The 57,671-nt window shown below is 56.4% G+C and carries 51 protein-coding genes and 1 CRISPR repeat array (1 of these 52 running past the window's edge); of the genes, 14 read left to right on the top strand and 37 right to left on the bottom strand.

The window, feature by feature from the left end:
• The 3 genes in view from nikC to L2W58_RS10840 are tightly spaced (each overlapping or abutting the next) and all read left to right on the top strand, a layout consistent with a single transcriptional unit that may run on beyond the window.
• Positions 1-659, top strand: partial view of a nickel ABC transporter permease subunit NikC gene (gene nikC, locus L2W58_RS10850; protein ID WP_236103359.1) — the 3' portion only. 163 nt of this gene lie to the left of the window's left edge; 659 of the gene's 822 nt are visible here — the last part of the coding sequence; its start codon lies beyond the left edge, outside the window; it ends in the stop codon at positions 657-659.
• The gene (locus L2W58_RS10845; protein ID WP_236103358.1) at positions 656-1,429 is read left to right on the top strand and encodes an ABC transporter ATP-binding protein; all 774 of its coding nucleotides are present in this window, start codon (positions 656-658) and stop codon (positions 1,427-1,429) included. Before nikC ends, L2W58_RS10845 begins: the two co-directional genes overlap by 4 nt.
• On the top strand, positions 1,426-2,226 hold the full coding sequence (locus L2W58_RS10840) for an ABC transporter ATP-binding protein (protein ID WP_236103357.1): 801 nt from the start codon (positions 1,426-1,428) through the stop codon (positions 2,224-2,226). The genes L2W58_RS10845 and L2W58_RS10840 overlap by 4 nt, the downstream gene beginning before the upstream one ends.
• Before the next feature lie 57 nt (positions 2,227-2,283).
• Here L2W58_RS10840 and L2W58_RS10835 read toward each other — a convergent pair whose 3' ends face one another.
• From L2W58_RS10835 to L2W58_RS10810, 6 genes are all read right to left on the bottom strand, one after another.
• A complete protein-coding gene (locus tag L2W58_RS10835; RefSeq protein WP_236103356.1) occupies positions 2,284-3,285 on the bottom strand; it encodes a BMP family lipoprotein in 1,002 nt (333 codons plus the stop codon).
• A 27-nt stretch (positions 3,286-3,312) separates the two neighbouring features.
• Positions 3,313-4,176 (bottom strand): ABC transporter permease, encoded by an 864-nt coding sequence (locus tag L2W58_RS10830; RefSeq protein ID WP_236103355.1) that lies wholly within the window; start codon positions 4,174-4,176, stop codon positions 3,313-3,315.
• 3 nt (positions 4,177-4,179) lie between these two features.
• On the bottom strand, positions 4,180-5,226 hold the full coding sequence (locus tag L2W58_RS10825) for an ABC transporter permease (protein ID WP_236103366.1): 1,047 nt from the start codon (positions 5,224-5,226) through the stop codon (positions 4,180-4,182).
• 1 nt (position 5,227) lies between these two features.
• Positions 5,228-6,745 (bottom strand): ABC transporter ATP-binding protein, encoded by a 1,518-nt coding sequence (locus tag L2W58_RS10820; protein ID WP_236103354.1) that lies wholly within the window; start codon positions 6,743-6,745, stop codon positions 5,228-5,230.
• Complete coding sequence (locus L2W58_RS10815) at positions 6,738-7,415, bottom strand: metal-dependent transcriptional regulator (protein ID WP_236103353.1); 678 nt, start codon at positions 7,413-7,415, stop codon at positions 6,738-6,740. The genes L2W58_RS10820 and L2W58_RS10815 overlap by 8 nt, the downstream gene beginning before the upstream one ends.
• A gap of 128 nt (positions 7,416-7,543) precedes the next feature.
• Positions 7,544-7,828: a hypothetical protein gene (locus L2W58_RS10810; RefSeq protein ID WP_236103352.1), complete on the bottom strand. Its 285-nt coding sequence runs from the start codon at positions 7,826-7,828 to the stop codon at positions 7,544-7,546.
• 117 nt (positions 7,829-7,945) lie between these two features.
• Here L2W58_RS10810 and L2W58_RS13175 point away from each other — a divergent pair, with 117 nt between their 5' ends.
• A complete protein-coding gene (locus L2W58_RS13175; protein WP_236103351.1) occupies positions 7,946-8,839 on the top strand; it encodes a peptidylprolyl isomerase in 894 nt (297 codons plus the stop codon).
• Between the two features lie 78 nt (positions 8,840-8,917).
• Here the strand turns inward: L2W58_RS13175 and L2W58_RS10800 are convergent, their stop codons facing one another.
• Both L2W58_RS10800 and L2W58_RS10795 read right to left on the bottom strand, forming a co-directional pair.
• On the bottom strand, positions 8,918-12,487 hold the full coding sequence (locus tag L2W58_RS10800) for a translocation/assembly module TamB domain-containing protein (protein ID WP_236103350.1): 3,570 nt from the start codon (positions 12,485-12,487) through the stop codon (positions 8,918-8,920).
• Positions 12,488-12,580: 93 nt separating this feature from the next.
• Complete coding sequence (locus L2W58_RS10795) at positions 12,581-13,357, bottom strand: thermonuclease family protein (protein WP_236103349.1); 777 nt, start codon at positions 13,355-13,357, stop codon at positions 12,581-12,583.
• A 172-nt stretch (positions 13,358-13,529) separates the two neighbouring features.
• Between L2W58_RS10795 and L2W58_RS10790 the strand changes: the two genes are divergently transcribed.
• The 4 genes from L2W58_RS10790 to L2W58_RS10775 all read left to right on the top strand — a co-directional run bounded on the left by L2W58_RS10790 (position 13,530) and on the right by L2W58_RS10775 (position 19,883).
• Positions 13,530-14,639 carry a M20/M25/M40 family metallo-hydrolase gene (locus L2W58_RS10790; protein WP_236103348.1) on the top strand — a complete coding sequence of 370 codons (1,110 nt, stop codon included), beginning with the start codon at positions 13,530-13,532 and terminating at the stop codon, positions 14,637-14,639.
• Between the two features lie 295 nt (positions 14,640-14,934).
• Positions 14,935-15,423, top strand: a complete 489-nt coding sequence (locus L2W58_RS10785) for an AbrB family transcriptional regulator (RefSeq protein ID WP_236103347.1) — start codon at positions 14,935-14,937, stop codon at positions 15,421-15,423.
• A gap of 222 nt (positions 15,424-15,645) precedes the next feature.
• Positions 15,646-17,739 (top strand): methyl-accepting chemotaxis protein, encoded by a 2,094-nt coding sequence (locus tag L2W58_RS10780; protein WP_236103346.1) that lies wholly within the window; start codon positions 15,646-15,648, stop codon positions 17,737-17,739.
• A 131-nt stretch (positions 17,740-17,870) separates the two neighbouring features.
• A complete protein-coding gene (locus L2W58_RS10775; protein ID WP_236103345.1) occupies positions 17,871-19,883 on the top strand; it encodes a methyl-accepting chemotaxis protein in 2,013 nt (670 codons plus the stop codon).
• A gap of 73 nt (positions 19,884-19,956) precedes the next feature.
• Here L2W58_RS10775 and L2W58_RS10770 read toward each other — a convergent pair whose 3' ends face one another.
• From L2W58_RS10770 to L2W58_RS10705, 14 genes are all read right to left on the bottom strand, one after another.
• Positions 19,957-20,382 (bottom strand): DUF2000 domain-containing protein, encoded by a 426-nt coding sequence (locus L2W58_RS10770; protein WP_236103344.1) that lies wholly within the window; start codon positions 20,380-20,382, stop codon positions 19,957-19,959.
• Positions 20,383-20,462: 80 nt separating this feature from the next.
• The gene (locus L2W58_RS10765) at positions 20,463-21,494 is read right to left on the bottom strand and encodes an AIR synthase-related protein (protein ID WP_236103343.1); all 1,032 of its coding nucleotides are present in this window, start codon (positions 21,492-21,494) and stop codon (positions 20,463-20,465) included.
• On the bottom strand, positions 21,494-22,453 hold the full coding sequence (locus tag L2W58_RS10760) for a radical SAM protein (protein WP_236103342.1): 960 nt from the start codon (positions 22,451-22,453) through the stop codon (positions 21,494-21,496). Before L2W58_RS10760 ends, L2W58_RS10765 begins: the two co-directional genes overlap by 1 nt.
• 462 nt (positions 22,454-22,915) lie before the next feature.
• Positions 22,916-23,310: direct repeats of the CRISPR family, unit length 29 nt; unit sequence CGGTTCATCCCCACGTGTGTGGGGAACCC.
• 117 nt (positions 23,311-23,427) lie between these two features.
• Entirely contained in the window at positions 23,428-23,640 is a 213-nt protein-coding gene (gene cas2e, locus L2W58_RS10755) for a type I-E CRISPR-associated endoribonuclease Cas2e (protein ID WP_236103341.1), read from the bottom strand.
• Positions 23,615-24,541: a type I-E CRISPR-associated endonuclease Cas1e gene (gene cas1e / locus L2W58_RS10750; protein ID WP_255700514.1), complete on the bottom strand. Its 927-nt coding sequence runs from the start codon at positions 24,539-24,541 to the stop codon at positions 23,615-23,617. The genes cas2e and cas1e overlap by 26 nt, the downstream gene beginning before the upstream one ends.
• Positions 24,538-25,095 carry a type I-E CRISPR-associated protein Cas6/Cse3/CasE gene (gene cas6e / locus L2W58_RS10745; RefSeq protein ID WP_236103340.1) on the bottom strand — a complete coding sequence of 186 codons (558 nt, stop codon included), beginning with the start codon at positions 25,093-25,095 and terminating at the stop codon, positions 24,538-24,540. The genes cas1e and cas6e overlap by 4 nt, the downstream gene beginning before the upstream one ends.
• Complete coding sequence (cas5e, locus tag L2W58_RS10740; RefSeq protein WP_236103339.1) at positions 25,082-25,801, bottom strand: type I-E CRISPR-associated protein Cas5/CasD; 720 nt, start codon at positions 25,799-25,801, stop codon at positions 25,082-25,084. The genes cas6e and cas5e overlap by 14 nt, the downstream gene beginning before the upstream one ends.
• Positions 25,802-25,810: 9 nt before the next feature.
• Positions 25,811-26,920 carry a type I-E CRISPR-associated protein Cas7/Cse4/CasC gene (cas7e, locus tag L2W58_RS10735; protein WP_236103338.1) on the bottom strand — a complete coding sequence of 370 codons (1,110 nt, stop codon included), beginning with the start codon at positions 26,918-26,920 and terminating at the stop codon, positions 25,811-25,813.
• Positions 26,921-26,923: 3 nt separating this feature from the next.
• Positions 26,924-27,379 carry a type I-E CRISPR-associated protein Cse2/CasB gene (casB, locus tag L2W58_RS10730; RefSeq protein ID WP_236103337.1) on the bottom strand — a complete coding sequence of 152 codons (456 nt, stop codon included), beginning with the start codon at positions 27,377-27,379 and terminating at the stop codon, positions 26,924-26,926.
• A gap of 19 nt (positions 27,380-27,398) precedes the next feature.
• The gene (gene casA, locus L2W58_RS10725; RefSeq protein WP_236103336.1) at positions 27,399-28,883 is read right to left on the bottom strand and encodes a type I-E CRISPR-associated protein Cse1/CasA; all 1,485 of its coding nucleotides are present in this window, start codon (positions 28,881-28,883) and stop codon (positions 27,399-27,401) included.
• Entirely contained in the window at positions 28,880-31,405 is a 2,526-nt protein-coding gene (gene cas3, locus L2W58_RS10720) for a CRISPR-associated helicase/endonuclease Cas3 (protein WP_236103364.1), read from the bottom strand. Before cas3 ends, casA begins: the two co-directional genes overlap by 4 nt.
• A 288-nt stretch (positions 31,406-31,693) precedes the next feature.
• Positions 31,694-32,404, bottom strand: a complete 711-nt coding sequence (locus L2W58_RS10715) for a B3/B4 domain-containing protein (RefSeq protein ID WP_236103335.1) — start codon at positions 32,402-32,404, stop codon at positions 31,694-31,696.
• Between the two features lie 19 nt (positions 32,405-32,423).
• Complete coding sequence (locus L2W58_RS10710; protein WP_236103334.1) at positions 32,424-32,807, bottom strand: arginase family protein; 384 nt, start codon at positions 32,805-32,807, stop codon at positions 32,424-32,426.
• A 27-nt stretch (positions 32,808-32,834) separates the two neighbouring features.
• Complete coding sequence (locus L2W58_RS10705) at positions 32,835-34,559, bottom strand: dipeptidase (protein ID WP_236103333.1); 1,725 nt, start codon at positions 34,557-34,559, stop codon at positions 32,835-32,837.
• Positions 34,560-34,778: 219 nt separating this feature from the next.
• On the opposite strand from L2W58_RS10705, the gene L2W58_RS10700 reads away from it, so the two are divergent.
• Together L2W58_RS10700 and L2W58_RS10695 are read left to right on the top strand one after the other, a co-directional pair.
• On the top strand, positions 34,779-36,746 hold the full coding sequence (locus L2W58_RS10700; RefSeq protein ID WP_236103332.1) for an OPT family oligopeptide transporter: 1,968 nt from the start codon (positions 34,779-34,781) through the stop codon (positions 36,744-36,746).
• A gap of 119 nt (positions 36,747-36,865) precedes the next feature.
• The gene (locus tag L2W58_RS10695; RefSeq protein ID WP_236103331.1) at positions 36,866-37,864 is read left to right on the top strand and encodes a hypothetical protein; all 999 of its coding nucleotides are present in this window, start codon (positions 36,866-36,868) and stop codon (positions 37,862-37,864) included.
• On the opposite strand, the gene L2W58_RS10690 is transcribed toward L2W58_RS10695, so the two are convergent.
• Complete coding sequence (locus L2W58_RS10690) at positions 37,843-38,442, bottom strand: LysE family translocator (protein WP_236103330.1); 600 nt, start codon at positions 38,440-38,442, stop codon at positions 37,843-37,845. The two genes, L2W58_RS10695 and L2W58_RS10690, sit on opposite strands and share 22 nt — an antisense overlap.
• On the bottom strand, positions 38,439-39,341 hold the full coding sequence (locus tag L2W58_RS10685; RefSeq protein ID WP_236103329.1) for a DMT family transporter: 903 nt from the start codon (positions 39,339-39,341) through the stop codon (positions 38,439-38,441). The genes L2W58_RS10690 and L2W58_RS10685 overlap by 4 nt, the downstream gene beginning before the upstream one ends.
• Positions 39,342-39,530: 189 nt before the next feature.
• Between L2W58_RS10685 and L2W58_RS10680 the strand changes: the two genes are divergently transcribed.
• Positions 39,531-40,133 carry a pentapeptide repeat-containing protein gene (locus L2W58_RS10680; protein WP_236103328.1) on the top strand — a complete coding sequence of 201 codons (603 nt, stop codon included), beginning with the start codon at positions 39,531-39,533 and terminating at the stop codon, positions 40,131-40,133.
• Here L2W58_RS10680 and panD read toward each other — a convergent pair.
• The 12 genes from panD to L2W58_RS10620 all read right to left on the bottom strand — a co-directional run bounded on the left by panD (position 40,130) and on the right by L2W58_RS10620 (position 52,249).
• Entirely contained in the window at positions 40,130-40,522 is a 393-nt protein-coding gene (panD, locus tag L2W58_RS10675) for an aspartate 1-decarboxylase (RefSeq protein ID WP_236103363.1), read from the bottom strand. The two genes, L2W58_RS10680 and panD, sit on opposite strands and share 4 nt — an antisense overlap.
• Positions 40,522-41,370: a pantoate--beta-alanine ligase gene (gene panC, locus L2W58_RS10670; protein ID WP_255700513.1), complete on the bottom strand. Its 849-nt coding sequence runs from the start codon at positions 41,368-41,370 to the stop codon at positions 40,522-40,524. Before panC ends, panD begins: the two co-directional genes overlap by 1 nt.
• A gap of 100 nt (positions 41,371-41,470) precedes the next feature.
• Complete coding sequence (locus L2W58_RS10665; RefSeq protein WP_236103327.1) at positions 41,471-42,205, bottom strand: NADH-quinone oxidoreductase subunit B family protein; 735 nt, start codon at positions 42,203-42,205, stop codon at positions 41,471-41,473.
• Positions 42,206-42,222: 17 nt separating this feature from the next.
• Positions 42,223-43,698 (bottom strand): hydrogenase large subunit, encoded by a 1,476-nt coding sequence (locus L2W58_RS10660; protein WP_236103326.1) that lies wholly within the window; start codon positions 43,696-43,698, stop codon positions 42,223-42,225.
• Positions 43,699-45,147, bottom strand: a complete 1,449-nt coding sequence (locus tag L2W58_RS10655) for a proton-conducting transporter transmembrane domain-containing protein (protein ID WP_236103325.1) — start codon at positions 45,145-45,147, stop codon at positions 43,699-43,701. It abuts the gene before it with no gap.
• A gap of 6 nt (positions 45,148-45,153) precedes the next feature.
• Positions 45,154-45,789: a hypothetical protein gene (locus L2W58_RS10650; protein WP_236103324.1), complete on the bottom strand. Its 636-nt coding sequence runs from the start codon at positions 45,787-45,789 to the stop codon at positions 45,154-45,156.
• 7 nt (positions 45,790-45,796) lie between these two features.
• A complete protein-coding gene (locus L2W58_RS10645) occupies positions 45,797-46,714 on the bottom strand; it encodes a respiratory chain complex I subunit 1 family protein (RefSeq protein ID WP_236103323.1) in 918 nt (305 codons plus the stop codon).
• Positions 46,714-48,696, bottom strand: coding sequence for a proton-conducting transporter transmembrane domain-containing protein (locus tag L2W58_RS10640; protein ID WP_236103322.1), 1,983 nt, complete (start codon positions 48,694-48,696; stop codon positions 46,714-46,716). The genes L2W58_RS10645 and L2W58_RS10640 overlap by 1 nt, the downstream gene beginning before the upstream one ends.
• A 223-nt stretch (positions 48,697-48,919) precedes the next feature.
• Complete coding sequence (locus tag L2W58_RS10635; protein WP_236103321.1) at positions 48,920-49,456, bottom strand: GNAT family N-acetyltransferase; 537 nt, start codon at positions 49,454-49,456, stop codon at positions 48,920-48,922.
• A gap of 138 nt (positions 49,457-49,594) precedes the next feature.
• Entirely contained in the window at positions 49,595-50,347 is a 753-nt protein-coding gene (locus L2W58_RS10630) for a substrate-binding periplasmic protein (protein ID WP_236103320.1), read from the bottom strand.
• Positions 50,348-50,496: 149 nt separating this feature from the next.
• Positions 50,497-51,255: a substrate-binding periplasmic protein gene (locus tag L2W58_RS10625; protein ID WP_236103319.1), complete on the bottom strand. Its 759-nt coding sequence runs from the start codon at positions 51,253-51,255 to the stop codon at positions 50,497-50,499.
• Positions 51,256-51,394: 139 nt separating this feature from the next.
• A complete protein-coding gene (locus tag L2W58_RS10620) occupies positions 51,395-52,249 on the bottom strand; it encodes a GNAT family N-acetyltransferase (RefSeq protein WP_236103318.1) in 855 nt (284 codons plus the stop codon).
• A 128-nt stretch (positions 52,250-52,377) separates the two neighbouring features.
• Between L2W58_RS10620 and L2W58_RS10615 the strand changes: the two genes are divergently transcribed.
• Both L2W58_RS10615 and L2W58_RS10610 read left to right on the top strand, forming a co-directional pair.
• Entirely contained in the window at positions 52,378-53,496 is a 1,119-nt protein-coding gene (locus L2W58_RS10615) for an aminotransferase class I/II-fold pyridoxal phosphate-dependent enzyme (protein WP_236103317.1), read from the top strand.
• Between the two features lie 334 nt (positions 53,497-53,830).
• Positions 53,831-55,177 carry a sodium-dependent transporter gene (locus tag L2W58_RS10610; RefSeq protein ID WP_236103316.1) on the top strand — a complete coding sequence of 449 codons (1,347 nt, stop codon included), beginning with the start codon at positions 53,831-53,833 and terminating at the stop codon, positions 55,175-55,177.
• Between the two features lie 41 nt (positions 55,178-55,218).
• On the opposite strand, the gene L2W58_RS10605 is transcribed toward L2W58_RS10610, so the two are convergent.
• Entirely contained in the window at positions 55,219-56,256 is a 1,038-nt protein-coding gene (locus tag L2W58_RS10605; RefSeq protein ID WP_236103315.1) for a methyltransferase, read from the bottom strand.
• Between the two features lie 271 nt (positions 56,257-56,527).
• Here L2W58_RS10605 and L2W58_RS10600 point away from each other — a divergent pair, with 271 nt between their 5' ends.
• A complete protein-coding gene (locus L2W58_RS10600; RefSeq protein WP_236103314.1) occupies positions 56,528-57,637 on the top strand; it encodes a linear amide C-N hydrolase in 1,110 nt (369 codons plus the stop codon).
• The last annotated feature ends 34 nt before the right edge of the window (positions 57,638-57,671 follow it).

Here is a 57,671-nt window from a genome sequence, read left to right as displayed (position 1 = left end):
TGGGACGAGACGTCCTGTCCAGACTTCTCTACGGAACCAGAGTCTCCATGGGATCGGTGGCCCTGATCCTGGGACTCGTGATGGGGACGGGGTTCGTCGTCGGGGCCGCCGCAGGATATTTCGGAGGCAAGGTCGATACCCTTCTGATGAGACTCTGCGACGTGTTCCTTACCTTCCCCACGTTCATCCTCGCCATGTTTCTCATAGGCATCCTGGGAACCGGAATGACCAACGTCATACTGGCGGTAGCCATGACCCATTGGGCCTGGTACGCCCGTATAGTCCGAAGCATGGTCCTATCCATACGAAACAGGGATTATATAATGGCCGCCAGGGTATCTGGAACCGGGCACTGGGGGATACTGTTCCGCCACATGATGCCTTCGATCTTCTCCCAACTGGCGATACTGGCGACGATGGATATAGGCCATATGATGCTTCACGTCTCGGGTCTCTCCTTCCTCGGCCTGGGCGTAACCCCTCCGACTCCCGAATGGGGGGTCATGATAGCCGACGCCAGGGGCTACATCTGGACTCACCCGGAACTTATGGTCTACCCAGGAGCGATGATATTTCTCACCGTGATGGCCTGCAATCTTCTGGGAGACTCGCTTCGAGACTCTCTGGACCCGGCTCTGGTCACGGAGGCTGCGGCATGAACTCGCCCTATCTAACCGTCAGGAACCTCAAGGTACGCTACGGTTCCAGAGAATTGGTGAAGGGGATTTCTCTCGATGCCTACAGGGGACGGGTTCTGGGAATCCTGGGAGAGAGCGGATGCGGCAAATCATTGACCTGTCTGGGCATATTGGGACTTCTTCCGCCGGGATTATCCTCCTCCGGAAAGATAGCTATAGAGGGGAAATCGACGGCGGAATCGAGAGAATATCTGGGCTCGTCGATCACCTCGATAATGCAGAGCCCAGTAAGCTGTTTCGACCCTGTCTACACCGTGGGGAACCATTTCACGGAGACCTTGAAAGCCCACGACATATCCGACCACTCCACCGTAGTCGAAGCCCTCGAAGAGGTGGGCCTGTCGAGGGAACCCAGGTTACTGGATCTATACCCTTTCCAGATGAGCGGCGGAATGCTCCAGAGGGTTATGATAGCCCTGGCCCTGGTTACGGAGGCTCCTTTCATAGTGGCCGACGAGCCTACCACGGACCTGGACGCCATAAACCAGACCAGAATATTGACCCTTCTGGGAAACCTCGTAAGTCGCAAAAATCTGGGGATGATAATGGTAACCCATGATCTCGGAGTGCTGGCGAAGATGGCCGACGACGTCGTAGTGATGAAGGACGGCGTAATGGTGGATTCCGGAACAGTCGAGGACCTGTTCGACCACCCCGGATCGGACTACACTGCCGAGCTGATAGAAGCCCACATGAAACTCTCGGGAGAGACGGAGGGGATCCTATCGTGAATATTACCCCTGTGATCGAGCTGTCGAGAGTCTCAAAAAGCTACAGAAGAGGCGGTTTCTTTCGAAAAGGAGAGAGAGTGGAGGTACTGAAGGAGATAGACCTGTCGGTCCGACCGGGCGAATGCGTGGGATTGATAGGGCCCAGCGGTTCCGGCAAAAGCACCATGGGACGGATCCTGCTGGGACTGGAGTCTCCCGACGACGGGGAGGTTCGTATGATGGGAGAATCGATCTCCGCCGAAACCCATCTCTCGAAAAACCGACGCAGGGCCGTTCAGGTGGTTTTCCAAAACGCCCTGGATTCGTGCAATCCCAGGATGACGGCCAGAGAGATACTGTCCGAACCGCTGAGAAACTTCGAAAAGCTCAAGGGTAGACGTCTAGAAGAGAGGATAGACTCTCTTCTGGAACAGGTCGGCCTGCTCTCTTCCGATAAGGGGAAACGCCCCGACCGCTTCAGCGGTGGGCAGCTTCAGCGTGTATGCATAGCCCGAGCTCTGGCCCCCGGCCCCGATCTGATCCTACTGGACGAGGCGGTCAGTGCCCTGGACATGGTAGTCCAATCACAGATACTGGATCTATTGGACGAACTGAGATCCGACCTGGGAACGGCCTATCTGTTCGTGACCCACGACCTTCGGCTGGTAAGACGATTCTGCGACAGAGCCTTTCTGCTGGAGGACGGTCGTCTGGAACCCTTCGACCCCGCTACTTTCGCGGCGAATAAGCATCTCCCTCTGCTGGACGAGCTGGTAAAGGCGATGCCTCCGTCGAGACCGAATAGAAATAGAGGATGACACGAAAAGGGCCCTGCGTAAACGCAGGGCCCTTTTAATGGAAAAATCCGACGACGGCTACTTCGTGGTCTCGGCGACCTCTATCTTTCCCGAAGCGACCTCCTCGGTCAGCTCGTCCAGACGGGCCTTCACGTCGGCCGGAACGAGCTTAAGGGCGCTGTCGGACCAGGAAAGGCCCACTCCGCCCTCTTTCAGTCCGTAGCGGAGGACGGTTCCTCTCCGGTAGGTCCCCTCCTGCTTGTCCTTGATGAGGTCGTAGACCACCACGTCCAGCCTCTTGAGCATGGAGGTCAGCACCGCCTCGGGAGCCAGATGTTCCTGAGGGGAGTCGACACCGATGGCGTAGAACCCGCCCTCCTTGGCGGCGGCTATGATTCCCTCTCCCGTCCCTCCGGCGACCTGATAGACGACGTCGGCGCCGTTTTTATGCTGGTTCAGGGTCATCTCCTTGCCACCGGCGGGGTCGTCCCAGCGACCGACGAAACCCCTGAGGATCTTAACGTCCGGGTTTACCGCCCTGGCGCCCTGCTCGTATCCGGCGATGAAGCTGTACATGACCGGTATATCCTCGCCGCAGACGACTCCTATGGTGGCCTCGGGGTTAACCCTGGGGTCGCCCTCTCTGGTGGTCATCATTGCGGCCAGAGCCCCGGCCAGGAAGCTGCCCTCGCTCTGTTTGAAGTCGATGAAGGTTACGTGGGCTATGTCGCCGGTGGTGTCGAACTGGGCGAAGTCGGTCTCGGGGAACTTGGGGGCCACCTCGGCGATGGCGTCCATCATCCCGAATCCGACGGACAGGACCAGGTCGAACTTCTTGGCGGCGGTCGCCATATAGGGCACGTAGTTGGCCGGGTCGTAGTTGCACTCTATGACCTTGCCCACTATGCCCAGCTCCGCCTTGGCCTTGTCGAAACCGCGGTTGGCGCTGTCGTAGAAGGAGGCGTCTCCCAGCTGACCCTCTATTATGAGGGCAACGGAGAGTTTGTCCGCCGCCAGGGAAGCCCCGGCGAGACCGAGCAACATGGAGAGGCAGAGCAGTAGTACCGTCACTTTACGCATTATCCTATTCCTCCTATATGTTATTGATCAGGAAGATCGGCCTTTTCCGATCCCCCGGGTCACCAGAGCGACTATGACCAGAACGTAGGGCAGCATGAGGGCCAGATGGCTCGGCACTCCCATGGCCTGGAGCTGGAATCCCCCGGCCTGTGCCACCCCGAAGATTATAACGGCAAAGAACGTCCATCCCAGATGGCCGTCTCCGAAGATCACCGCAGCCACGGCCATCCAGCCCCTGTCGGCGCTCATTCCCCGAACGAAGGAGAGCAGATAGGACGTGGACAGGAAGGCACCGGCCAATCCCACCATTAACGAGTTCACCACCAATACTCCGTAGCGGAGACGCCATACCGGGACCCCGGCAGCATCGAGGGCTTCCTCGTTCTCTCCGGCTGCCTTGAGCCTCATTCCCAGGACGGTCCTGGAGTCCATGTAGGCGACTACCGCCAGTACGGCAACCGCCACCCAGACGATCAGTGAAAACCCGTCCAGCCAGCTGGGCAGGAATGAGAGCTCCACGTCCGGTATTCTAACCATGTTCGGACTTCTGAAGCTTCCCTTAACGCCGAAGAAGCTTTTCAGAAAGAGGATCGACAGGGCCGATCCCATTATGTTGAGAGCCATTCCTATGACCCATATGTTGGAGCGCAAGGTCACGGAGAAGAAGGCGAAGATCATGTTGTAGACGAGTGCCACCGCTACGGCGAAAACTATCCCAATGACCCAGCTTCCGAAAAGATGGTTTCCCAGCACCGCGAAGAAGGACGCCAGTATGAGGCCTCCCTCCTGGCCTATGTTGAGTATGCCGGTCTGGAGGGTCCAGGTTCCGCCTAGGGCCATAAGGAGAAGGGGGGTTCCCATGCGGACCGCCGCCTGAAAGAATTCCGTCATGGATCAGTCCTCCCTGAGTCTGCTGGCCATTCGGTTGGCCACGGCGAATCCGGCTGTGACGAACAGCACTCCCAGACACATGACTATCTGGACGACCTCCACCGGAACGTCGGTCATGAGCTCCATCTGGAGGGCTCCGGACTCCATCACAGCGTAGACTGCCGAGGCCAGTATCCCCCCTACCGGGTGATAGGCCACCATCATGGCGAGTATCATTCCCGTCCAGGTGTAGCCCGGCGATATGGCGGTCCGAAAACGGTACTGCTCGCCCATCACCAGCAGGGTTCCGGCAAGTCCCGCCAGGGCTCCGGAGAGGAGCATGGCGGACATCTTGACCTTTCTGACGTCGATCCCTCCGTATCTAGCGAAACGACCGTTCAGGCGGCACATTTTCCAGTCATAGCCCCTGACGGTGAACAGCATGGCGATAGTCACCAATATCACGGCCACGAGTGCTATGAATATTCCGGTGTTGAGGTTGCTGAAGTCGGTCAGTTTGGCGAAACGCATGGCCTCGGGGATCTTGTCCGTGGCTCCCGCCGCCACCTGATTACCGGCGTAGGGACCGACCGTGAGGGCCTGGGTCGCAAGGGTGCCCAGGGAGTTTAGCATTATGGTCAGGACCACTATGTTGAGCCCGTGGTCCAGGTTGAGCTTGGCCGGGATCCAGGCCCAGAAGGCGGCTCCTCCTAGTCCGGCCAGAAGGGCCAACGGCATCAGCACCGCACCGGGCAGGGCGGGAAAGGTCAGGCCGATCCATGTGGCGGAGAAGGCACCCACGTACAGCTGTCCTTCCGCTCCGATGTTCCACATTCCGCCGTTGAAGGCCGCGGATATGGCGAAGGTGGCCAGCAGAAGGGGCACCCATTTGGCCAGAGTGCCCAGCATGGCGTCCGAGTCGCCCAGAGCGCCGTTTATCATCTCTCCGTAGGCCTCCATGGGGTTAGCCCCGTAGAGGGCTATTATCACCCCTCCGAACAACACGCTGGCGACGAAGGAGCCCAGGACGATCAGGCTATCCCTGTGCTCCTGAATCCATCTGTTTTTCACGTCAGACAAGGTCGCCGTCCTCCCTTCCCTCCAGCATGATCCTTCCCACTCTGTCCCTGGTGGCCTCCGTGGAGGACAGGACCGAGACGACCCTGCCTCTGAACATGACCGCCACCCTGTCGCTCAGGGAGAGGACCTCGTCCAGGTCGGAGGAGATGAGCAGCACAGCGCTGCCCTTGGAGCGAAGGTCCAGTATGTGACGGTGGATCTCCTCGGCTCCGCCGATATCTACGCCTCTCGTCGGCTGAGATACCAGGAGGACCTTGGGATCGTGCTCCAGCTCTCTGCCCATGACGAGGCGTTGCATGTTGCCTCCCGACAGGGTTCCCGCCTGGACCCCTCTATGGGCGGCCGCGACGCCGTAGCGTTCCATCACCGAGTCGGCGTGGACAACGGAGGCACCGTAGTTCCTGAATATCCTCTTTCCGAACCGGGGATCGTACTGATAGCCCATGAGTGTGTTGTCGACCAGGTCCGCCAGGGAGGCCAGGCCGGTCCGTATCCGATCCTCCGGTATATAGGCCAGCCCGAGGTTTCGTCTGCCCAGAGAGTCCAGCTTTGAGACGTCCAGGCCGTCTATTACGACCGTGCCTTCACAGCCTCTGAGCCCGGACAAGACCTCCTCCAGCTCGCTCTGGCCGTTTCCGGTGATACCGGCGATCCCCAGTATCTCGCCTCCGAAGACCTCGAGGGAGACGTCTTCCAGGAGGGGCCTGGGGGTGCCGGAGACGGAGACGGACTTGAGTTCCAGAAGCGGCTCGGGCGAGAGCCTGGGAGCTTCCGATACCGACGGCATGTCTATGGAGCGCCCCACCATGAGCTCGGCCAGGGATGCCCTGTCCAGCTCTGATGCGGGTTTGGTGTCTATCAGCCGTCCCTTTCTCATCACGGAGACGGTGTCGGAGATCTCAAGGACCTCGCCCAGGTTGTGGGCTATGAAGATGACGGTCCGTCCCTCCTGGCGAAAGCCTCGGATCGTCTCGAAGAGTCCGTCTACCTCCTTGGGGGATAAAACCGCCGTCGGCTCGTCGAACACGAGTATCTCCGCACGGCGGTAGAGGAGCTTCAGAATCTCCACCTGCTGCTGTCGGCCCACGGGGAGATCTCCTACCGGCACGTCCGAAGATATGTTCAGTTCGTAGCGGTCGATCAGCTCTCCCACCCTGACCCGGGCTCCGTCCAGGTCGAAGGCGACTCCTCTTTTGGGCTCGTCGCCCAAAACCACGTTACGGCAGACGGACATGGACGGCACCAGCATGAAGTGCTGATGTACCATGCCTATGCCGTATCCCATGGCGTCTCTGGGGGATCCTATGGACAGAGGTTTGCCGTCCATTCGGAAACTTCCTCCGTCCGGGTGGTAGATGCCGTAGAGACACTTCATCAAGGTGGATTTACCTGCGCCGTTCTCTCCGACGACCGCGTGGATCGTTCCGCCCTTGACCGTAAGGGACAGATCGTCCACGGCTGTGAAGGGACCGAAGGTCTTGGTGACGTTTAAAGCGGATAGCTCATTCATCGCCGTCCTCCGACGGAATCACCCATATGGCCAGGGCGTCCAGACTTCCGAGGACCTCGGTTCGATCTCCCAGACGGACATCGACGTCCTTCCCCCTGCCGTCGTCCATCCTCTTAATCTCCTCTCCGGGCAAAAACCCCCTCTCTCTGAGGACGGTCCTCTTGGCACCCGAGGCGGTTATACGAAGAACCCTGCCCCTCTGTCTAGGCAGAAGCATCGTAAGGGGTATGGAGAGATGTTCCGGCGATGCGACGAAGTTGTCCATAGCCGCTATCCAACCACGCCCCTCGGCCTTGGAACGACAGCAGAAATCGACGAAGGCGGCAAGACGCCGTTCGGTGGCGGGATCCAGCGCGTGCTCCGCCGCACAGGCCATCTCCTCGGCGATCGAGTCCTCCACACCGAGGATCTCGGAGAAGAGAAAGGTCATGTGCTGATGTCTTCTGTAGGTCTCGAGAGCCTTCTCCCTGCCCTCCCTGGTGAGCTCGATCTTTCCGTATCTCTGGTGGTCCAGAAGCCCTATGTCGACCATCTTACGGACGGCCACTACCACCGTGGCCTTTCGAACTCCCAGACGGGAGGCAAGCTCGGTCACGGAGGGAACCGAGCCCTCCAGCTCTATCTCAAGAACGGTCTCCAGATAATCCTCTATACGCTCAGTTATGGCCATGCCGTCACCGCTTTCTGAAATGTTCTATCCTGAGAATACCCAAGTGGAGTTACGGTGTCAAACCTCTACGGGAATCGGACAAGAAGGAAGCTCCCGAGGGCGTTCCCGGGAGCTTAGGATCGTTCGGTCTACAGATAAGGACATCCCTCTATCCTGAACAGATGAGGGCCCTTGGGCCTAGCCAGGTTCTCCGGAGGCTTTCTTCCCATGTAGTCGAAGATTATCCAGCCTCGATCGTGGTCTATCCTTAGACACCACTCGGGGCATCTGGCGGAAATGGTGTACTCGGTAAGCCCCTTCAGAAAACGGTCAACCTCCCTGAAGACGTGAGCGAAAGCTTTCTTGAATTCCTCCCAAGAGAGAGAAACGACCTGAATCAATAGGACCACCTCCCATAGCAGAATAACAGCCATAGGAAAGGACAGTCAAGCTTAAGAGCCCCTTTCGGTAGATGTGCCTATGGATCAAGGGGCTCTTTTCTGGTATAAACGTCTACTGGACGCAAATATTTTCTCTTGGAGGTAACGAATGTGAAGAAAAAGAACATCATACTGGCTTTGACACTGACGGTCGCCCTCAGCGGTGCGGCTTTCGCGGCGGACGAGAAGAAAGACGAAATCCTCGCCAAGGTAGGCTCAGAGACGGTCACCCAGGCGGACTTCGATCAGGTGACGTCGGGAGCCCAGCCCAGCCAGGCGGCCTACTTCAGCACCCCCGAAGGCAAGAGGGCCCTTGTGGAGGACATGGCGAACTCGGTGTTGTTCTACCTCTGGGGCAAGGACAACAAGCTGGCCGAGACGGATAAATACAAAGAGACCATCGCCGAGCTGGAAAAGAGGGTTTTGGCCGGAATGGCCATGGAGAAGATCCTCTCCGGAGCGAAGGTCTCCGACGAGGAGGTCAGAAAGTTCTACGACGACCACAAGGCGGCCTTCAAGGTTCCCGAATCGGTAAAGGCCAGCCACATCCTTATACAGGTTTCCAAAGACGCCGGAAACGACCTCTGGAAGAAAGCCCAAAAAGAAGTGGCCAAGATCCGTAAGGATATCCTGGCCGGTAAGGTCAGCTTCGAGGACGCCGCCAAGAGGGATTCGGACTGTCCCTCCAAGTCCAGAGGCGGAGATCTGGGCTTCTTCACCGAGGGACAGATGGTCCCCGAGTTCGAGAAGGCCGCCTTCGCCACCAAGATCGGAGACATCAGCGATCCGGTCAAGACCCAGTTCGGCTACCACATAATAAAGGTGACCGACCATAAGGACGCCTCCGAACAGCCTTTCGACGAGGTGAAAGACGGAATCCGCCAGCAGCTTCTCCAGCAGAAGCAGAGGGACACCCTGTCGGAGTACGTGGATAAGCTGAAGAAGACCTATAAGGTCGAGATCCTTCTCCCCGAGCCCAAGGAGGCGTCGGCGGACAAGAAATAAAGAGACACAACACAACAAATATAAAAAAGTCGGAGGGACCCCGAGTTCGGGGCCCCTCCGACTTTTTATTTAAATCTATTACTCCGTGGTATCCTGGTCGCCTATGACCTGTTTGAGGAGGTTCTCCAGGATCTGCTGCTTCACCTGATCTCCGGCGTCGTCCTCCTCTCCTCCTCCCTCTCCGGTGGGTATGTCGATCTGTATCCTTATCTTGGTCTCTCCGCCCTTTCCGTTGGTCGGGAGGCCGGTTCCGAGTCCTCCGAGGCCGCCTTTCTCACCGATTTTGAGGTTCGATATGACCGGAGAATCCCAGCCTCCTCCCACGTGAAGGCTTATCTCTCTGAAATCCTTGGCCGAGTATCCCCCGACTATTCCCGCCAGAAGGTCCGTAGCCAGTGATCTGGGATCCTTGATGTTCTCTATGGTGGCCTCCAGAAGGCTTCTCATCGCCCCTAGAAGGGCGTTGAGGGCCTTCAGGTTAACCTCTCCGGAACAGCTCAGGTCCAGCGGATCTCTTTTATCTCCCATGGAGTCGGACTCGCTTCTCCAGGCCGATCCGCTGACGTCGACGTATCGGTAAAAATCGTCGCCGGGCCAGGCGGAGGCTCTGCTCCCTGGAAGTATGTACAGTTCCTGACCGTCTATGTTGAAGCTAGCCGCCAGGTCCTTGATCCTGAGAGGGGCTCCTTTGGTGACCGGGTTCAGCACGGAGAAGTCGATAAGCTCCACCGACCTGCCCCTGAGAAAGCCGGTTACGTTGAAGAGAAAGGCTCTCCCCGCGACACCGGATAGGTCCAGTTTCAGGTCGGCGTCGCCGGAGATGATCCCGGGAAGATCGGCCCCGTCCTCCAGAAGGGGTTTCACGTCTATGTCCTTCACCTCGACCTTGCCCTTCCAGGAATTTCTAGTCAGGTCCACCGATAGATCCACGTCTCCCCTGCCCCCGTACATCTCGGCCTTTCCGCCGGATACTTTGAGGGAGGGACCATCCACCTTCAAAGGCAGAGAGACCGACCTGACCTTCACCCCGTGGGTAGACAGCTCTCGGGACGAGGCACTGCCCGAGGCCGAGACCTTTCCGTCTTTCCAGGAACCGGACATATCGAGGTCGACTCGGCCGTCCACGACTCCCTCAAGGTTCGGAACCAGCGAGGAGAGAAGGATGTCGCCTCCGGAGGCGTCGAACTCCAGTCCCCAGCCCGACTCTGAGGGCTTGACGTCGCAGGAGGCCTGCACCCGACGGTCTCCGAAGAGGCTGGAGGCCTGGAAGGAGAGGTCGTCGTCCCTGCCCAGGAATCCTCCGATGTCGACGCTGGCGAAGGCCATGTTACCCACCTGAAGCCTGGGGGCCTTCCCCTGTGCGTACAGCTTGGGCCTGTTAAGAGGGCCTAGAAGGTGAATCTTGCCGAAAAGGGTCCCTCCCATCTCGATGTCCTCCGGCATTATGCTCCTTATGTCCAGTCCCCTCACAGAGGCCTCCAGGTCGAGGGCGCCGGTATCCTTTCCAGAGGGCAGCCTAATCCATCCGCCGCCCTTGAGAGGAAAACCGCCCATCAGTCCATTGAGAGAGGCGTCTATCCGACCCTTGCCGCTCTTCAACGAAAGAGACAGCTTCTCCACGGGAAGGCTCTCCAGGTCCAGCCTGTCGGTCCGGGCGGAGAAATCCAACCTGGGAGACGAGTAGGAGCCGGACAGGGAGAATTCGCCGTCGACCTTGCCCGCAGCCTCCAGGCCTCCCATAGCTCCGAAGAGGGCCGAACCGTCCAGACCGGACAGGGATCCTTTGATCGCCATATCCCCTGCCGCCAGGGGGACAGCCCCGGACAGGGAAAGCCTTCCTCCGTAGAGCCCCGCCTCCACCTTATCGATCTTCAGCCTGTTTCCTTCGACGAAGATCTTGGCCTCGAATCCAACGAGGGGGAATACCTCTACGAAGGTTAGTTTGCCGGACCTGACGTCCATGCTGAAAAGCCCTCCGCTTCCACTGGATCGATAGGACCAGCTGCCATCCAGGACGCCTTCGGGCATATTCCCTCCTGCGGCGGGGAAAGCCTTTTCCAGCGACGCCCCGGAGATACCGGAAAGCTTTCCGTCGAGACGGACGGACGGTCCCTTTTCGAGGTTCACCGTACCTCCTCCCGTGACCTTGCCGGAACCTATCGCCGACGAGAGGGAGATGATCCTCAAAAGGCCCTTATCGTATCGAAAACTGCCCTCGGTCCGTCCCAGAGACCCACCGGAAACAGCGAGCTTATCGGAGAAAAGCCTTCCCTCCGCCGATGGGGCTCCCAGCGGACCGGACACCTTTATATTCGCCCCGATCTTTCCTTCCACGTCGGAAAGGCGGTTCCCCGTCAGGGACGACAACTCCGAGAGATCCACGTTATCGGCCAGGGCCGACAGATCCACCGATCCGCCGTCCAGGTCGACCGCCCCCTTCACCGATAGCTTTCCTCCGGCCAAAGGCGACCGAACCAGAACGTCGAGTCCTCCGTCTTCCTTTATAGTTACTTTTCCCGACATGTCGGTCAGGCCTCCGCCGCTTTTCAAGGCCCTGACCTTCCGAAAGCTCATCTCGCCCACAGGAGACGCGGCGGGGCCCTTCAGGGCGATGGATAGAAAGCCTACGTCCAGCGAAACCGCCTTATCCCGAAGCTCTCCGGAGAAGGAGGATAAATCGACGTCGGTCGCCACCAGATCGACCTGGATCGGACGATCCTCCGAGGCCAGCCCCACGGAGAGGTCCCCCGAGAGGGTTCCCTCTCCCAGCTCGATTCGACAGGAGGACAGAGACAGCTCCCCGTCGGAGAAGCCAACGTCTCCCCTAACGTCGGGCAGAGGCAGCTCTCCCAGACCGCCCTCGGAGAAGCGCAGATCGCCGGACAGAACGGGAGACGAGAACGTACCGAAAAGGCGGTACCGTAGATTCGCCCTGCCTTTGACGCCGATCCCTTCGAGAGATGGCAGCATCGCCCCTAGACGCTCCATCGAGAGGTCCTCCAGGCTGCCCGAACCGTCCAGCCCGGGAGATAAGCTGCCGGAAAAGGAAAGGGATCCCCCTACCCCGCGAATAGACGCGACCGGAATCTTTACTCCCTCGGATAGGTCGAACTCGAAATCTCCGTCCAGAGGCTCCTCACGCCATGATCCCCGGACGTGTCCGCTCCAGGACACCCCTTCGCCGACGGCTTTCAGCTCGGTCAAACTCCATCCCCCACCGTAGAGGGGACCGCAGTCCGACACCGTCACCAGACCTATCTCCAGAGGGACTTCCCCGCCGCCGCTCTCGGTTTCGGAAACGAGATCGGGAAGCAGCATCTCCTCGACCCTGACTCCCTCGACCTCAAGGGAGGCCAACCTGATCCTGCCTCTCAGCAGGGCCTTGAGATCAGGCTTCCCTGTGACGGATCGGATCGTCGCAACAGTGACCCTCGACCGGTCCATAAGCCGAAGAGAGGTGATACGGTAGCCGCTGAAGGGGTTCCCGTCGATAGAGCCTATCGACATGGAGGCCCCCCCCATAGAGGCGACCCCGTCTTGGAGTTCCCTATCTATAAGATCGACGATCTTGGCCCCACCCCATCTGAACGCCAATATCGTTAAAAGCATAATCCCTGCCAAAAGGGAGAAATATACCCTTTTTTTCATCTTTCTACCTCCAATTTTTGTGGATACAGTGGATAAGCCTGTGGATAACCGGTGAAAACCCCCGTGGATTAGCGTTGGAAAAGATGTTATCCACTATATATGGCGAAAAGGAGAGATCTGTATGGCCGAGCCGATCGAGATCTCCGCACCATGATAACCGGCCATAACCTTTCCAACCACCCTTATCTCCGCCCCTTCGGAAAGGTAACCGGGCAAGACGCCTCGAAAGACCTCTTTTCTAACGGTGACGGAGAATCCCCTCTCCGAGGGATATATCCTCCAAAGGGAAGGGCCGTCGGAAATTCGAGAAACCCTCAACCTGACTTCGACGAAGTGCCCCCTCAGGGAGGTCAGTTCCGATTTTATTTGTCCAGGCGAAAAAAGCCTGGAGCGGGCGACTCTCCAGAATCCGTTGCCTTCCGAGCAGGCCTCCTCCAAGGCCAGCTCCAGCCTGTCGGAATAGGTCAGCTCGTCTCCCATCAGAAGAGGTTGAGCCAGACCGAGACGACACAGCTCCTCGGACAGAAGCCGGTCCCGGTCCTCTTTGCCGTCGCGATACCACAGGTGGGCCAAGGTCCTTTCGTAACGGTCCACTCCGGCGGTCTCCAGAATGACCGACTTTCCTAAAACCATGGACTCCGCTGCCTTCATGGCCTCTAGACCGAACTCCTCGATCCCTCTCACGGGGTGATGAAGCTCGGGGGTATCCATCAAAAGACAGCGAACCCTCAGTTTTCGGCGACCGCACATAACGTCGAAGGTATCCCCGTCCAAAACCGATACGACCCTACCCCGAAGTATCGCACCTTCCGAGGAAAAGGCGGATAATATCAGAAACAGCGACAGGACGAGCGACGATCGGCCTCTCAAGGAAGATCACCTCCAGCGAATATAATACATTATGAGAAGTCCGAAGGAGACAAGATCAGGGAAAGTCAAGCTCGACGTACCCTTTCAACCTGGCTATCCTTGGGGTAATCTGTCCTTGAAGCCGTCTATCGAACGATAAGAGGGGAAAACTACCGGAAAGGGAGGACCCGATATGATCGATAAAGACAGGCTCCTTAAGAGCTTCATCGAGTTGGCCCGCATCACCGCTCCTTCGGGACGGGAGGAGGCCATGGCGAAGACGCTTATTCGGCGACTGGAAAACCTGGGACTGGAGGTATCGGTGGACGACGGCGCCGACAAGACCGGAGGCGAACAGGGGAATATAGTGGCACGACTGGCTCCCTCGGGGGGAAGAAAGGACTGGATAGCCCTGACGGCCCACATGGACACGGTACCGCTCTCCCACCCCACCAGACCCATAGTAAGAAACGGGATCGTCTACTCCGACGGCACGACCGTCCTTGGAGCGGACGACAGAGCGGGGATAGCTGCAATTCTAGAGGCAATAGAGGTATTAAAAAAAGACGGAGCCGACCATCCGGGAATAGAGGTTATCTTCACAGTGTCGGAGGAGGTTGGACTTTTAGGATCCAAGGCCTTGGACCTCTCGAAGCTCAAGTCCTCCATGGCCTTCGTCTTCGACAGCTCTACCGAGCCGGGATCGATAATAACCACCGCCCCCTTCGCCACCTCGATAACCTGGACGGTAATAGGACTGGCGGCCCACGCCGGTGTGGCTCCGGAAAAGGGCATCAACGCCATACAGGCGGCATCCAGAGGGATAGCCTCACTAAGAATCGGTCGTATAGACGAGGAGACCACCTCCAACGTAGGGATGATCAAGGGAGGCCACGCCATCAACGTGGTCTGCGACAGAGTGGAGATCAAAGCGGAGGCCAGATCCCTCAAGGAGGATAAGCTGAAGAGGCAGATTCTGGAGATGAGGACGACCATGAAACGGGCGATCGCGGAATACGGGGCCACCTTGGAGGAAAAGGTTGAGGAGAAATACCCGGGCTACTCCCTTCCGGCCGATGCCCCCGTGGTGGTAAAGGCGGTAGAGGCGGTCAAAGCAGCCCGACTGATACCAAAGATAACCTCTACGGGAGGGGGCAGCGACGCCAACGTGCTCAACTATGGAGGGCTTCCATCGGTAAACCTAGGCCTGGGATATCAGAGAGCCCACACCAACGAGGAATCGCTGGAGATATCGAAACTGGAGGCCATGTCGAAGGTGGCCTTGGAGATAGTCCGAGCCTAACCTCTGAAGAAAACCTTTAGCGCCATAAAAACCTTGCCCTTCAAGACTCGGAGCTCTATACTGGTCTGAAGCGATGACGATGTTACATGGAAGGAGGGGTCGCTTTGTCGGCTTTCAATTTCGTAGTAGCCTATCTCATACTGTCGGCCTGCGTACTCTGGAGGAAAGAGATACTTCAGAAATACAGGACGATTCGACAGAACGCACATCAGAACTAGAGATATACCGTACTTCACGAGGGGGCCTCTGAAACGGAGCCCCCTCCCCTGTTTTATACCTAGGAGGGTTCGCCGATATGAACCACGTTTTTATGGTATGGGGGGCCGTGGCCTTGGGAGGCTTGATAGGCCACCTATGCCGGATGCCGTCGGGAATAATGGTCGGAGGGATGATCGCCGGGCTGGCGGTCAAGATAGCCTTCGCTCCCGACATGGAAAGCTCCAGATGGCTCAGCGCGATATCCCAACTTCTAGTGGCCGGGGCCATAGTCTTCAACTCCGACGTAAGCTCGGTCAAGAGCCTTCCGGGCATGATACCGGTGGCTATGGGCTACTCGGTGGTGATGTTGGGGTTCGGCGTATTGGTGGCACTTGCTCTATCTCGATTCTTCGGCATGGACATACTGACCTCCCTTTTCGCATCATCCCCGGGAGGCCTCTCCGGACTGGGACTGGCGGCGACCGAGAGCGACGCCAACGCTCCGCTTGCCTTGCTCTTCCACGTCAGTAGGATAACCCTGGTACTCATGGTGGTGCCTCTGCTGGCCCGCTATCTCAGCAAGTAACAGACGAAAGCAATCCAAGACCTCGTTTGACAGAACGAGGTCTTTTTTGTAACATCCGATAAGTTAGCATAGCAAAACACAAGTTCTATTCTAACATATTTCAGTTTTATTTCAATCAGACCACAGAACTATTGTTTTTATGATCCATCCGATCTAAAGTGGAAGGGTCGAAAGACACGGGAACGGGAACAGGAGAGCCAAGAATTGAAAGGGGATAGACATATGACCGTAAGACAGCGTTTCTGCGCCATGGCTGTATGTGTATTGCTGGCGATAGCTACTGTGACGGGGCTGGCGTGCTTCTACGCCAGAGAGGATCTGGAGAGACAGATAGATCTGTCGGGAATCAACGGCCTGGAGGATTCAAAGGTCATAACGGAACGCATGATATCCGAACTCAGGACTCAGGCCTCCAGCATCAGCGGCCAGCTGGGATATCTGATACAGGAGGGGACCATCCCGGACAGACCCGCGATGGAGTCTTTCCTGGCAAAGGCCGGAAAGGGCGACGACCGGTCCGGCATAGTGCAGGCTTACGTAGGAAAGGCGACGGACGGTTCCTTCATCAGCGACGACCCCGATCAGAAATTGCCTTCCGGCTTCGACGCCAGAAGAAGACCCTGGTACGTCAAGGCTGTCGAGTCCGATGAAGTATCCGTCACGGACCCCTACAAGGACGTTTCCACCGGCAGACCGGTCATAACCGTGGCGGCCCCCATAAGGGAAAGTTCCGGAAAGCTGTGGGGAGTTTTCGGGGTGGACATCCTTCTGGACGATCTTCAAAAATTCGTGACGGACAGAAAGATACAGGGCGAGGGCAACCTCTTCATGCTCACGAGAACCGGATCGGTCATAGCCGGAACGACCGGGGATATTCTCGGCATCCCCCTTCACGAAGATCCCTCCGTCCCCGAATCTCTCAGAAAGATAACGGAAGCCGCTATAGCCGGAGAGACGGGAACCTCGAAATGTACGGTGGGATCGGTTCAGAGGGCCTATTACGGCAGAAATGGTGACGGATTTCCTATGATATTCCTTTATCCCGAGTCGGCCATATACGATACGGTCAAGGCCATGGCCCTGAAGCTGGTCTTAGTGGGGCTGGCCGGAGCTCTGATAGCGGGTACGATTATGGCGATAGCCTACGTAAATCTGGTAAGGCCCCTGCGTAGATCTGCGTCCTTGGCCCGAAGGATCGCCGAGGGAGATCTTACGATATCCAGAGACGACTTCGCCTACGACGCGAAAGACGCAATAGGAGCCCTCTCCGACTCTCTGACCGACATGACGGAGGATCTTCGCGAAGCAATGAGAACAATAAAGAAGGAAAGTTCCTCCTCTCTGATCCGGTCCAGGTCTCTCTCGGAAGCGGCGGCCAAGGCGTCTAAGGCGTCCTCGACAATAAAGACGTCGGTGGACGACGTAGAGACAAAAGCGGAGGATAATTCCGCGTCGGTACAGGAAGCGGCAGCGGCTCTGGAGGAAATCGCCTACGGAGCCCAGAACGGTGCGGACAGAGCCTCAAAGGGAGCGGAAAGCGCCTCTCTGGTCTCGGTAAAAGCGAACGAAACCGCCGACGGGATCAGGAGGCTGATGACCAGGATAGAGGAAGAGGAAAGACTCACGATTGAGTCCAGGGAATCCATGTTAAAACTGGCGGAGACGGTAAACAGCATAACCGGATTCGTAAACACCATAGAGGGAATAGCGGACCAGACCAACCTTTTGGCCCTCAACGCAGCGATCGAAGCCGCCAGAGCCGGCGATTCCGGGAGAGGCTTCGCAGTGGTAGCCGAGGAAGTAAGAAAACTGGCGGAGGAATCGGGACAGGCTTCCAAACGGATCTCCATCCTGATGGAAGACCTTCAGGTCGGAGCTACCTCTTGCGGGAACAAGGCTCGCAGAACCTCCGAGTTTATGGAGGGAGTCCTTGAGGAGACTTCCCGCATGGTAGAGACCCTTACGGACGTCACCGAATCGATAAACTCCATGGCGGAGGAAAGCCGCGCTATAGCGTCTCTATCACAGGAACAAGCCGCTTCGGGGGAGGAGATATCCGCCTCGGTAGACAGCATAGCCCAGGCGAATCTGGCGACAACGGAGCTCATAAAGGAGATAAGGGATCAAAGCGCGAACACTGAGAGTACGGCATCTCTGGTGGTCCAGGCTGCCTTAGAGGTAGCTGAAAGCTCCTCCAGCCTGGAGAAACTGATATCCAGGTTCAGAATCGAAGATGAGAGCGATCTGATCCCCTTGGAAAAACCCAAGGGGGGAAGGGGCAAAAATCTGCTGATCAGCGCGGCCACGCTGGGGTAAGACGCAAATCCCAGTCAATCGATGCGAAATACCCATACATAATAATCCGAATACCTCTCTAGCCTCCCCCCTCTTTTGGCAATATAATTTTAAAAAGGGTGGATTATGCAAAAACAAGGAGGGGGATCAACATGAACACACTTAAGGGGAGACTAATAGCGGTGTTCGTCCTTACGGGGCTCATAGGCCTTGGAACCCTGGGGATATTGGCCATTCAGAGGTCCGGAACGGCTCTGACCGCCGCAGCGGAAAAAGAGGGAATAGCCCTGACCAGCTCGGTAGGGGAGATGATCGACAGCTACATCAAATCTGAGGTAGCTGCAGTGGATCTGCTGGCATCCAGCGTCAGCATGAGATCCATGAACTGGGAGACCCAGAAAACGTTCATAGAACAAGTCGATATAAACGTAACGGGGATACAGGAAATCTGGGTGGTGGACGAAAAAGGACAGGCCCGTTATCTGGACGGGACCACCCTGGATCTCGAAAACAGAGACTACGTCAAGGAGGCCCTTTCGACCGGCAAGACCGCTTTGAGCGATCCCGTAAAGTCGAAGAAAACCGGAGAGATGGTCATAGTGGTGGCCAGTCCCATATTCGAGGAGGGCAAATCCAGGCCGTCGGCGCTTCTCTGCGGAAGTATACCTCTGAAATCGCTCCAGAAAACGGTCGATAAGTACAGCTGGGGACAAACCGGTTACATCTTCGCCATAGACAGAAAGGGTATCGTGGTTCTCCACCCTAACGAAGAGCACCAGGGAACTTTGAACGCATCGGTCGAGAGCAAAGCCATTCCGGCAGAGCTTGTCGAAATAGTGAAAAAAGGTATGAGAGGAGAAAGTGGCGTAGAAGGCTATCCCTTCGAGGGCAAGGAAAAGCTGGCGGCCTACGCACCTTCTGAGTTCACCGGCTGGCTGATCTTCTCGTCGGCCTATCTGGACGAGTTCACGGCCCCGGTGATTCGAATGAGAAACACCATAGCCCTGATCACATTAGGACTGATCCTGGCGATAGTGGTCGTATCGTTCTTCATAGCAAGATCCATAGCCACCCCTGTGGAAAAGGCCGTACAGGCCATGGGCAAGATAGCAAAGGGCGATCTCGACATCACTATCGAAGATCGCTCCAGCATAAAGGAACTCAAACAGCTCAGACAGGCTGTGGACGCAATGACGTCCGAGGTATCGTCGGCGCTATCGGTGGTGAACGAGAGCGCAAGAACCGTTCTCGACAGGGCCCAGGACGTCAACGCCGCCGTCGAGGAGGCCAACGCCACCTCCGATCAGATCCTGGAGCAGACCGTCAGAGGCAACGAGATGGCCCAGAACACCGCCTCCGCGGTGGAACAGACCAACGCCAGCATATCGGAGGTAGCGGAGGGAGCCCAGTCGGGAGCCCAGAACGCGGTGGAAGCCGGCGAGGCTGCGGAGAACACCTCCCACGAGGCGGAGAAGGGCACTAAGGCTCTCAACGCAATGGTATCCGTCATAGACGACGTCTCCTCCGCCGGGACCAAGGTCGGGGACGCCATAAAGAGCCTGGACGATTCGGTGGACTCCATCGGCCAGTTCGTGACGACGATCACCACCATAGCTGACCAGACGAACCTTTTGGCCCTCAACGCCGCGATAGAGGCGGCCAGGGCTGGAGAGCACGGCAGAGGATTCGCCGTGGTCGCCGAAGAGGTTAGAAAGCTGGCGGAGGAGAGCAACAAGGCGGCCCAGAACGTGGGCACCCTCATCCAGGAGATAATAAGCAGAACCAAGACGGCCGCTTCGGACCAGGAGAGATCGGCCACCCTGATAGGAGAATTGGTCAAGCGGACCGACGAGACCAAGGAAGTCTTCACCCAGGTGGTCGTGAGGATGAACGGCATAACCGAGAACGTCCAGTCCATAGCGGCGGCGGCGGAGGAACAGTCGGCCAGCACTCAGGAGATGGCCTCCGGAGTGGAGCACATATCGACCAACACGAAGAACATAGCGGAAGCCTTGAAATCCATCACCCATGGCATGGAGGAAGAGAGCCAGGCTCTGGAGATGATGGCTCGTTCGGCGGAGGAACTGGTCTCCCTGAGCGACGACATGGAGAAGGCGGTGGCTCACTTCCGCCTGAGATCCCAGAAAGCTCTGGACGTAAAGTAGTTAAAGCAGCTGAAAAGGCGAAGAGGCCGGATTCCCAGAGGAATCCGGCCTCTTTATCAACCGCCTCACGAAGCTACCACCAAGGTCTAAGTTTGCCGGTTATGCTGTCGACCACGTCTCTGGAACCGTGGATCAATATTCCCATGTAGTCGACGTCCTGTTCGTTCATTTCCTCCAAAGCCGCAGCCAGCTCGTCGTCTCCGGCTGTATCCAGCAATATGGAGGGACAGTCTATGACGAGAAGCTCCGGAGTCTCCCGGGCCTTGTTCAAAGCCTCCCTGAGCTGGGCAACCTTGGCCTTGAACACCATCAGAGGATAGCGGGGCAAACCGCGATGCCTCACTCCCGATTTATCGGAAAGCCATTCCCTTCCCATGTGCTCCTCTCCGTGGAACCCCATGGAAGTGCCCAGATGAGCGGCAACCGTGAGGGCCACCCCCACCTTCAGCTTGGCGTTCAAGATCAAAACGGACTTTTTCTCTCGGTAATCGTAATCCATGATCTGACGAATCTCCCCCTTCAAAGGCCGCGGCGGCACGAGGACCGCCGTTCCTATCCCCGTCCTTTCGGGGTACCTTATCAGTGTACCAGCTTTTGCCGTTTCTCACAGGAGATATAGGCCTGAAGCCGGGCCAGTTCGTCGAAGTCGGGCTCGGGGTCTTCGTAAAATCGATCTCCCGAAGATGACGTTATCGTCACCCCCGAACCTTTCTCCACGACTCCCACGGGATAAAGAGGTGCGATGGATTCGAGCTCCGCACCGGCCCGTTCCACCGCTTCGCCTGGCAGGGTAACCACCAATGCCCCGGAGGATATCATCCTCATGGGATCGAAGTCGAAGGCCCTGGAGAAACGGTCGACCGTCTCCGATATCGGCAAAGCGTCGCCGTCGATCCTAAAGGACATACCGGCTCCCTGGGCCATCTCGCACATAGCCTCGAGGACGCCCCCTCTGGTGGGATCGTGCATGGCCGTGGCCCCCAAAGAGGCCAGCTTGAGAGCCTCTTCCACGACGGAAAGCCTATCGGCCAGAGATCGGGCCTCGGCAATATCCCCCTCGGAAAGCCCTTTCGAGCGGCACTCCTCTGGATAATCCCAGGCCAGTATGGCTGTGCCCTCAAGCCCTACCCCGCGGGTGACGCATACGACGTCTCCCTCGGAGGCGCCTCCGGTGGAAACCATCCGTCCCGGCTCGGCGGAACCGAAGGCGGTAACGGCCGCAAGAGGACGGGAGAGGGCCGAGGTGTAACCGCTATGGCCTCCAACTATGGTGACGGAGATCTCCTGGGCCGCCTTCACCGCGTCCTCCATTATGTCTTTAAGTATATCCTCGTCGCCCTCGTCCGGCACCAAAACCAACAGTTGAGCCCATCTGGGACGGATGCCTCCGGCGGCGATGTCGTTGCAGGCGACGTGAACCGCCAGACGGCCGAGCCCCTCGGAGGCTCCGACTATGGGATCCACGTGGGAGGCCACAAGACCGCTTCCGGTATCGACCAAGGCAATGTCCTCGCCGAAAAGGCTCCCCAACAGAACGGAGGGATCTCCAGCCTGTCGAGAGAGAGGTCCGTAGACCGATCTTTCCATGGTCGAACGGGAGAACTTGGACATCAGTATCTCTCCCTGTCCTTGGCGTTGCGAAGATTTCTGGCGTAGAAGACGTCGCCTCTCCAGTCGGTTTTGACAACGTCTCCGTCCTCCACCATCCGCTCCACCAGGGCGGGATCGTCGCCCTCCTTCTCGAGGAAGCGGGCCACGGCCGCCTCTTTCATCGGGTGAACCGACAGTATGGACAGCAGGGCGTCCCGGACGTCTCCAGTTCTGGTGAAATCGTCGCCCTCGTAGGCGTTGAGTATCATGGGATTCAGGCCGTGGGACTGAAAGGTGGCGGTAGCTACGGCCAGCCTTTCCTCGTCGACGCAGGCTACGTCGGGACATGCGGGAGGACGGGTCGGAGACGAAAGCCGGCACACCGCAGGGGAGACCGGCTCCAGAAAGGACGCCAGGGCCTCGAGCTGTTCGTCGCCATCGTTCCCTCCGGCTATAAGCATGGTCTCGGTCTCCAGATGGCCTTCGTAGGAGGAGGCGAAATCCCCGACTCCCTTCAGGATGGAGTCGAAGGAGAGCTTTTTATGGGGCCTGTCGACGAATCTCCAGACGTCTTCGGTAGCTCCGTCCACCTTGAGAGAGACCCAGTCGAACTGCATCAGATCCTCTTGGACCTCAGGATCGCCTATCAGAGACGCGTTGGATATCACCGCTATGGGAACCCCGAAGGCTTTGACCTTTTCGGCCAGCGTTCCTATTCCCAGATCCAGGGTAGGTTCGCCGTCGGGGACGAAGGCCAGGTAGTCTACCGGATCTCCGGATTTTCTAAGATCCTCCAGCTTGGCCTCCACCTCCGCCGCTATGGCCGAGGGATCGAAAAAGTTCCGACGCTCGACGGACATATTCAAGGTACTTCCCAACTGACAGTAGCGGCAGGCATAGCTGCATACCTTCGGGGGGATGTGGTTGACCCCCAGGCTACGCCCCAACCTTCTAGACGGCACGGGACCGAATACGTGCATGAGATGACCTCCTTATATACGTATACATTGAGAATACATCTCACAAAGGGTCGAGGGATATAGCCAAAAGACGTGAAAAACCCTCTAATCTGGATCGCCTAAAAAAACTCGGGCTCAAGATCGACCAGAATAAACACATCCGCTACCAGCAAAAAGTAAGCCAACATTTGCGTTTTTCATGTCAGTGAATCTTTTTCCCATTGATTTCGAAAATATCCTCGCCGATAACCTCCAATAGAGTCCCAGGTTCGAATTCAGATGAACCACCAGGCTTGACTTGGACATAGAAAGAGAAATAGTCTTCCCAAAGAAGGGTCTCAAATCGACAGATCAGGTGACGCCCATCCTTGAAAGTTATCTTCATATTTTTAGATTCATCATGCCTTCGGATTGCTTCAAGTAACTCCACAACGTCACCGCCTTTCTGGGAAACTACCGAGATCCTCTAGATAATAGCCGAATCGGTTCATCCCCACGTTTGTGGGGAACCCATTCTCCCAGGGTCGATATACTCGTGTTCGTGCGGTTCATCCCCACGTGTGTGGGGAACCCAGATAGGCCGCCTGATCCGGCCCAAGGAAGATCGGTTCATCCCCACGTGTGTGGGGAACCCGGGCGCACGAACGGCGCAATCCTCCTTTTTCCCGGTTCATCCCCACGTGTGTGGGGAACCCTAATAACCGGAGGTCGGGAAACGATACAGGCTCGGTTCATCCCCACGTGTGTGGGGAACCCAGGTATTCCACGTACTCCTCTATGCCGTCAAACGGTTCATCCCCACGTGTGTGGGGAACCCAGCCAGTTGGACGCCCGCCGGACGAACCCCTCCGGTTCATCCCCACGTGTGTGGGGAACCCTCTTTTTCTTCTGCGAAAAACCCCTTATAAGGTATTTTTCGACGCATCTTGAGGGGTATAGCGGCTCAACAAAAGACCACAGCAATCCACCGGCTCCCGCCTGTTTTCGCCCAATGATCAAAACTCAAAACCACTCTCGGTTGGGGCACTCCAAACCATGACAGCGTTTCCATCTCCTATTCCAAGAGATATATTTTCCCATATAAACTCTCTTATTCGTCTGGAATAATCCCCCACGTACACGCCAGTCCGGATTTCCAAAAGCCATACCGCCAGCCGGCCTCTCAATCTATCAGGAACGTTTTCAACCACGATGACCAACGTCGCCAAGGCCCTTCTCCTCCTCGAATGCCGGTCCCATGGCCTCCTCGGGAGGAGGCGGAACGGGAAGCCCTCCGGCGGATAGCATATCCTCTATAGACGGTATCAATCTCTTAAGGATCTTCGTCTGACGGAATATGTCGCGACAGGCTCTGCGAACCTCCCCTTCCGGATCCTCCGGGTTCTGACCGGCTATCCGAAAGGCCACAGGAACGACCGTCTCGAACTTAAAGACATCGGCAACGTCAAAGACGAAAGACCTCGGCTTTCCTGTGTGTATAAAACCTATCGCCGGGGAATAACCGGCCGCCAAGATGGCCGCCTCACATACGCCGTAAAGACATGCTGTTGCCGAACTGAGACATCGATTCGACGAATCAGCCGCCGAGGCATTTCGATGATCGTATCGACGGCCGTCCCATTTAACGCCGTATCGTTTAGCCAGCTGTTTATATAGGGTTTTTACCCGACCGCCCTCCACACCTCTAAGCTGATCTACGGAATGATTCGGATTACACGGTGCATTGAAACGAAGCTCGTACATTTTACGCACGACCCTAAGCCTGGCCTCGTCGTTCAGCGCCAGGGAGGCCTGATAAAGCAACCTGTCCGCTCTAGCACCACCAGGCTGTCCGGCTCCGTAAAGCCTGACACCAGCTTCTCCGATCCAGATCAGCAAAGTGCCGACCCTGGCCGCCAAGGCCACAGCGGCATGGGAGATACGTGCTCCAGGTTCCAGCATTATGCAACATATTCCACCCACAGGGATATGGGTCCGAACGCCCGTACCGTCCACGACGACGAAGGTTCCGTCCCTTACGTCCACCATACCCCTTTCCACGAAAGCCAAACTGGATCGATCCTTTATGGGTATAGGTGAAAGCTTTGGAAGTGGTCGATAAAAACTCATAGCCGCTTCAAAAGGAGCATTCCACAGCCGAAGGCCTTGGCCGGCCCAAGTCCCTTTTTCATCAACGAAAGCAGTGCCTCTCCGTTTTTAGGACGTAAAATCCCCCTATAATCAACCGTAACGATTTTGCCAGCCATATCCCTTTTCTTAAAGTAGATCTCGCTTCTGCTCTGCACGGTGACATCCTCGATCTCGCAGATTCCCTCCATCTTTCGATTAAGCCATTCTACAAGAGCCTGCTCCCCCACCAGAGGGACTCTGCATCGGGCCTCGGCAAGCCTCTTTACCGGATTCGCTCTCACAGTAAAAATGTAAGGACCTTCGTCGATGCGAGGATCGAAGACGGAAGACCTATGAAACGTGGCTCCCTGGAACTTTCTAGGCTCGTTTTGGGATAACATCAAAACCGATATAGATCTGAACTGCTTCTCCCAACGAAACAAAAACGACCGTTTGCCATCCGGCATATCGGGAAAAGCCTCCCATAGTTTTCGATGGATCTCATACGGGTTATGGCTTCTGGACCAGGGCAACCTCCATTCACTCAGATACATTGCCTCCACCTCCTTCCGACACGGTGGAAACGTAGATCGTCCTAGTATCGAACTGCCTTGTTCGTTTAAACCGCGGAACATCCCGGATCCTCATGCTAACGCCTTTCTCTCCCGGGTCGTCCTCGACGTATAAAATCCCCCATCCTGGAGCGGTTCGGCTCAACGCATCATAAGCCGATTCGGCCTCGACCATCCCGTCGAAAAGAGGCCTGCCGAGAGGGCAGCTTTTTCTGCCTAGATAGGGGGTGAATTTAGGGGATCTCAACGCTTCTTCTATACGATCCAGACCGAACGCCGCTTCTTCCGTTTCCCACAGGACCACCGAAAAACAGGCATCCTCCAGATATTCCCTACGGGTGACCTCGGTAGGCTTGATATCTCCTCCCACGGTCCTGACATCCTGAACTGTGTGAAAATCCTCCAATTTTCCCGGATCACATCCAATCGACTTCATCAGAGACAGGTTCTCATCGGAGATGTCCCAAAAGACATCTCTGCACCCGTCAAGTCTGGCTCCGTAGCGATAGGAACTGTCCAATTCAGCTAAAGCCTCGTGATCTCGGCGGGTCAATCCCAGACAGGCACCGATCAGACCGGTAATTCCCGACCTAGTAGGAAAGACCTCTGTGGGACGATAGGTCTCGAAGGTATGGCGTCCCCAGGCTTGAAGGATGCCCTGAAGTCTAATTATCAGGTAGCGACACATGGCATCGGATTATTCTTTTATCCACTCGAGCAACTCTTTCAGAGAGCCGACCCGTTCAGTTAAAGATGTGTCCCTGATCGAGAATACCGCCGACTCCTCGTCCAGACCGTAGCCGCTGTGGACTAGGTCTCTGTACCCCGATAGAGCCTTTATGGATGGGTCCATCAAACCGCTTCGCCTGTCGCCGGAAACTGGCCTTTCGAAGGCATTATGAAGGGATACGGGTATATCGGACTTTACGGCCAACACCAGATCGGCCAAAGAGTAGGAGGCAAAGCTTTTCTGTTTCCCCGTTGGCACAACGGTAGAGAGAAGTTCCGTAAACCCGGCAGCCGTATCAATCGCCCTTTCTTTATCTCCGCCTAGGTTCTTCTCAAGAAGATCCATATTTATCGAGGCATAGCGATAGAAAACCCCCGATCCGAATTCCTGGGTGTTGAGATGCCCTGCTCCCGTCTCCTCCGTCTCGCAGGTCAGATCGTCCATGGCGGTAAACCAGTCGATCTCTGCCTCCATGGCATGGGTGGTTATGGAATGGGACAGAGACATGGCTCCCTCTACGGAGTCAAGTATTCCAGAGGCACACATCCTGCCGGAAAGGGCTATGTCGGCACAGGATACGCCTGCCTTTTTAAACTCGTCGGCCGCCTTCTCCATTGCCTTATCGATGTCTTTGTCCCCGGTTTTATTTTTTGGGGAAGCTTTATCCGCCATCTTGAGGATTTTATCCTCAGGGGTATTCTTTTCAACTATGGCGGAGTGGACGGCCTCCACGATCGACTCGAACTCGTCGATCATCCACGGAGTCACGACGCTGTTTTGCATCCCGGAAGAATTGATTACCAATTTAAGCTCGCCATCGGAGAATCTGTCGAATCTGGGGATCGATCTTAGATATCCCATCAAGGCCTCGTTATTCCTGGTCCTCACCGAAGGATCCCCGAAAAGCTCCCTGTACTTGTCGCTTCTCCGTATCACCCTCTTCAGACACTGGCTGGAGACCCTCACCCGCCTCACCCCTCCGAAACGAGCCGATTTCTGCATGTTCATATCGTCTCTGTTGAGACAGGACGGACTGTGGGAAATTAAAACGTGAAGGTTCAAGAACCTGCGATCCATGATTTATGCCTCCTCCGAATAGGACGATTTTTTAGCCATAAAATAGCTTTCCACGATACGCCGTTTCTGTACCTCTCCCCAAAACCAGAGGGTTTTTCCAAAATCGTTCCAGTCCAGACCGATCTTCAAATATCTCAACAGCCTCCGCATATGAAGGATGTCCTGAGGATAGTCGGAACGAACCGTCTGAAAGACACGCTGTTCCGAGATTTTCCTCTCCGCATAGGCCATTTGCCTCCCTAGCTGAGAGGCCCCATCCTCTTGTTTCGCCCATGGCAACAGAAACACTACACGCTGCCACTGAGAAGAGGGAGGTTCTCCCTCCGGCAAAAGTCGATAGAGGGCACCTCTTAAAACCAGATCACTTGGGAGCTCGGCACGGCTTATCTCCGCCCTTCCACCGCTGGACATTCCGTCGAACGTTTCCTTTATCCTTACAAAATCGAATTCAGGGGACAAAACAAGACCTCCTTTTACGTCATTCGATGGATTTATGGAGCCTATCCATAGCTGCTTCCAGGTTCTTTTTAGCAGTGACATAGGCCAACAACCCGTGAGGCTGATCCATATAGGGCCTGGCGACCTCCTCAAGAATTTTGGAACACAGGACCTTCAGCCGATCGGCAAGTTCCAGGCGGAACGCCTTCTCCCTGTTCCATTCGGTGTACTGAAGCGCCTCGTGCATCAGCGATTCGGTTTTCTGGAAAAACATCTTCCTTGCCCGTTCCTTGAGACCACCACCATCGCCAGACACCCTCTTGCCCAACCCGAAACTCTTGCCACTCAGCTCTTTTTCATATCCGACGGCCAGTTCTACTCGACCGTCGATATCTTCGATATGCTCCGGCCAACCGGATCCCAGAGATATCACCTGATGGTGCCTCTCCAGGATGGAAGCCTGTCTGTTGGTATAGCCTCCGACGCTCAGGTTCAGCCGCTCGTGAGAAACGAAGTTTTTATAATGCTCCAAAACCAGCTCGGGCTGGTGTCCGTCCTGCCATCTCAAAAACTCGGAAAAGCGAGTCCAGAGAGGGGCCACTCCCCTAAACGTGACCCCGTTCCATTTCCCCTTGTCCATAAGTCTGGCCCCGTGAGGATGAGGCCACATAACGCCGTCAAGATCGTATTTGAACTTCCTCTTCCAAAATGACAAAGTTGATCTGGACATCCTAAGACCACAGCAGTCACACGTCCCTTCTCCATCCGACCACTCAAGAAAAAGGCTAGCGGGCTGCCAGAACAGCCCCCTCAAGAGACCAATTTCCTCAGTCCGAACCACGTCTCCCTCGCCCATCTGTAAAATCCAGTTAGGCACGTCGTTTTTCTCATCCACCGACGGAAGTCTTCCCTCCACAAAGTCGCAGGGGAGAGCGTTTTTCCAGACCATGAGTCTGAGGTTTTCATCATATATGAGGGCCGTAACAGGTCCCGCCTTTCGCAGAGGATCCTTGAAACCTCCCCCAAAGGAGGGGGCCTCGGTAGCCTGGTTGAAAAGAGCCATAGCGGCACACGAGGGACACATACACCGGATATCCCCGGCCCCGTTGAAAAGACAGCCGGACCCCTTTCCCTCTGGAAGTCCCGGAAGAAGCTTGGCTATTCCGGTCTTTTCCTTAGCCAGATCCTTCCCTTTAGAGGTCATATACTCTAAAACCCTGGGATCCTGCATAAACGGAGTTTTCTCATGCTCCAGGTCGAACCAGTCCATCTTTATCGCCGCGGCCTCTCGATACTCCACTGGATCAAGGGGCGTCTCCAGTCTTCCCCGAAGCTCCTCGTCGTTTTCGGGCGCTAAGACGGCCTGGGTCAGACACACTAGCAACTGCAAAGCTGCCAGTTCCATATCGTCCCTTGGATGGCATATGGAATAGCATCTATCGGAACATAGAAGCTCCTCCACGGATATTTGAGTCATGGACGCCCCGTCGGAAACGGGAATCCACCTATCCGACAGCAAGTTCATCGTTCTTTCATCACCCTTTCCAGCCCAAACTGCGACGAGTACCGCAGAATCATGGGAGAGGTCGTCTCCCAACCGTCTTCTACCCTGTCCACCGGTAAAAAGAATATCCCGTCCCGTTGCTCCAGTTTCCCCAGGTACTTGCCCCAGCCTGCCGGGACCGATACGGCCTGCATATCCACCACTTCCAGAGTCCCCGGCATATCGGACACGGACGCGAGAGGTGTCCCGTCTGGATCCATCAGACATTTCGTCGCACAGTCATAGGGCAGGACCGTCAGGCTCATCTCGCCATCTCTGGTCAATTTTGCCGCCTCAGCCCCGGTGTCGGACAGGTTCAGAGAGGACTTGACCAGGGATATGGCGGCGAACTCCTTGCCCATCTGTCCGTTTCGCCATTCCTGGTTGGCTTTAGTTACATGATCCGGCTCACCGAACATGGGCTCGTCACCGTAAATCGTCTCTATCCAATCCCTGTATGCGTCGGGAAACGTTATGGATTTCCTCTCCTCCAACATAATTCTGGTCCTCCAAAGAAGAGCCTCGTTCTCGTAGACGATACCGTGAAGGCCAAAATCGTCCCCCGTAGGAGTCAAAACAATCGCCTTGGGAGGAACGCCGTCTCCGTGAAGAGAATCGTGGCGATGGAGCCTGCCTAAACGCTGAAATAGGAGATCCGCCGGGCAGAGCTGGGAGACCATAAGGTCAAAGTCCAGGTCCAGACTCTGTTCCACCACCTGGGTGGCAACCAGGATTCCGCCAATTCCGGGGGTACGTCCTGGACCGTAGCGATGGATAACGTGGCTCTCTATAACCGCACGATCCCGGAAGGTATATCGAGCGTGAAACAGGTCGACAGGAACGGACGACATCGATTTAAGCTTACGAGCTACTCTTTGGGCATGATCCACGAGATTGCATATGAATGCGACGGTTTTACCGTTCTCGGTCTCTTTGACAAGTCGCTCGAGAAGTTCATCGCTGGGAATGGCGCAATCGGAACGAATCGTCTCTATAGACACGATTCGTTTGGGAGGAGAGTCGAAGGGAATACGGCAGTCTATACTACCCGGTCTGGCAAGAGTAACGAGAGGATAGGAATTAGAAGAAGGTAAAGAGGCATCTTGACCGCTCCATAGAGAGGTCAATCGGAGTAGACGACTATGCTGGAGCGTGGCGGAAAGCAGGATGGCACACCCCCCAGAGTCCCTCTGAAACTGGAGGACCTGCTCGAGAAGACCGTTCATGTAGCTGTCGTAAGCGTGGATCTCGTCCACTATCAGGACGCTCCGGGATATTCCGAAAGACCTCACGAAGCCGTGTCGAACGGGAAGCACGCTCAGAAGCACCTGATCCACCGTGCAGACACCTATCTGCCCCAAGAAGGCCCGCTTCTTTCCCGACGCCAACCAACGGGAACACTGGACAAGACCGTCCTCTCCAGATGAAAGGCTGGCCCCTTTTTTCATAATCGATCGAAATCCACTGTTGAATCGGGACTTGCCATGAGCCAAGACGACGTTTGCCGAACCAGGGAAAAGCACGGGAGCTATCCTGGTCAAGCGATCGAACATGGCGTTCGCCGTGGCCTGGGTGGGAAGGGCGAATATGACGGAATCGGCCCGACCATCAGCCAACCAGCGGGAAGCAAGGGCCAGGGCGGCCTCGGTCTTTCCCGATCCGGTAGGAGCCTCCATGACGGCCAGAGATGGGGAACCATCATCGAGATCCTCCAGAGATAGGGTCTGGATGCCCCTAGGAGTCCATCCCGTAAACAGACCGTCCATACCGCATCTGCCCGACCTATCTCCTATCAGGCCACACTCTCTCAAGGCGGTCTCGGCCAGTGGAAATCGTTCGTCCATGTAATCCTCTGGAGAGATGGATTCAGAACGATAGGGGAACCACTCCTCGTTGGACGCCAGCCAATCGCAGATGGAACAAAACCCCAACAGACCATAGGGAGGCTCTCCGATATTTTCTTCGGGAAAATCCTTTAAAAACAGATCCCGACCGAGAGAGGTCATCTGGGAACGGACCCTTTCATCCCGTTCCTTCCAAAGATCCGGGCCGTACCTTTCCGTCTTGATAGAGAGATCCACCGGGGACATCGAACCGTGGTGTGCGGCCACGGACCTCATCCAATCGGTCACAGAGTCGGAATAGACCGCCTTTCTGTCCTTCTCGAACAGGATCAGACCGGCTGGACCGTGCATGTAACCGCGATGCAGCACCTTGTCGACTTCACGGAGATCCCCTGACGACCATAGACGTTCCATAACGGAACGTCCTTTCAGCTGAAACCGAAGGTCTGCCTTACCCAGATCGTGAAGAAAGATAAAATAAGCTACAGGACACTTATCCCGTTCATCCTCGCAATGAAGGGACCGTCTCACGGCAGAACTCAGTTTTAGCCAGCGGAGAGCCACCGACGCCACGTCTAAACAATGATAGACCAAGGGATGCCATTGATCCCCCTCGAATTTTCCCCAGTAACGAAACAGCTCGTCGTCGATAAAAGCCATAGACTTCACCTCTGAGCCACCCTAAAACACCATACCACCAAGCGCCTTAAAATCAAGGATCAATGTCCTCGAAAAAATAAAAAAGGAGTCCCTGAAAATTCAGAGACCTCCTAATAAAGATCTAAAAAAACACGCCCCATAACAGACTACAAACACATGCACCTACGATCAAAATACCTATAAGCCCGGCAATTCCCGCCAAAAGAACCCCTGCCCCATCGGAGGCAAACTTAAAAAGAATTCCCAGTGATCGAAACATATACACTCAGTCCCTTGATTTTTCGTTCGCTATATCTCAAGGCTGTCGTTCTCGTCGTCCAGTATGTGGACAGAGACTTCGCCTCCGCAGTGCTCTCGGACCATCTCGGCCAGCTCGTCCCCTATTGCTTTCAGATCCTCCAAAGAGACGGGAGGCATTCCCTCCACGTTTATGGCCACGTCGGTGGTCGTCTTGGTTATCTTGCTTCTGTCCCCGTTCTTCCAGCACCAGGCGCGACAGAAGACGTCCCTATTGCCGTCGTCGAAGTAGATTATCTCCCCTTCGTCCGGATGTTCCAAAACGTCAGGCTTGCCCAGGGGAACGTAGTCCTCCGTTCCGGACGCCACGTCCAGCCGAAGATCTCCGGTAACCACCGAGAGGTCGTCACCTCCGCAGGGAACCATATGCCTCAGGCTGATGACGTTGAAGATGCATACCAGCTTGTTCACGAAGGGAAGATCGGTCCCCTTGCCGGTCCTCTTTATCAGGTTGGCGACCGATGGAGGATACTTGTTCGGGTTGATGCCCATGGACCGGAAGACCTCCCGCCAAGATGCTATACGGGGAATCTCCTTGTAGTCGGCCAGATCGGACCTCTCCCTAACGTCCGCCTCGGCGGCCCTGAGCTTGGCCATCAGACTGTCGTCCTCTCCCGAATTGTCCGCTCCCTTCACCAGGACCACCGCTCTGCGGTACCCCTCGAACCTCTCGAAAACGCCGGATCCTATCTTTATATTCATGAATACCTCCGTAGATAAACTAATTCTTAGCTTCCCGTCTTTTCAATATATGCCCCATGAACTCCAACAGGGTCATAGCGGCGATGCGGCAGGTGGCGCCGGAAGGATCGTACTGAGGAGCCACCTCCACCAGATCGAGACAGACCACGTTGAACCTCCCGGCTATGCCCCTCAGTATGGCGGCCAGCTCAGGATCGTAGAATCCTCTGGAACCCCTGGCGTACTGGGTAGAGGCCTCCCTTATCCTTCTCGGGCCCAGCCTGGTGCCGCTGAGAAAGCCAACGCCCAGGTCGTAGGGCACGCCGAGCACCGCCATATCCGCCTCGAGTCCATCCGCATCCCCGCAGATGGGATATTTGCCGAAAGAACATATCCCTGTTATGGGCATATCCACTCTTTCCATCCGAACCACCCTTTCCGAATCGTCAGATCAACGCTTCCCGTACTCCGTAGGTCCTTCGGGCCACGAGGTGGTCTTCAGCCACTCCATGGGATAGCCCGCCTCGGTTCCCATCTGGCCCACGTTTATGAACCCGTCGTCGTATTTCACTATAAGCTCTTCGGAGAAATCCCACCAGCCGTCCACGGTACGACCGGCGTTTTCATCGCAGAAGGAGGTCAGAAAACCGGCCAGTTCCTCCGGATTCTTTCGATTTATCTCCATCGCCTCTTTCTCGACCTCTTTGAGCTTTTCGAGGAAACCGGTCTCCATAGCCTCACGGCGGGAGACTATATCGCCGTGGATGGCATCGTATCTGAGTCCCGCCCAGTTGGAGACGAAGTTGAACGCCCACCAGGCGCTGTCTCTGCTGAACAGAGAGGTATCGCAGGTCTCCACCGAATCCGGAAGAGACTCGACCCCTACGAAGAAGGGAATGAACACCGTGTCGGCCGGTTTGTCCAGCCCTAGCCACATTATCCCTCCTATAGGATCGGGGAGCCACCCCCTGGCCTGGTTTACGAAGGCATAGCCGCAGTAGGTCACGGAGATAGGACGTTCCCAGGCTCCGTCGAGCTTGCGTTTCGGGTCTCCTACGTCGCCCTTGCCGTCGTATGGTCCGTAGAAGCGGTCGGGATATCCGAAGGGCCCCGCCGCCACTCCCTTGGTCAGGTCGAACTCGGTGCCCTCGTAATGGTCTCGATGTATGGCCATGACGTCACGAACCGACAGTTTTTTATCCGGCTTGATCGAGAAGGGATAGGCCTTCGTATATCCGTCCTCCACCCAGGGGGAGAGCTCCGAAGAGGGAGCGGCCAGGGAGAAGGCCCGCCAGACCCGGCGCAGGGAGTAGTACGGATGGTTGTACTCCCCAAGGCTAACGGTCCTGAGCCAGTCCAGAGGCCCGTCGGAGGGCTTCCACCAGCCGTGTTTCTCTGCCACGGGAAAGAGCTCTTTCCCCACCATCATGTCCGGATCGTCCCGGTCCACCTCGCGGATGCGAAACTCGTTGGCACCGACGAACATTTCTCCGTCCGGCACCCTCTTGGCGACCCAGAGCCCACCGACCCCCTCCGGAGAGGGAGCCATCTCCATTATCCATCCCTCTTCCGTGTCGGCCACGGGAAGGGTCTCGCCGGTTCCGTAGTAGCCGTATTCCTCTATGAGAGATCCCATCAGGGCTATAGCCTCTCTGGCGGTGCGGCATCTCTCCAACGCCACACGGGAGAGTTCGGAGGAATAGAAGATCCTCTTCCCCGGCTCGGGCTTTGCCGTGATCTTGGCCCCGTCGGTACACTCTCCGAACATCAGCTGATGCTCGTTCATTATGCCGTAGTTGCCGTCGAAATAGGCGTAGGTGTGGGAAACCTGAGGGATGGTTCCGAGGGCGATAGACGGCTCATCTCCCATATAGGCCGGTCCTCTTCCGTCGGCTACCATTCTGGGATAGAGGAAACACCGATACTCGGGGAACTCTCCCATAGCCGCCGCTGAACAGTAGACGGACCTGGTCTCCCCTTTCTCGTGATCCATTGCGGGAACATAGACGATCCTCTCATCCATGAGATCGTTATCGTCCGAATGAGACACGATAACCGAGCCATCCTCGGTAGCGCCCTTGGTAATCAGCATCGTCGTACAGCCAGTAGCGGACGAAACGGTCAGCAAGGTCAACAGGAAAACGACAAACACAGTCGACACCGTAATTTTCTTCACAACAACCCCTCCTTGTTTCGAAAATTAAAAATCATATTCGGATCGTTATTCATTATATGCCCAATCGACTTCGACGCAAAATGCCCAAAAGCCGGACAAAGACGAATCAAAGTTTACATATCCATACAATAGGAACAAAACCTTGACTGCCTATTATATCGGTAAGAAGATAGTTTTGACTTTGGTCAACAGTCTTAATTATTGAAGGAGGAATTTTTTTTGAGTACTTCGGAAGAAACAAAGAAAGAGCCTATTCGCAGGCTGCCCGAAGAGGCCTACGAGGTGATGGACGGGGATCAATATCCGCCCTACGTATCGTCGGATAAGAAGATACCGGAGCTGACCTTCAGGGCCATTTTTCTAGGCTTTATTCTTTCCATCGTCCTTGGAGCAGCCAACGCCTATCTGGGCCTCAAGGTCGGCATGACAGTATCGGCGTCCATACCGGCGGCGGTCATCTCGATGGGCATAATGAGGGGAATCCTCAAGAAGGGGACCATCCTGGAGAACAACATCGTCCAGACCATAGCGTCCTCCGGCGAGTCCCTGGCGGCGGGGGTCATATTCACCGTGCCGGCCCTCTACATACTGGCCCGGACCAACCCTCAGCTGGTCCCCCCCAAGCTGATCACCGTAACCCTCATGTCCGCCCTGGGAGGGCTGCTGGGACTGCTCTTCATGATCCCCCTGCGGCGCTTCCTGATCGTCAAGGAACACGGGAACATCCCCTACCCCGAGGGCGCGGCCTGCGCCGAGGTCCTCGTGGCGGGCGAGGTCGGAGGAGCCCCGGCCAAGACATTGTTCGCATCCCTCGGTCTGGCAGGAGTGTATCGTTTCGCCCAGGCGGGAATGAAGATCTTCCCCGAGGAAATCGAGTGGGGCATCAAGGGCTTCACCGGAGCCCACATAGGCGCCGACATATTCCCGTCCCTCATGGGAGTTGGCTTTATCGTCGGTCGCAGGATAGCCACCATAATGCTCGTCGGAGGCGTAGTCGCCTGGCTGGGAGTCATCCCTCTGATAGAGTTCTTCGGAAGACATTCGGCCGACGCCATCTTCCCGGCGGCGACGGCCGTGTCGGAACTCGGAGTGTGGGGGATATGGAATAAATACATCCGCTACGTCGGAGCCGGAGCGGTTGCTTTCGGAGGACTCCTCAGCTTCGTGGAAGCCCTTCCCACCATTATCAACAGCTTCAAGGCCGTCATGAAACGCTCCAAGAACGACGACGGGACGCCGGAGAGAAGGACCCAGCAGGACCTTCCCGGAAAGATCGTCACATGGGGATCCCTGCTGGTGGCGGTGTCCATGCTATTCGTCCTTCCCATAGACAACACCGTAGCCAGGATAGTGTCCGCCATAGCGGTGGTCGTCTTCGGCTTCTTCTTCGTAACGGTCTCCAGCAGGATCGTCGGTCTGGTCGGAAGCTCCAACAACCCGGTGTCCGGGATGACCATAGCCACCCTTCTGTTGACGGCGATACTGGTAAAGCTCGGCGGGATCTCCGGCATAGAGGGAATACTGGCGAGCCTCACGGCGGGATCGGTGGTCTGCATCGCCCTGGCCTGCGCCGGAGATATGTCTCAGGACCTCAAGACCGGATTCCTTGTCGGATCCACCCCCAAGTATCAGCAGATCGGGGAGATGATCGGAACCGTCGCCGCCGCGCTGGTGATAGGGCTCGTCCTGATAATGCTGGACAGCACCTACGGCTTCGGCTCCAAGGAGCTCCCGGCTCCCCAGGCGGGGCTGATGGCCATGGTCGTCCAGGGGATATTCCAGGGAGACCTGCCCTGGACCCTGGTGTGGATCGGAGCGGCTCTGGGACTCTGCGCCAGACTGGTCCAGATCCCGGTTCTTCCCTTCGGCATCGGCCTGTACCTCCCGATCCACCTCTCCGTGCCGATCTTCTTCGGATCCCTCATCAGAGAGGCAGTCATGAAGAAGTTCCCCAAGGGACACGAGAAGCACAAACCCGCCCTGGAGACGGGAATGCTCATCAGCTCAGGCTTCGTCGCGGGAGACGCTTTGGTGGGTCTTCTGGCCGCCTTCCTGGCCTACGTCGGAGTGGCGGACAAGATAGCCGTAGGCGGGCCCCTCTCGGCGAGCGGAATCGGAGGACTGGTTCTTTTCATGGTGCTGGCTCTCTATATGTACAGAAAGTGCTGCACCGCCGAAGCGGACTAAGACGACTAAAAACAAGACAGCTAAAGGAGGGGCCTTTCGGCCCCTCCTTTGTGTTTATAATAAAGGGGATATATAATCGAAAGAAGAGAGACAGTCCACCAGGAAGGAGATCTTACGCCATGACCCACCTGACGCTTCTGTTCGAGGGGGAAGCCATCTGCTGGGACGAGGAAACGGTCCTTCTCGCAGGCAACGAGCCGGACAAGTTGGATACTTTAGGGAAGCAAGGACTCCTAAGACCGGCAGGAGGCGGAATGATACTTACCGAGGAGGGGCTGGCAGAGAGGGACAAGCTGGCCTCCGAGATGGGAATACCGCTGAAACCCATGGCCGACACCGACCCTGCCACGGCTCTTTGGAGAAACAGGCTCAACCTGCTTTTGGAGAAGGCTTTCCTGGGACGGTGGGGTCTGAAGGAGTTCACCATGGCGGAGAGATTCCCCGTCGTACCCTACCTGAAAGGAGAGGAGCTATTCACCGAGGATAACGGCAGATTCCGCTATCTATGGCCCGAACATCCCTCTGTGAAGGATCTTATGGACACCTTTCCCTTCTGGGGGGTTTCCGCCAGAGAAGAGCCAATTCCGGGGGAAAGGGGACTCGCCGACTGGATAGAGAGAACCGGAGCCCCTACGGGCAACCTGACGGTGGACCTTATGCTGAGAAGCGGCTACGACTTCGACCACTACAGAACCACGGAGACGACACCGGAAGACAGATTCAGGCTTCAGAACACGGATCGACTCTTCTGCCTGAGGGTGAAGGACCCCGACGACCTAAGAGCCGCCGTGACAGCTCTGGGGCAGATAGAGCTGTTCATGCTGGGACAGAGACGGATATACATTCCGGGATGGGCCGACATCGACACGGAGGACCAGGAAAACTGGACCATGGTGCTTCTGGTGACCGACAACGACCAGCAGCTAAACAGGCTGGAGTCGGGGCTCAAGCCGTCGGGAATGGACCTCATAGAGCCGAGCCGCCCTCTTTTTCTATTAGGCACCAGCATAGAGGCCCTCAGAGGCATAAAGACCCCCAAGGAGACCATCTACGACTGGTTCTGCGACGAGGTCCGGCACATCGCCAGACCGGACGTTCATATCAACTCGGCCACCTGAAGAGCTGTCACGACCAACATGGCCGCGAAGAAGTAGTTAAGGGCCCTGCGCCTGCCGGGACTTCCGAGAAAACTCTCTATCCCGACTCCGAACAGGGCCCAAAGGACCACCGAGGAAAAACAGACCGCAGCCAAAAAGAGAGCGGACATCAGCACGGGCAGAGGCCGAGCCAGCAGAGGCCTTAGAAACACCGAGTACAGGGTCAGGCAATAAATCATAACCTTGACGTTGACGCACTGAAGGGTCATCCCCTTTAGGAACCCTCCCTCACCCTCGGAGGAACCGCCCTCGTGGGGAACCTCCCTAACCAGTCCCCAGGCCAACCAGATTATGTAGGCCGCTCCGATCCATTTCATGATCCCCTCGAGCTTTGGGACCAACTCCATCAGAAAGCCGGAAAGAGACCCCCCAAGGATCATCAGCAGGAAAACGCCGGACGCGATTCCCAGCATGTAACCCCAGGTCTTCCCAAGTCCGAACTTCACCGCCATCGCGGCGGAGCTGACGTTGTTCGGACCGGGGGTGAAGGTCGTTATGAACACGTAGGGAATAAGCGCCGCCATATCTATCTTACTCAAGATCTCGCCTCCTTTTTCCTCGCAATACCGTCCGGAAGAGACAGTATCATTATTCCGGTAAAGATAAGGGCTATACCCACAAAAGATCTGGCCCCCAGGCTCTCTCCCAAAAGGAAAACTCCCAGCAAAGAGGCGGTCAGTGGCTCCATGAGGGTCAGTGTACAGGCCGTCGAGATGGGTATCATGGTCAAAGCCACGGAGAACATACCGTAGGGAATCGCCGTTCCTACCAAGCCGAGGGCCAAGGCCACCGAGATCCCCCGAATCGTGACCAGCCAAGCGACTGGATGAAACAAAAACAGAGGAGAGCCCAGAACGGCCCCTCCCAACATGGTGGCGGCTATTACCGCCAGAGGATTTCTGGTTCTCTGAAGCTGCTTCATTCCCAGCCCTATGAATCCGTAGGACGCCCCCGCCCCGACCGCCAAAAGCACGCCTATCAGGTCGACCCGTACCGCTCCGTCACCGAGGGACAGCAGGACACATCCCCCTATGGCCGAGGCCGTCGCCACAGTCCATCTGGGTGTAAGAGACTCTCTCAGAACCGCCTTGGCCAGAAGTCCGGCCAATATGGGGGAACTGCCTATGGTGACCATGGTGCCCACAGCGACTCCGGTTCTTAGAACGGCGGAGAAAAAGAACAGCTGATACACCGCCATGCTGGAGGACGCCATCAAAAGGGTTTTCCAGGGCCATCTTCCGGCAAGAGCATCGGATCCGTATCTGAAAAGCACGAACCCCGCCAAAAACAGCCCCCCCAGGGTCATCCTGAGGACACCTACCACCAGAGGAGACGATCCCTCGGGGGCCAGAGCCTGAAGGGTTCCGGTGGTACCCCAGAACACAGCGGCCAGGAGCACTATGGCCGCTCCCGACCGGACCGAACTATCGCCGCCCATACGCAGCCCTCCCCAAAGACCAAAGACTCTAACGTTCGATAATCTTCGTTATTCTACACCTTAAGCCAGGTCACAAGCCAGAGGAATTACGGTCACATAGATAAAGGTGTCCGAACGGCTGAAAAAGCCTTGCGGACACCTATAAATTACAGTAAACTTAATCTCGAAATTCAGACGGGAGGTCTTAATATGCTGGCACAAGCCGTAGAACGGGCTAGAGAGATGGACGACTACATAGGAGAGGCGACCTTCGAGGGTGAAAACCTGGAAAATCTGGATCTCTCGGGACTGCGTATAGAGTCGGTCCGTCTGACCAACTGCACCTTCTCGGGCTGCGACATGGAGAACATCGGCTTCTACGACGTGGAGCTCAAAAACTGCGACCTATCCAACTGCAAACTGGCCAGAAGCTACTGGAAAAACGCCAAAGTGACCGACTGCAAGGCCCTTGGCAGCTCCTTCGACAGAAGCTCCTTCAAAGGATTATCCCTGACCGGAGGTATCTTCAGCTACTCCAACTACGTGGAGACCTTCTGGGAAAACTGTACCGTAAAGGAATGCGACTTCAAAGACGCCTTCTTTTCAGAGGTCAGATTCAAAAAGGTCGCCCTGTCCAGGGTGAACTTCTCCGGGGTCAGCTTCTTCAAGACGGCCCTTAAAAACCTGGACCTCTCGGACTGCTCCATAGACGGAATAGCGTTTTCCGACACCTTCGCGGAGCTCCGGGGAGCCAAGATCAGCGCCCTGCAGGCGGTGGACCTGGCAGTAAGACTGGGGATAAAGATCGTCTAGACTTCGTTCCCGTCCCCTCTGTCCATATCGAAGACCCTCTCTACCGCTCCGTCCGGACCGATCTTGACGACCTTGGCCCTGTGGGAAGCCGCCTCCTCTGCGTCCATGAGGCACCATGCCATCACTATGACTCGGTCTCCCACCGTGCCCAGCCGTGCAGCCGCCCCGTTCAGGCAGATCTCGCCGCTTCCCCTGGGGGCCTCTATGACGTAGGTCTCGAAACGGCTGCCCGAGGCCATGTCCGCCACCAGGACCTTCTCTCCGATCAGAAACCCCGCCTGGTCTATGAGGTCTCTGTCTATGGATATGCTTCCCTGGTATTCCAGGTTGGCCTCGGTCACTATCGCCCCGTGGAGCTTGCACTTCAACATCTGTAAAAACACTTGCATCACTCTCCCAACACGACGTTGTCTATCAACCTGGTTCGGCCGACCCTGACGGCTAAAGCTATCACGGCGGGATCGCAGATCGATTCCACCTCGGACAGCTCGCAGGCGTCCCTCACCTCGACGTATTCAGGCTCGAGGGCCTCTTCCTCGGACAGTACCGACCGGACCAGATCCCTCAGAACCGATGCAGAGCGTTCTCCCCCATCGAAAGCCTCCTTCGCCTTCGCCAGAGACCGAGACAGGGCCAGGGCGGATCTCCGCTCCTCCTCCGACAGATAGGCGTTTCTGCTGCTGAGGGCCAGACCGTCATCCTCCCTTATCAGAGGGCAGGGCCTTATGTCCACCGGGACGTTCAGATCACGGATCATCCTTCGGAGCACCTGAAGCTGTTGATAATCCTTCATGCCGAAATAGGCCCTGTCGGGACGGACTATGTTGAAAAGCTTCAGCACCACGGTGCAGACTCCTCTGAAATGGCCCGGCCGAGACCCTCCGCACAGAGGGAGGCTCAAGGCGGTCTCGTCCACATAGACCGAGTTTCCCGGAAGGTACATATCCTCAACTCCGGGGGCGAAAAGCACGTCGACCCCCGCTGCGGCCAGCAGGGACAGGTCCTTCTCCTCGTCTCTGGGGTAGCTCTCCAGGTCCTCGCCGGGACAGAACTGAATCGGGTTTACGAAAAGAGAGACAACCGTGACGTCGTTCTCTATCATGCTCTTCTTCACCAGCGACATATGGCCGTCGTGCAGATACCCCATGGTGGGGACCAGGCCGACGGACTGCCCCGCCCTGCGACGTTCCAGGACAAAAGCCGACATTTCCTTCGGTTTGCGTATAATTGAAACCAACGTACCCACTCCTTCGAGGTTCTTCTCTCCGAAATTACGGTGATAATATAGTTCCAAAAGCCGGACTACGCAACCTTCGAGCAGCCCGAAGGAACGGCGGTCATTCTTTAACCTTTCCAAGAAAACGGAGCATTCCGTCCAGGATGGTCAGAGGATGGGGAGGACAGCCCGGAATGTAGAGATCCACCGGAACGGGAAAATCCTCTCTGGAAGAGGCCGTCACGGTACAGGTTCCCACGGCTATCACGAACTTGGGCTCAGGGATGGCCCTGTAGGTCTCTATCACGGCCTCCTCCATGTTCGGAGTGACCGGACCTATGAGGATCATGCCATCGCAGTGTCTTGGAGACGCCCCGTAGTTTATGCCGAACCGTCCCAGATCCCAGGCCAGGGTGTTGAGGACGTTGACGTCCGCCTCGCAGGCCCCGCACCCTCCGGCGCTGACAACCCTGAGGGAGAAGACCTGCCCGTAAAGCCCGGCGGCCCTCTCGTTTAGGGCCAACGGGGGCGAACCGTCTCCCGAGGAGATCAGTCCCTCCCTGGAGGAGGAGCCTAGCCTGTGGTCCGATCCGAAAGACAGAACCCCGTAGGGACAGGCCCTCTGGCACTCGCGGCAGAAAAGACAGAGGCCGAGGTCTATGGTAAGAGATCCGTTTTTCTCTATGGCACCGACCGGACAGGACGAAAGGCAGTGTCCCGGGCAAAGAGAGCAGCGGTCCTGGTCCACCACAGGCAGTCCGGCGAACCTCTCCAGCAGGGCCGGAGGAGGACCGTCGGGATAGGCCATGGTCCTGAAACCCTGTTTCGCCCTCACACGAAGGATATCTAACAGCATAACATCGCCTCCAGTTCCTACAGGTCGAAACCGCAGTAGGATAGGTTGAAGCTCTTGTTGCAGAGGGGAAAGTCGGATATCCCTCTGTTCCTCATGGATGTAGCCAGCCCGATCCAGTTGTGGAAGCTCGGATCCACCACTCGGTAGTCCTCCACCTTCCCCGTCCGGTCCGTCACGGCCACGTGGACTATCTCCCCTCTCCATCCCTCCGTCATGGAGACCGCCATGGAGGAAGGCTCTAGCTCTCCCGCCGGGACCATCACGGAAGATCTGGGCAGGTCGGACAGAAGGGCCTCCAGGTAGTCGAAGGAGTTCTCCAGCTCGGACCACCGGACCCTGGCCCTGGCCAGGACGTCCCCGCCACTCTCGACCGCCACCCTTATCGGCCGATAACGGTAGGACCAATAGGGGAAGGAATGCCTCGCGTCACGGGTCACCCCGCAGGCCCTGGCGGCAGGTCCCACCAGCCCGAGGGAGTCGCAATCGAGGGTAGAGAGCACCCCGGTATTCTCGAAGCGGGCCATGACCGTGGGGCAGCTCCACAGAAGACCTACGGCGTCCGCCGCCTCGGATCGGATTCTGGCGAGACTCTTCAGCAGATCTTTCGCCATCGAGTCGTCTATATCCCACAGCACACCGCCGGGACGAAAAAGCCCTCGGGAAAACCTGTTGCCGCAGATGGACGCGGTCAGGTTGAGCACGTCTCCCCTGATCCTCCCGCAGAAAGAGGATGTTGGCAGATATCCCACGTCTCCCGCCATGGCCCCGATATCTCCGATATGGCAGGCGACCCTCTCCAGCTCCTGGGCGACGCACCTCACAGCCCGGGCTCGGGGCTCCACCTCGCACCGGGCCAGGGCCTCCATGGCCCCGCAGTAGGCTCCGGCGTGACCGGCGGTAGAATCTCCGGCGATGGACTCGGCCGCTATAGCCTGCCCCGCCGACAGAGGAGCCTCAAAGAGCCTCTCCACACCTCTGTGCTGATACCCTAGGGATATCTCCAGGTGAAGGACTATCTCCCCGTAGCACTGAAAACGAAAATGTCCGGGCTCGATGACCCCGGCGTGGACGGGTCCCACAGCGACCTCGTGAACCTCCTCGCCCTGGACCCTGTAGAAATCCATATCCCCCACGGAGCTTCCGAGAGCCCCTCCTCTGGGGAACCTGACCGGCTTGAGCCAGGGATGGCCTTCCGGAACGGGACCTCCCCTCTCCGCCATGTCCCTCTCGAACATATGGGCCTGAGGACAGACCGGCGTGAGGGCGCGATAGGACCGACCGTCGAACCTCCCCATGGCCACGGAGAGGCTTCCCCGGGAATCGTCGGCCAGAACGGAACAGACTATATCGTTCCGGCGGTGAAACAGGGAGATCAGCCGTTCTCCCTGGACCACGCCGTCCACGATCCAATCGAGAAAATCGTCCCACGGAAGTACCGGGACCTGCGAGATCGGAAAGGACTCCATATTTCCGGTCGCAAGACAGCGAGACATCTACATCCCCCCCATAGAGATAGCGGCGCTCTCCACGAGACGCCACAGAGGGGCCGGAGTCCAAAGACCCAGGATCAGGGCGACCCCGCACAGTATCATCGGGGGCAGATCTTCCCAGACGACCGCTCGCCCCGCCGGAAGATCCGCCCCGGAGGGGGCCTCTCCGAACACCATCGATATGACCGCCTTCCACATTCCTATAAACACCATGGCCAGCCCCAGCAGGAGCGCCCCCATGACGATCCACCTTTCCCCTGCCCCCAGAGACGATAGGATCATCATCTCGCTGAAGAAGGTCCCGAAGGGCGGAAGACCGCATATGGACATGAAACCGGCGATCCAGACCGCTCCCGTCACGGGGGCCACGCGGATCAGACCGGAGATGGAGGCTATGGCCTTTGTGTGATAGAGGCTCAAGACAGATCCGGCCGCCAGAAACAAAGACCCCTTGGTCAGAGAGTGGTTGAGGGCGTGAAAGATCCCTCCGGCACCGGCGCCGGACCCCACCGCTATGGCCAGTATCCCCATGTGCTCCACGCTGGAATAGGCCAGGAGCCGCTTGAACCCCGACTGCCTCAGGATCATGCATCCCGCGATAATCACGGAGACGACCCCGAAGGCCACCGTCAGGCTGCCCCAGTAACTCTCCAGACCGGCACCGGTGAGGATGGAGCCGGTCCTGGCTATTCCGAGAAAAGCACAGTTGCACAGTGCGCCGGACAGAAGGGCCGACACGGGAGACGGCGCCTCGCTGTGGGCGTCGGGAAGCCAGGTGTGCATAGGGGCGAGACCCATCTTCGTCCCGTAGCCGACCAGTATGAAGGCGAAGGAGATCTTCAGCCACAGGGGATCGAGTTCGCCTCCGTGCTCCGCCAGATCCCGAAAGGTCAGGGAGATCTCATGTCCTCCGGAAAAAAGAGACGACACGGCCAAAGCGGTGTTTCCCGCCAGGGCCATGGCTATTCCCACGGAGCATATCAGAAGATACTTCCAAGCCGCTTCCAACGCTCCCGGGGTCCTACAATAGGCGATTAGAGGTGCCGTGACCAGTGTGGTACCCTCTATGGCCATCCAGAACACCCCGGTGTGATGGCTCACTATAGCCAGGGTGGTGGTGGACAGAAACATCAGCATGGAGCCCACGAAGGCGGACTCCCTGGAGAAGGCCCCTCTCGAGTTGGGGAAACTGTGCTCCCTCAGATAGGCCAAGGTGGAAAAGGAGCCGAGAAAGAACAAAACAGACGTAACCAGCAGGAAAAACACCGACAGCCCGTCGCAGCCGATCCACCCCTCCACCGGAAGATCGTAGCCTCCGGCCCAGATGGACAGCACCCCCAGGAGATGGACGAGGGAGACGGAAACCAGAGTTACATTCCTGACCGAGGGCCATGGAGCTACGAAACCGACCACCCCGGAAAGGAAGGGCAGTAGGACTATAATCCAGATCATACTCAATCAGTCCTTCAGCTCGGACAGTCTATCCACGTCTATGTGGTTAAACTCCCGCCTTATATGTAGGATAATCACTCCCATTACGAAAACCCCCACGAAAAGGTCCAGCAGGACCCCGGCCTCCACCACCAAAGGATGGTGTACCGCCACGGCCGGACCCATAAAGTAGATCCCATTCTCCATAACCAGATATCCCACCGCCTGAGATATGGCCTTCTTTCTGGAAACGACCAGGAACATACCGGCCATCATGGAGAGCAGCGCCACGGACAGTCCCATTGGGTCATCCACCCCGGGAGGCATGGGAAGCTTCACCGAGATCCACAGAGAGAGCCCCACGGCGAACAGCCCGACGAACAGGGACTTTCTGTAGCCTATCATGGGCTCCAGCTCTCTCCTGATACCGACCGACCTGAGGGCCTTGAACATCACCATGGGCAGGCACACAGCCTTGACCAGCCCAGTCACGAGAAGAAAGGCCAATTCCACCGAGGAAAGCCCTCCGACCGACGACAGCGCCACCAGACAGACGACGATGGCGCCCTGGAGAGCCGCCGATCTTATCAGGCTGTCCACCCTGGACGTGGCGAACATATTGAGATCCACCAGCAAAAGCAGAGCCATCAGAAGCTGCTTCATAATAGGATCACCTCACTACCCACATAATCCACAGAGTGGACATGACGAAAGCCACAGCCAGAAGGAGGGGAACCCTCCCCATCTTCAGACGGGCCGAGGAGGACTCCACCAGTCCCACCACAACCTGGAACCCCATCAGACAGCACAGAGACAGGAGGACGTCGAGCCACAGACTGCCGGTTCCTCCCGGGAAAACCAGTCCCGACACGAGAAGCCCCATGGTCCAGAGCTTCAACGCTCCTCCGTACTCTATGAAGGCCAGGTCGATGCCGCAGTGATCCAGCACCATGACCTCGTGTATCATGGTCAGCTCCAGATGGGTCGTGGGATCGTCCACCGGGATTCGGGAGTTCTCGACCAGGTAGACTATCACGAAAGCCGCCAGGATGAATATCAAGGCAGGCAGGTTGGACCCCAGAAAGGCGGATCCTCCGAGTTTTCCGTATATACCGCTCAAGGACAGCGAGCCGGTTATAGCCCCGAGCCCCGCGACCCCCAGAAGCAGCGACGGCTCCGTCAGGGCGGAGAAGAAGGCCTCCCTGTCGGCTCCCATGCCCTCGAAACTGGACCCGGTATCCATCGCAGCGAAGACCGTGAAAAACCGCCCCACTCCCATGAGGTAGGCCATCAGGAGGATATCCCCCTCGAAGTGAACCAAGGCGGGCCTGCCTGCGAAGGGCACCAGACAGAGTGCACCCATCGTGGACACCAGTGACACGACGGGGCCGGCCCTGAAGATCCAGGTAGTCTGGGATCCGTAGACGGCCCCCTTGGACATCAGCCGGACGAGAGATCTGTAGGGAAGCAGAAGGGGTGGCCCCTGCCTTCCTGCCACGGCTGCCTTGGTCCTGTTTATCACTGTCTTGAGAAAGGGCGCCGCCACGAGTGCAACGGCCACCGCGACCAGTGCGAAAAGGCGGTCCATCATCTCAGACTCCACAGGAGGACCGCCACGAGAGCGGCGAAAACGTAGAACACATAGAGGTGGGTGCCACCGTGATGGAGCTTTCTAGCCTCTCCGACCACCTTCATGACCGTTCCGAAAAGGGGCCCGTAAAAATATCGGTGAAACACACCGCTCGTATCGGCGTGAAAAATGGACGGCCCGGGAAAATACCCTTCGGGCAGAGACCCCGCCACCTCGGAACGCAGAAAGGACCGAAAAGCCGCGAATACGGGCTGGGAAAAGGACGATCCGGTGTACTGCATTCTGGCAGAGGGATTGCCGTATCCGCATCCCCACACGGGCCCCAGGGACACGGTCCTGTCTCTCTGGAGACGGGCCCTTAGCCTCCAGAGCCAGAACCCGGCTCCGAAGAGGACAAAAGAGATGAACGAAACGTTCAGATAGGCCTTTGAGACCTCCGCCAAAGGGGTCAGACTCCCAAGGGAAAGATCCAGAGGATGCACCGCCGTCGCAACCGAGCCTGCCATGAGGATAGACGCAGAACCGGCCAGCCCCAGAACCAGACAGAGTATCGTCAGAGACGACATGGGGACGACCATGTCCGACCCCGGATCGGCTTTAGCCGCACCGTCGGACCTGGAAAAGCCCAGGAACACCATGCCGTAGGCCTTCAAAAAAGCCATGGCGGCCAGACCTCCCACGAGGGCCAGAGAGGAGATGGCGACGAAGCCGCCTATCCTTAGCCCCACGGAGGACATCGCACCCGGCACTACGGTCAGATAAGAGGCGGTGTATATCAGGAACTCTCCCACAAAGCCGTTGAATGGAGGCAATCCGCACACCGAGAGGCACAAGACGAGAAAGGCCGTTCCCGTCCTCGGCATCGTTCGGCACAGTCCCCCCAGCCAGTCCATGTCGCCGGTTCCGGCGGTCTTTATCACCGACCCCGCCGCCATGAACAGTCCGGCCTTGAACAACGAGTGGTTGAGACAGTGGAGCAAAGCTCCTCCCATCGCGATAACCCCGACGGAACGGTCGTATCCCGTGCCCAACACCCCTATTCCGAGACCGATGAGGATTATCCCCATGTTCTCCACAGTGCAGAAGGCCAGTAGCCTCTTGAGGTCCCTCTGGACCACCGAGTGGACTACTCCGCCCAATCCGGACGCGACCCCCAGTATCAGAAGCAGCCATCCCCACCACTGCGGCCATTCCTGAGCCATCGCAAGGACCCTCAGGACCCCGTATATCCCGGTCTTGACCATCACACCGCTCATGAGAGCGGAACCGTGGGAGGGAGCGGCAGGATGGGCCTCTGGAAGCCACAGATGGAGCCCCAGAAAACCGGCCTTTGCGCCGAAGCCCACTATCGCCAGAGGAAAGACCAGGTTCGCCATACCTCCCAAACCTAAGAGGGAGTCGAGGTCGAAGGAACCGGCCTTGGCTCCAAGCAGAAAGAACATGAAGAACAGAAACGCCGTTCCCAGGTGGGTCGCGACTAGATAGATCCATCCGGCCCTCCTGTTCTCCTCCCTGGGATGGTCGAACATCACCAGAAAAAAGGCCGCCATGGACATGATCTCCCAGGAAAGCAGGAAGAGTATTCCGTCGTAGGAGATCAGGACCATGAAGATCCCGCCGGAGAGCATCTGGAGAAAAAAGCCGGTCCAGGATCCCCGAACGGTCTCCCCCCGATTCGAGAGATAGCCTCTACCGTAGAGGGCCACGGCCGGCGAGACCAGAGAGAGGATGAGGACGAACCATCCGGACAACATATCCATACGGACGTGAAAAGACCCCACGGGGAAACCCCATGGGACACGGAAATCCAGGATCGATCCACAGGCCAGGACGGAGACAAGGGGCAATACCGCCATGAGAGATGACAAAACGGAAGACAGCGGCACTATCCATCCTCCCGGAGACCTCCTTCCGAAAGACAAAGAACCCAGAGCGGATAAAAAGTACAGGGCAACAGAGCCCAAGAGCAGAAACTCCACGACAACACTGTCCTTCCCGAAATATGATGCCGAAACCATCGGCGCAGTCGTCAGATTATACTCCCGAAATCACCGCTAGTTCCTGATCCTACCCTCCATATTCAAATAAAATGCAATTAATTCTGTGCCTAGAGCAACAAAAAAGACGGACCTTAAAGGCCCGCCTTTATATAATTTTAAATCGCAACGTCCAAACAGGACGAAACGTAGTTTACCTATTCGGTTATTTCACCTTTTCGAAGGGCAACTCCATGATATAACGGTGATGACCCTCTCCATACTCGTCCTTGTTCTCTCCGACTATCTCGAAACCCATTTTGTCCTTGTACAGCTTTATGGCGGGAGCATTTTCCGTATCCACCGTCAGCCCCATCTTAGTGAAGTCCTGGTCTCTGAGGTTCCTCACTATGGCCCTGAGGAAATGATAGCCCAGCCCCTGACCCTGAAGGTCTTCGGCTATGGCGTAGTCGAAAAGATAACATTTCTCCAGATCCTCCCAGTCCCTCATCAGAATGGCGAGGCCTATTATTCTCTTCTTGTCCTCCTCTTTTAGGACGAAGACGTTTCCGTGACGTATCTGAGGCACCAATCCCCACTCGTCCATACCCAGATCTCCGAATATGCCGAGGCCGAAGTTCACCATTCTCTTCAACAGGTTGACGTTGTAGTCCTGAACCAGATAGACCTTCAGGTTACCGATGTCTCCGTCCAGATTTTCAACGACTTTGCGAGGCAGTTTGGAAGTTTCTTCTAAATACAAAAAACCACTCCTTTCAATTTTATAGCGTTGTTATTATACTCGAAAATCAATTGATTTGCAAGTGCTACCACTTTGTAACGGTCTCCCATAAAAAACGAGGGGGTCGTATCGGACCCCCTCGGCTCATATATCAGGAGATCAACGTAAATATCTGTCCAATATCGCCTGGTAGGATCCGTCTGCCTTCATCTCGTCCAGCGCCTTCTGAAGTCGATCTATAAGGGCTTGGTCTGTGTCCTTGTGGAAGGCGTAGTAAAGGTGGCTTTCGCTCAGGGCAAAGACCGTCTCGTAGTCCGCCGGATCAAACCCCATATCCTTGAGCTGCCACTGAGCGACGCTTTCCTCGTAGACCCAAACGTCGACTCGACCGGAGTTCAGCTTCTTGACGTTTTGAAGGTTGTTAGCCGCTATATCAACCTTGGTCATTCCGACCTTACGGGCCAGGATATCGCCTATGTCCTCCTTTATGACCCCGGCGGAAAGATCGGCAAGGTCGGCTTCGGAGCCGACTTTTATGCCCTTGCTCTTCAGGGCGATGACCGCCGTCCTGGAAGCTGCCAGAGGGCCTACCCACTTGAACATGGGTTTTCTCTCGTCGGTATAGGTCATGCTGAAAAGGCAGGTGTTCTGAGTCGACTGAACCTCCTTGTAACCTCTGGCCCAGGGCAAGACCTCCACGTCCTTTGCGGTCTTGGAAGATCCCTCTCTCTTGAATATCTCTGCCAGGACGTCCACAGCTATGCCCGTCGCGACTCCATCGTCGCCCTTCATGTTGTATGGCGGCAATTCCTCGGTCATGAAACGAATATCGTCAACTCCGACTGCGAAAACGCTGCCAGCCGCAAGACACACGAATAAAATCGAGAGCACGAATTTCTTCAGATAGTCCAAAGCGATCCCTCCTTAAAGATATCTGCTACTTAATCAGTATGCTATCGATTCCGAAGCATAGTCAACATATTCCCTCTCGAGACACAACTACATCGAACAAAGAGGGATCCTTTGGATCCTAGCCTGAGCTCGGCCCTTACTTCAGAAAATCAGCGTAGATATTTGTCAACTATCGCCTGGTAGGATCCGTCTGCCTTCATCTCGTCCAGCACCTTCTGAAGTTGGTCTATAAGGGCCTGGTCGGTGTCCTTGTGGAAGGCGTAGTCCAGACGTCCTGCCTCCAAAACATATACCGTTTCATAATCGGCCGGATCGAACCCCATGTCCTTGAGCTGCCAAAGGGCCACGTTTTCCTCGTAAACCCAGATGTCTATCCTGCCGGAGTTAAGCTTTTTTATGTTCTGATCGTTGTTGGCAGTTCTATCTATCTTTTTGATTCCCGCTTTTTCCGCCAACTGGTCGCCGATGTCGTCCTTGATAACCCCGGCTGAGAGACCGGCCAGCTCGGCGTCGGTCCCAGCACTTATACCTTTGCTTTTTAAGGCGGTCGCTACTACTCTGGTGGAAGCTATCGGGCCAACCCACTTGAATAACGGCTCTCTCTCCTCAGACCGAGTCATACAGAAAAGGCTGGTGTTCGGGGTCGACTGCACTTCCTTATAGCCTCTGGCCCAAGGCAGCACCTCCACGTCCTTGGCGGTCTTGGAGGAACCCACCCTCTTGAACATCTCGGCCAAAACATCCACAGCTATTCCTGTAGCGACGCCGTCGTCTCCTTTCATATTGAAAGGAGGATATTCCTCTGTCATGAAGCGGATGTCATCCACTCCGACGGCAAAAACGGTACCGGCCGTAAGACATACGAATAAAACCGACAGAACAAACTTTTTCAGATAGCTCAAAATCATCCCTCCTAAAGGATATTTTTTACTTTTATCATTATACTATTCATCTCGACCAGTAGTCAAAATATTCCATCTCGATACACGAATAGATCCGGCGAGAAAGGATCCGATATATTTTATATCCCCCCGTCGCCTCATCCTGCTAAACCATCCTGAACATCTCGTACTGTTCTACCGACTCCTTGACGAAGCCCGTTTCATCTAGAAAAGGACGGATATCTACGTTATCTGGCATACTGACGCTCAGCTTTTCCGGGCGGACCGCATCGACCCCACGGCAGAGAAGATTCCGTCCTATTCCCCTCCTTCTGCAAGAGTCCGACACCCAGAGAAAATAGACCTTTCCCGAGCCTGATATCACCGTCGCTCCGACCATCTCGCCCCCTTCGTATGCGGCGAAACACCGAGAGGTCCGATCGGAGCGGAAATAATCCGCCTCGTTCTGCCAGTTGATATGGAGCGACGACATGCCCTCTCGACATTCCCTCGCCACCGTGACGTCCGTCTCCACCACATCGACGCCGACGGGGGGACGAGAAGGGCTCTCCACCGTATTTCCAGTCGACCTGCCGAAATAAAGCAGCTTGTTCTTCCTCTCGTAGCCTCGCCTCTCGTAGAACCTGATGGCTCTTTCGTTGTCCGCCAGGACCTCCAGGCTGAGACGTTCGCACCCTATCTCTATCGCGTTCTCCAGAAAAAGCTCGAAAAGACGTCCACTTACGCCGGTTCCCCGAATCTCGGGAGGAACGCATAAAGTGCCGCACCTCATGTTTCGATATCCGTCGAATCGCCTGACACCGCCCAGTATCAGCCCGGCAGGCGCTCCGTTTTCGACCGCGACGAAAGAGTGGTCCGTATCGTTGCCCTCAGAACCGAAGAACCTGTCGAAAAAACCGTCGACATCCAGAGTCATAGGGACGGGATAATCGGAAAATCCCAGGACGAACGATTCGTATATAACCTCTCGGTCCACCTTCGAACATCTTATGTAATCCATGCAGCATCTCCTTCCGCAAGAGTATTTTAAATCGATGATACACCATCGCCCCTAAATTTCACTTGCGTCTGCCCTATTCAACGGCTAAAGTGATCGAAGAATCTCGAAACGAAAAGGAGCTGATTCACTTGAAGATACGCCCGTTCAAGCTGGAGCGGTATTTCGCCAGGTACGAGTTCTCGGTGAAACACATAATGAGCGCCTCGGACTGCGAGAGCATGACCGTCGCCGAACTTATGGCCCTCGGGGGCGACGAGGCCATGGAGGCCTGGAAAGACCTGCGCCTCAACTACACCGAGCCCAAGGGGCATCCGGACCTGCTGGCAGGAATAGCCGACGGCTACGACGGGATCGGCCCGGAGAACCTGATAACTCTGGTTCCGGAGGAGGGCATATTTCTGGCGATGAACGCCCTTCTGGAACGAGGAGACCACGTGATAGCCCTGTCGCCTATATATCAGTCGCTGCTTGAGATTCCAAGGTCTATAGGATGCACCCTGTCCGAATGGCCCATCGTGCTGGAGGGAAACCGCTGGAAACTGGACCTGGATCACCTGGAATCGCTTTTAAGACCGGAGACCAAGCTGCTGGTGGTCAACTTTCCCCATAACCCCACGGGATTCCAGCCCACGAAGGAGGAGTTCCGAAGGATACTGAGCCTGACGGAAGAGAGGGGAATATGGGTCTTCTCCGACGAGATGTACCGGGGTCTGGAACCGACCGCAGACCTTCGGCTGCCATCGGCGGCGGAGATATACCCCAAGGCCGTAAGCCTTTCGGGGCTTTCCAAGTCGTACGGCCTGCCGGGGTTGAGGATGGGATGGCTTGCCTGCACCGACCACTACCTGATGGAAAAGGTGACCTGCCTGAGAGACTACACCACTATATGCGGCTCCGCCCCGTCGGAACTCCTGTCCATCATGGCCCTGAGATGTGCCGACGATCTGATGGAACGTTGCAGAAAGATAGTGGCTGAAAACGGCGTAACCGCGGCGGAGTTCTTCGGTAAACACGAGGACCTGTTCCGCTGGATTCCTCCCATGGCCGGATCCATAGGCTTTCCAGTACTGAACGGAGACTTCCCGGCGGAGGATTTTTTCGCCCACGTAGTGGAGAAGAAAAACCTCATGGTACTGCCAGGATCGGTGTTCGGGGTCGACGAAAACCACTTCCGAATCGGCCTGGGACGTAAGGACTTCTCCAAATGCTGTGAGATCCTGGAGGAATATCTGAGGGAAAGAGGCTAGCATGGCGTTTCCAGGAGGACAAAACTCCCTCTTGCCAAACTTCGCTTTAGTGTCTACAATGTCGCATAATCCAAGACGCCCAAAAGAGAGGAGGACTTGCGTTGAACCGTTTTACCGATTTTAAAGTCGCATCGGCAACCATAGTCATGAGCCTAGTTATTAGCTGCAGGTCCTATCCTGGAGCTTCTGTCGGCGTTTAAACAAAAGCTGACCGCACTTCAGGCCGGGATCTTACGAGATCCCGGCCTTTTTTTATCGGCACATCTAGAAACGCAGGTCTTCCGTAAGGGCCAGTCGTCTTGGATATCACTACATCACCTAGGAGGTTTTGCAATTGAGTGGAAACGGCAACGGAACCGAAAGAGAGCAATGGGGAAGTCGAATGGGATTCATGCTCGCCGCGGCTGGGTCCGCGGTGGGTTTGGGAAACATATGGCGTTTTCCCTACGTAACGGGTAAAAACGGAGGAGCGGCCTTTCTCATAATCTACCTCGCCATGGTGTTCTGCATCGGCGCGTCGGTCATGCTGGCCGAGTTCGCCATAGGCAGGGCGTCAAAGAGAAACTCCGTCGGGGCCTTCCGCAAGCTCAAGGGCGGAGCCTGGCCTATAGTCGGGTGGCTCGGCCTGATAGTGGCCTTCCTGATCCTCTCCTACTACGCCGTAATCGGAGGCTGGACACTGGCCTACATATTCAAATCCTTCACCGGACTTATGACGGCAGGCGGAGTCGAGGACGTCCAGAACATCTTCCTCACATTCATCGCCGATCCGGTCCAGGTCATCGCCGCGTTCTTCGTCTTCATGGCCCTGGTGGTCGTCGTGGTCTACCGAGGGGTCGGCGAGGGCATCGAGAAGTACTGCAAGGTGCTCATGCCCGGACTTTTCATAATACTGATAATCCTCATGGTCAGGGCCCTCACACTGCCCGGAGCGGCGGAGGGAGTGGCCTTCTATCTAAAGCCGGACTTCTCAAAGGTCACGGGAACAACCGTCATAGACGCCCTGGGACAGGCTTTCTACTCCCTCTCTCTCGGCATGGGAATACTGATCACCTACGGAAGCTACATCTCCAACGACGAGGACCTGCCTAAATCGGTGGCCACAGTCACCTTTCTGGACACCATGGTGGCGTTTCTCTCCGGGCTGGTGATATTTCCCACCGTCTTCGCCTTCGGTGTGGACGCAGGGGCCGGGGCAGGGCTGTCCTTCATAGCCCTTCCGGCGGTGTTCTCCAAGATGTGGGGAGGACCGGTCTGGTCCGCTCTATTCTTCGCCCTGCTGTTCATAGCGGCACTGACCTCCTCGGTGTCGCTATTCGAGGTGGTCATCTCCTACTGTATGGACGAGCTCAAGTGGACCAGGGCCAGATCGTCATGGATCATGGGCATCGCCATCTTTCTCGTAGGCATCCCCTCGGCCCTCTCAAACGGGGCCATGGACATAAAGCTCTTCGGCATGGGCTTTCTGGACGGCCTTGACTGGCTCTGCAACAACCTGCTGCTCACCACCTGCGGCATACTGATCTGCATCTTCGCAGGGTGGGTAGTAGGGGACAGGATGAAGAAGGAAGTCACCAACGACGGCAGCCGCCCCTTCGCCCTGCTCTCGCCCTGGACCTGGATCCTCAAGGTGGTGGCCCCCGCCGCCATACTTGTTATCATCTACAACGGTCTTAAGTAAAACCATACTGAAAAAGGCGTAGACGGTCCGTCACGAACCGGCTACGCCTTCTTCCTTCCCACGGTCATCTCCACCGGGCCGTGGCCCTGCATGCCGCCCTCGTCGGGGAGAACCCTGACCTCCGTCGACCCGAAACCTGCCTCCAGCATGGCATTCGAGATCTGGCCGGTCCTGATGGACATATCCTCGCCCTGCAACGTGGTGGGCAACCAGCTCAGAACGCTGTCCGCCGGGCCAGTGCCGTCGAAACTGATTCCGTCGGACATGACCACGAAAACACCGCCGGGGTTGAGCGCATCCCGCACCTTCGTCATTATGGAGGACAGGTCGTCACGATAAAAATTCAAGGTGAAATTAGCCATTATCAGGTCGTAACCGGAGCCGATATCGTCTTTCATGTAGTCGCCGGACCTCACTGTCATACGGTCCTCCATACCGTACTCTCGGACGATCTCCTCGGCCACCTTGGCCACCGGAGACTGGTCGAGAACCACGGATTTCATCGAATCGTGGACCGAGGTCACGGCGACGGCGATTATCCCGGGCCCGGCACCGAGATCCAGCATGCTGCCAAACGACTGGAACTCCGGCAGTTCGGACACCCTCTCGGCTATGAACTGAGCGCGACCGCAACGGGAATGATTGACGGTTATACGCGCCCCCTGCTCCCATATGGCAGGATCGGCTATGTTCTTTCTCTCCCTGGGACCGTTTTTCACCAGGTCCTTCATCCCTCCGTTCATGACGGGCAACATCCATTTTTCCATATACAGCAAGGACTCGCCCAGCGAGGTCTCGCCTTCTGACGTGAGGAACAACTCGGCCTGTCCGCTGTTTGCGTACTTTCCATCTTCCTTCGACAGACATCCCAAAGCGACCAAGGCGTTCATCATATGCTCGGTGTTTTCCCTATGGAGGGACAGCCCGTCGGCCACATCGTCGGAGGTAACGGCATCGGTCGTCAGATCGAACAGGCCGAGCTCTATTGCGGTCTTAAGCAGTTCCCATCGGAGAGTCTCCCGCTGAAACATAAAAAACCTTCCCCAATCCGAATTCACCTTAGGCAGTTCTTTTCTCATCGTCTCTTCCCTTCTTTCTGCTTTTATATTCGAATACGAGAACCTCGTCCACACATAAGTTCGATTGACCAAACTAATCGATTCTCTCCTACCTGTCAAGAGAATCTCTGGCTCATCTTAGAGGTAAGGCGGCCCCGAGAGCGGGATCGCCATCGATTTCCCAGAAGAATAAGCTATAATTTACTATAGTTTTATACTGCCGTTCCAAGCTAAAGATAGTCCCTGTAATAAGTCGTCGATCGCTGGCGTAAAAACGAAGGGAGATATGATCGTGAAAAAACTACGAATAACCTTGGTATTATTGATCATTTTTTCGAGCTTAACCATGAAGGGATCGGCATGTTCCATATCTCTTCTGGGAAACGACCAAAAAACCTTGATCGCCAGAAACATGGACTGGCCGGAACCAACCGGGATGGTCTTGAAGAACCTGAGTGGGATAGAGAAAACAGCCATGCTTTCCCCCGACGGTTCCACTCCGTATACTTGGACCTCCTCCTACGGAAGCATAACTTTCGACCTTGTGGTGGAGACTCGCTCGTATGGGGAGCTCAGCGCTCCCGGATGCGGACTCAACGAAGCGGGTTTCTATGCGGCCACGCTGTTCGTGGACCCGCCGAAATATCCCGGACCTGGAAGCAAGCCTTTTCTCAGCTGCATAGAGGTGGTAAGGGTTCTGCTGGACACTTGCTCAAACGTGTCGGAGGCTTTAAGCAAATTCAACGAATTCGGGATTACCGGATTGGTCATAGACGATGAGCTCTCCTGCGATATGCACTGGTTTCTCGCAGACAAAGAGGGAAACTGCGCCATCGTGGAATTCCCTCCGGAAAACTCGGGGACGATCTCAGTCAACTATCCGGGCAAAAAGTGCATGACCAACGATTATTACGGCCCCAGTTACGCCAACTTGGCTAGGTATCAGGGATTCGGAGGCACTCTGCCCATTCCTTCCGACGAACACAAAAGGACGTCCGACGTAAGATTCGTTCGCGACGTTTATTTTTCGGAAAAGGTAATGGCGAAAGAGGACATATCCAAAGACGACGGATTTTTCGTAATGGGAAAGGTGGCTCAGACGGAAGGGACCAAGGGCTCGGACTCGCCGACGGATTGGACCATCGTCTACGACCTTAAGGATCTCAATCTATCCTGGACCGCTGTAAATAACGAACTGCGAAGGGATATCGATCTTAACCGCCTTGACTTCTCTTCGTCGGGAAAGGTGACATCCATGGATATCCAGTCATCCGGCTCGGGAGACGTCACGTCGAACTTCGGCGAAAAAACCGAAGGGACCAGCAGCGGCTGTAACGTCGGAGCTACATCATGCACTCTGGCGCTTCTACTCGTCCCACTCGTGTTTATGGGGAAACGATAATAGAGAAACGTACAGGCCCCGCGGTTCTCAGAAC

It is taken from the genome of Dethiosulfovibrio faecalis (genome assembly GCF_021568795.1).
Taxonomy (GTDB): domain Bacteria; phylum Synergistota; class Synergistia; order Synergistales; family Dethiosulfovibrionaceae; genus Dethiosulfovibrio; species Dethiosulfovibrio faecalis.
The sequence above is the reverse complement of the archived record's forward strand: the minus strand, read 5'-3'. Positions and strand labels throughout refer to the sequence as shown.

Bases quoted from the DNA above. Each gene is read 5' to 3' on its own strand.
- L2W58_RS10620 (WP_236103318.1), bottom strand. From the start codon at position 52,249: ATGGATTACATAAGATGTTCGAAGGTGGACCGAGAGGTTATATACGAA.
- L2W58_RS10660 (WP_236103326.1), bottom strand. From the start codon at position 43,698: ATGTCTCGCTGTCTTGCGACCGGAAATATGGAGTCCTTTCCGATCTCG.
- panD (WP_236103363.1), bottom strand. From the start codon at position 40,522: ATGCAAGTGTTTTTACAGATGTTGAAGTGCAAGCTCCACGGGGCGATA.
- L2W58_RS10790 (WP_236103348.1), top strand. From the start codon at position 13,530: ATGATCGATAAAGACAGGCTCCTTAAGAGCTTCATCGAGTTGGCCCGC.
- L2W58_RS10770 (WP_236103344.1), bottom strand. From the start codon at position 20,382: ATGGATTACGATTACCGAGAGAAAAAGTCCGTTTTGATCTTGAACGCC.
- L2W58_RS10830 (WP_236103355.1), bottom strand. From the start codon at position 4,176: ATGACGGAATTCTTTCAGGCGGCGGTCCGCATGGGAACCCCCCTTCTC.
- L2W58_RS10780 (WP_236103346.1), top strand. From the start codon at position 15,646: ATGACCGTAAGACAGCGTTTCTGCGCCATGGCTGTATGTGTATTGCTG.
- L2W58_RS10820 (WP_236103354.1), bottom strand. From the start codon at position 6,745: ATGAATGAGCTATCCGCTTTAAACGTCACCAAGACCTTCGGTCCCTTC.
- L2W58_RS10625 (WP_236103319.1), bottom strand. From the start codon at position 51,255: ATGATTTTGAGCTATCTGAAAAAGTTTGTTCTGTCGGTTTTATTCGTA.
- L2W58_RS10655 (WP_236103325.1), bottom strand. From the start codon at position 45,147: ATGATCTGGATTATAGTCCTACTGCCCTTCCTTTCCGGGGTGGTCGGT.
- L2W58_RS10835 (WP_236103356.1), bottom strand. From the start codon at position 3,285: ATGCGTAAAGTGACGGTACTACTGCTCTGCCTCTCCATGTTGCTCGGT.
- cas5e (WP_236103339.1), bottom strand. From the start codon at position 25,801: ATGTGTCGCTACCTGATAATTAGACTTCAGGGCATCCTTCAAGCCTGG.
- cas7e (WP_236103338.1), bottom strand. From the start codon at position 26,920: ATGGATCGCAGGTTCTTGAACCTTCACGTTTTAATTTCCCACAGTCCG.
- L2W58_RS10680 (WP_236103328.1), top strand. From the start codon at position 39,531: ATGCTGGCACAAGCCGTAGAACGGGCTAGAGAGATGGACGACTACATA.
- L2W58_RS10775 (WP_236103345.1), top strand. From the start codon at position 17,871: ATGAACACACTTAAGGGGAGACTAATAGCGGTGTTCGTCCTTACGGGG.
- casA (WP_236103336.1), bottom strand. From the start codon at position 28,883: ATGAACTTGCTGTCGGATAGGTGGATTCCCGTTTCCGACGGGGCGTCC.
- L2W58_RS10685 (WP_236103329.1), bottom strand. From the start codon at position 39,341: ATGGGCGGCGATAGTTCGGTCCGGTCGGGAGCGGCCATAGTGCTCCTG.
- L2W58_RS10765 (WP_236103343.1), bottom strand. From the start codon at position 21,494: ATGTCCAAGTTCTCCCGTTCGACCATGGAAAGATCGGTCTACGGACCT.
- L2W58_RS10715 (WP_236103335.1), bottom strand. From the start codon at position 32,404: ATGAATATAAAGATAGGATCCGGCGTTTTCGAGAGGTTCGAGGGGTAC.
- cas1e (WP_255700514.1), bottom strand. From the start codon at position 24,541: ATGAGTTTTTATCGACCACTTCCAAAGCTTTCACCTATACCCATAAAG.
- cas3 (WP_236103364.1), bottom strand. From the start codon at position 31,405: ATGGCTTTTATCGACGACGAGCTGTTTCGTTACTGGGGAAAATTCGAG.
- L2W58_RS10815 (WP_236103353.1), bottom strand. From the start codon at position 7,415: ATGGCCATAACTGAGCGTATAGAGGATTATCTGGAGACCGTTCTTGAG.
- L2W58_RS10695 (WP_236103331.1), top strand. From the start codon at position 36,866: ATGACCCACCTGACGCTTCTGTTCGAGGGGGAAGCCATCTGCTGGGAC.
- L2W58_RS10645 (WP_236103323.1), bottom strand. From the start codon at position 46,714: ATGGACCGCCTTTTCGCACTGGTCGCGGTGGCCGTTGCACTCGTGGCG.
- L2W58_RS10785 (WP_236103347.1), top strand. From the start codon at position 14,935: ATGAACCACGTTTTTATGGTATGGGGGGCCGTGGCCTTGGGAGGCTTG.
- L2W58_RS10665 (WP_236103327.1), bottom strand. From the start codon at position 42,205: ATGCTGTTAGATATCCTTCGTGTGAGGGCGAAACAGGGTTTCAGGACC.
- L2W58_RS10605 (WP_236103315.1), bottom strand. From the start codon at position 56,256: ATGAGAAAAGAACTGCCTAAGGTGAATTCGGATTGGGGAAGGTTTTTT.
- L2W58_RS10845 (WP_236103358.1), top strand. From the start codon at position 656: ATGAACTCGCCCTATCTAACCGTCAGGAACCTCAAGGTACGCTACGGT.
- L2W58_RS10650 (WP_236103324.1), bottom strand. From the start codon at position 45,789: ATGAAGCAGCTTCTGATGGCTCTGCTTTTGCTGGTGGATCTCAATATG.
- L2W58_RS10760 (WP_236103342.1), bottom strand. From the start codon at position 22,453: ATGCACGTATTCGGTCCCGTGCCGTCTAGAAGGTTGGGGCGTAGCCTG.
- L2W58_RS10810 (WP_236103352.1), bottom strand. From the start codon at position 7,828: ATGGCTGTTATTCTGCTATGGGAGGTGGTCCTATTGATTCAGGTCGTT.
- L2W58_RS10710 (WP_236103334.1), bottom strand. From the start codon at position 32,807: ATGGAAAGAGTGGATATGCCCATAACAGGGATATGTTCTTTCGGCAAA.
- L2W58_RS10800 (WP_236103350.1), bottom strand. From the start codon at position 12,487: ATGAAAAAAAGGGTATATTTCTCCCTTTTGGCAGGGATTATGCTTTTA.
- cas6e (WP_236103340.1), bottom strand. From the start codon at position 25,095: ATGTATCTGAGTGAATGGAGGTTGCCCTGGTCCAGAAGCCATAACCCG.